This window comes from Rhodococcus sp. IEGM1428 (assembly GCF_050321865.1).
In the GTDB taxonomy this organism is placed as follows: domain Bacteria; phylum Actinomycetota; class Actinomycetes; order Mycobacteriales; family Mycobacteriaceae; genus Rhodococcoides.
Genome location: NZ_JBNQFW010000001.1, coordinates 808,991 through 864,927, shown reverse-complemented (window position 1 = coordinate 864,927; position 55,937 = coordinate 808,991). Strand labels below are relative to the sequence as shown.

The following is a 55,937-nucleotide window of genomic DNA, read 5'->3' as shown; positions in this document are numbered from 1 at the left end:
GATTCGGGTGGGCGGTTACTCCATCCATTCGCATCTGAAGATGGAAGGCACCTGGCACGTCTATGCACCCGGTGCGAGGTGGCGTCGCCCGGCGTTCCAGGCGCGCATCATCCTGAACACCGCGAACGCGCAGGCCATCGGGTTCGAGCTCGGAGTGCTCGACATCATCGAGGACGAGGAGGAGGCCGTCGGATACCTCGGACCGGACCTGCTCGGTACGGACTGGGACCCAGACGTCGCCCTCACCAATCTGGAGTCGGATCCGGCTCGTCCCGTCGGACTCGCTCTGCTCGACCAGCGCAACATCGCCGGGCTCGGCAATGTCTATCGAAACGAGATCTGCTTTCTGCGTGGAATGGACCCGCGTACACCGGTCGCCGACGCCGGCAACTTGAAGAAGACCATCGACCTGTCCTATCGACTGATCATGGCCAACAAGGATCGAAATCAGCGCGTCACCACTGGAGATCGGCGACCCGGCCGACACTTCTGGGTGTACGGCCGGGAGAACAAGCCGTGCCGACGGTGCGGAACCACTATCGAGTTCGGGCTCATCGGCGACAACCCGCTCGAGGAGCGGCAGATCTACTATTGCCCGCACTGTCAACCCGGACCCATCTGACGGCGTCCTGCCAGGTGCGGCCAAGCCTGCTCACAGCTTCGCCTACCACCATGGATCGCATGCTGACACTTGCGATATTCACCCTGCTGATCATGGCCGTTTCCGGCGCGACGGCGGCTCGCGCACCCCGGACGCTGGTTCGACTGCGCTAGATCGTGCGAACCGGTTCCAGAATTTCCTGTCGGGCCTCCGGAGCGACGACCCGCAACGCGTCCGCCGACTCGTCGTCGGGCTGGCGCTGCGATTCGATCTCGGCCTCCACCCGGGCGCGGTAGGTCTCGACTTCACGATCGACCATGGCCTCGTCCCACCCCAGAACGGGCGCGATCAACGCGGCCACCTGACCCGCGCAGTTCATCCCACGGTGCGAGTACTCGATGGAAATCCGGGTACGACGCGACAGCACGTCCTCCAGGTGCAACGCGCCCTCCGCCGCCGCCGCATAGACCACCTCGACCTGCAGATAGGACGGTGCGTCGGTGAGTGGTTGCAGCAGTTCGGGTTTCCCGTCCGCCATCGCCAACACCTCGTCGATCAGCGAACCGTATCGGTCGAGCAGGTGCGTCACCCGATGTGGATGCAAGTTGTACATCTCGCCCAGATGCGGTGCCTGATTGACCAGGGCGAAGTAACCGTCGGCACCGACGAGGGGCACCTTCTCGGTGATCGATGACGCCACCCGCACCGGAATGTCATCCGCCGCCAGATCGACGGCGTCCTCGGCCATCACTCGGTAGGTCGTGTACTTGCCGCCGGCGATGGCGATGAGTCCCGGTGCCACGCGAGCAACCGCATGCTCGCGAGAGAGCTTGGAGGTCTCGTCGCTCTCGCCTGCCAGCAGTGGCCGCAGGCCCGCGTACACACCGTCGATGTCCTCGTGGGTGAGCGGCGTGACGAGCACGCCGTTGACCTCACCCAGGATGTAGTCGATGTCGGCTTTGGTCGCGGCCGGATGGGCAAGATCGAGATTCCAGTCGGTGTCGGTGGTGCCGATGATCCAGTGCGCACCCCACGGGATGATGAAGAGCACGGATTTCTCGGTGCGCAGAATGATCGCGGCTTCGCTGACGATTCGGTCGCGCGGCACCACGATGTGCACGCCCTTGGATGCACGCACCCGGAAACGTCCACGCATGTTGGACAGCGATTGAATCTCGTCGGTCCACACGCCGGTGGCGTTGATCACCACGTGTGCGCGCACGTCGGTGGTGGCACCGGTCTCCGAATCGCGCACTCGCACACCGGATACGCGATCTGCCTCACGCAGGAACCCGACGACCTGGGTGGATGTACGAACCACCGCGCCGTAGTGAGCGGCCGTTCTGGCGACCGTCATGGTGTGCCGGGCATCGTCGACGACGGTGTCGTAGTACCGAATTCCGCCGATCAGCGACTTCCGTTTGATGCCGGGCGACATCCGCAACGCGCCCGACCGCGTCAGATGCTTCTGCTGCGGAACCGATTTGGCCCCACCCATCCGGTCGTAGAGAAAGATGCCCGCGGCGATGTACGGGCGCTCCCACAGGCGATGAGTGAGCGGAAACAGAAACTTCAGCGGCTTGACCAGGTGCGGTGCGAGTGTGGACAGCGAGAGCTCGCGTTCGTGCAGGGCCTCGCGTACGAGCCCGAACTCGAGCTGCTCGAGGTAGCGGAGCCCGCCGTGGAACATCTTCGACGAGCGAGACGAGGTGCCCGACGCATAATCACGCGCCTCGACCAGAGCCACCTTCAGACCCCGCGTCGCCGCGTCGAGGGCCGCACCGGAGCCGACGACGCCACCGCCGACGACCACGACGTCGAACTGCTCGGTTCCGAGCTGGTCCCACGCCTCCACCCGCTGGGTGGGTCCGAGGAACTTCGTGTTCGATCGGTTGCTCACTGTGACGCTCCCTATCCGTCGAAAAACCCCGCGCACTACGTGCATGTCAGGTTACCGCCCCAGGTCCGCCACGCGCAGAACCTGCCGACCGGGCTCCGCGAGGTCAGCGAGTGCGGATGGACGTGTGTGCAGCGCCCAATCGCCGCACCGCCTCTGCCAGCTCTGCCGGGGTCGATCCCGCGAAGCTCAACCGGAGCGAGCGGCCGTACTCCTCGGCCGACGCAAACGCCGAGCCGGGAACGAAGGCGACTCCATGCTCCAGGGCGGCCGCGAGCAACTCGCTCGTATCGGTCCCGTCCTCGAACGTGGCCCAGGCGAACATTCCACCCGTCGGGCGCGAGACCGTGAGCCGCGCGGAGAACTCGGCATCGAGCGCATCCGTCAATGCCGTTGCACGGCATGCATACTCGCGACGCAATATCGTCAAGTGTGCGTCCAACCACGCAGTGTCGCCGAGCATGTTCGCCGCCATCAGCTGCGTCATCGAGGAACCGCACAGATCGGCGCCCTGTTTGAGGAGCTCCACAGCCGCACACACGGCGGGCGGGGCGACGAACCAGCCGACACGCAGCGCCGGAGCGAGGATCTTCGACGCACTCGACAGCCGGATGACGCGATCGCCGAAACAGGCGATCGGCGGCGGCGGTGCGCCCGTACCGTGCACAGAGCCTGTTGCGGCGAACCAGATCTCGCCGTACGGGTCGTCCTCGATCACCCAGAATCCGTAGTGATCCGCGAGCGCCGCGAGGTGCCGACGCCGGTGCTCGCTCATCGTGACCCCGCGAGGGTTGTGGAAGTTGGCAACCGTGTGGACCACCGCAGGACGCAGCCCCGCCGTCAACCGTCGTTCGAGTTCCGCGGTGTCCATCCCGTCGGCGTCGATTTCGATTGCCTCGATCCGCGCCTCGGCGATCGAGAACACCTGCAGCGCACCGGTATACGCGGGTTCGTCGACGACCACAACGGCACCCGGGTCGATCAGCGCCTGCGCGAGCAGCGTCAGGGCCTGCTGCGATCCATGCGTGACGACGACGGTGTCCGTCGGGACCGTCACTCCCCCGCGCACGGCGCTCTCTCTGGCCGCGATCACGCTGCGCAGCGTGCGATGACCGGCAGTCTCGCAGTATTGGACGGCATCGGGGCTCCGCAGTACCGCGTCGGCAGCAGCCGCGATGCGGTCGACGGGGATCAGATCCGTGGCCGGCAGGCCTCCCGCCAGGCTGATGACGTCGTCGCGAGCGGTGAGGGCAAGAAGATCACGGATAGCCGAGCTGGACAACGATGCGGTGCGTCGGGCCAAGCCGACGGGGAGGTGAGTAGAAGACATGAAAGAGACTCCGGGGCAGCAGGAACGAAGGAACGGCCCGCGGATCCGCTGAGTCGAGGAGAGAGCGGACGGGTGTGTCCGCTCTCTCGACTGTCTCACGTGCTACCGAAATATGAAACGCAATTCTCACATAGTGAGATCAGTCCAGATCGTCGTGCGCCATCAGCTGACGAGCAGCCTCGATGACCGATCCCGACAACGACGGGTACACCGAGAACGTGTTGGCCAGGTCGTTGACCGAGAGGTTGTTCTGCACCGCCATCGCGATGGGCAGAATCAGCTCCGACGCGCTCGGGGCGACCACAACGCCGCCGATGACGACGCCGGTGGCCGGGCGACAGAAGATCTTGACGAAACCGCGCTTGAGCCCGCTCATCTTCGCTCGCGGATTTGTGGTCAGTGGCAGCATCACCACACGCGCCGGTACGTCACCGGCGTCGATCTTGGACTGCGCGACGCCGACCGACGCGATCTCGGGCCGCGTGAACACCGCCGAGGCCACGGTCTTGAGCTTGATCGGGCTGACGGCCTGACCCAGCGCGTGGTACATCGCGATGCGTCCCTGCATTGCCGCGACCGAGGCCAGCGGAAGCAGGCCGGTGCAGTCACCGGCTGCGTAGATGCCGGCGACCGCGGTACGAGATACGCGGTCCACCCGCAGGTACCCGCCCTTGTCGAGTTCGATGCCCACCTTCTCGAGTCCGAGACCGGAGGTGTTGGGAACCGATCCGACGGTCATCAGCGCGTGGCTGCCCTCGACGGTGCGGCCGTCCGACAGCGTGACGAGAACGCCGTCGTCGGTGCGGACGACCGAATCGGCCCGGGCATGCTTGACGAGAGTGACACCTCGCTCGTTGAACGCGTCCTCGAGGACCAGAGCGGCATCCTCGTCCTCGTGTGGGAGCACGCGGTCGCGGCTCGAGACAGCGGTGACTTTGACGCCCATCTCGGTGTAGGCCGAGACGAACTCGGCACCGGTCACACCGGATCCGACGACCACCAAGTGCTCGGGTAGGGCCTCGAGGTCGTAGAGCTGACGCCAGTTGAGAATGCGTTCGCCGTCGGGCTCGGCTCCCTTGACCACGCGGGGGCGGGCACCGGTCGCGATTAGGACGACGTCGGCGTCGAGGATGCGTTCCTCGCCGTCGGCCAACACCGCCTTGATCTGATGCGAGGCCATGCCGACATGGGTGTCGATCATCTCGGCGCGGCCGGCCAGAAGTTCGACGCCGACCGAGGTGACGCGGTGGGCGATGTCGGCCGACTGAGCCTGCGCGAGACTCTTGACTCGGTCGTGAATCTTCGGAAGCGCAACGGCGGCTTGCGATGGATCGAGCGAAATACCCAGGTCGCTGGCTCGACGCATCTCGGTGCGAATGCCGGTCGAGGCGATGAACGTCTTCGACGGTACGCAGTCCCACAGAACGCAGGCACCGCCGATACCGTCGGAATCGACGAGCGTCACCTGTCCGCCGTGCTGAGCGGCTACCAATGCTGCTTCGTACCCTGCCGGACCACCACCGATGATCACAATCCGGGTCATTGATCCTCTTCTCGCGTGCTCGAAATTCTCTCGCTTTGTCTCCTCAACGGTATTGCAGAGGCCGCCTCGGCGCGTCGGTAGGGCTGGCTTCGGTGACCCGGGAGGCGACCGGACCTGCGACGACTCACCGAAACAGGACCACGACGCGTCAACCGTCACCGATACGGTTTAGGCTGGCCGACGTGCCAATTTATGCCGCCTACGGATCGAACATGCATCCGGAGCAGATGTTGCAGCGATGCCCCCACTCGCCCTTGTCGGGAACCGGGTGGCTGCACGGATGGCGGTTGACCTTCGCCGGCGGCGACATCGGCTGGGAAGGCGCGCTGGCCACGGTCGTCGAAGATCCCGACTCGCAGGTCTTCGTCGTGCTCTACGACGTATCGGACGAGGACGAGGAGAGCCTGGATCGTTGGGAGGGCTCGGAACTCGGCATTCACCGCAAGATTCGACTGCGTATCGAGACCGGCCGGGAGCCGGTACTGGCGTGGATGTACGTGCTCGACGCCTACGAGGGCGGCCTGCCGTCGGCCCGATACCTCGGAGTGATGGCAGAGGCGGCCGAAATCGCGGGTGCTCCCGCCGAGTACGTGCGAGACCTTCGAACTCGCGACAGCCGGAACGTCGGTCCCGGTACAGGCTCGTAGCTCGAGGGGCAGATCAGAAGTAGTTCTTCATCACCGACGCCACCCAGGCCGGCTCGGTCACGTCCGCACGCTCCGGAACCATGGACTGCAGGAACGGTTTGACGTCGAGGACAGGTGAGCCGTCGATCGCGTCGAGACCTCGAACTCGGATGCGCAGTCCGTCGACGTCGACGATCTCGCACCGCGACACTCCGAGATGGTTGGGCCGGTCCTTGACGCGTTGGGCGAGGACCCCCACCCGAGGAAGCGTCGTGTCGCCGCGGGGGTGGCGCGAGCCGGTGGTCGTCGCGGCCGGATCACATCGGTGGAAACCGTAGACGACCTCGAGGTGCGAGAAGTCGCCAAGACCGAGAGTCGCGTCGACGTCGAGCACGGTCCGGTCGAGGTCGATGACGGACTCGACGGATCCCCAGTTGTCGTCCACCACCTCGGCACGGTCTGATCGAACGATTCCGATCGGAGACACTTCGAAAGTCATCTCGTTCCTTGCCCTAGTTCGGATCCAGCGCGATTCCGGTCATCACCTTCACACCCACGGCCAGTGCTCGCTCGTCGAGGTCGAACGTGGGCTGATGGATGTCGAGTTGGGGGCCGGTACCGGGCCAGACGCCCAGCCGAGCCATCGCCCCCGGCACCCTTTCGAGGTACCAAGAGAAATCCTCGCCGCCGCCGGACTGCGCAGTATCGGCCAACGCGTCGGGTCCGACCCGGCCGATCGCCTTCTCGAACGTGTGCGTGGACGCCGGATCGTTGACCACGGGAGGGACGCCGCGGCGGTAGTGCAACTCGAACTGCACCCCGGTGGGTGCCAACAAGCCGGTGACGATCTCGCGGACCAACGGTTCGAGCAACGCCCAGGTCTCGTGGTCGCCGGTGCGCACGGTCCCTGTCAGCATGCCGGTCTGCGGTATGGCGTTGGGGGCCTGGCCCGCGACCACCGCTCCCCACACCATGACCGTGCTGGTCCGCGGATCGATTCGCCTGCTCAACATTCCGGGCAGGCCGGTGATGACGGTGCCCAATGCGTAGATCAGATCGGTGGTCAGGTGCGGCCGAGACGTGTGTCCGCCGGGTGAGTCAAGCCGGAGCTCGACGGTGTCGGCGGCGGAGGTGATGGCACCGACACGCAGGCCGACCTGACCGACCTCGAGCCGCGGATCGCAGTGCAGCGCAAAGATCTTGGTGACGCCGTCGAGTGCCCCCGCGGCCACTGCGTCGAGTGCTCCGCCCGGCATGACCTCCTCGGCGGGCTGAAAGATCAGGCGCACCCCGTACTGCAGGTCCGGCAGGGAGGCCAGCGCCAGACCCGTCGCGAGCAGCACCGTGGTGTGTGCGTCGTGGCCGCAGGCGTGCGACACCCCGGGCACAGTCGACGAATACGCCGCGCCGGTGTTCTCCTGCAGCGGTAGGGCATCCATGTCTGCCCGCAACGCGACACGAGGACCGTCGGGCCCGATGTCACAGATCAACCCCGTTCCGCCGGGAAGGGGCTTGGGTGACAGACCCGCTGCTTCCAGTTCTCCGATCACGAATGCGGTGGTGCCGAATTCGCGTCGAGCGAGTTCCGGGTTGGCGTGAATGTGCCGACGCCACAGTGACAGATCTGCCGTGTGCGACTCGATCCACCGATCGATCGCGGCCTCCCGAGAGTTCACTGTTGCCCAGCCGATCGGGCGCCCACGCCGTCCAGCAGGCGGGCCCGAGTGCTGGGATCGGCTGCAGCACGCGCGGCAGTTCTGGCCAGACCGAGGGCTCCGTCGCGCAATGCGCGGTCGGCGGACTCGGTGACGCACGCAGCGGCGAACTCCGGCTGATGCGTCACCGCCCCGCCTGCATCGAGTCCGACGACGGGATGAATACCGGGTAGAACATTCGTCACGTTTCCCATGTCTGTGCTGCCCAACGGGCGAAATCCTTCCAAATCCGGAGCCAACGGCGATCGGCCCAACGCTTCGATCTCCCGACGAAAAGCCGCGACCAGCCACGAATCCGGCGTCAAGGCAGCGTATGTCGGTGACACCGTACGAATCTCGTGAGTACACCCGGTCGCGAGTGCCCCGGCCTCGAAACACGCGAACGCCTTCGCCGTCAGCGCCTCGAGCGACTCCGTGGTGTTCGCGCGCAGGTAGTAGAGCAACTCGGCATGGCCGGGAACGATGTTCGGTGCCGCCCCGCCGTCGCTGACGATGCCGTGGAACTGCTGACCGGGTGCCAGGTGCTGACGCAGCAGACCGAGCGCCACCTGGCTGATGGTGACTGCATCGCCTGCGTTGATTCCCCATTCCGGAGCGGCCGAGGCATGCGCGGCGCGGCCGGTGAACTGCACGGCGACGTCGGCCAGAGCCAGCGACGTCGCACCGACGATGTCGAAGGGTCCGGGGTGGACCATCAGTGCCGCGCCGATGCCGTCGAACACTCCGCGCTCGAGCATCAGCACCTTGCCGCCGCCGGTCTCCTCGGCCGGGGTGCCGAGCACTCGGACGGTGACGCCGAGAGCGTCGGCGACCGGCGCGAGCGCGAGCGCCGCCCCCACCGCGGACGCCGCAATGATGTTGTGCCCGCACGCATGACCGATTTCGGGCAGGGCGTCGTACTCCGCACAGATACCGATCACCAGGTCCCCGCTGCCGAACGACGCGGTGAACGCGGTGTCCATGTCTGCGACGGCTGTCTCGACCTCGAAATCGTGGGCTCGGAGCGTGTCGAGGATCTTGGCGACGCTGCGATGTTCCTCGAACGCCAGCTCGGGCTCGGCATGAATCGAGTGCGACAGTGCGACCAGTTCGCCGGTCGCGGCGGCCAGGGCGCGGTCCATGGCACTGGCCACAGCAGCACTGTTCGATTCGTCCGTCACGAGAGACAGTGTGTCACTAGCGTGGCCGAGTGTCGGAACGGCTGTGCCGACGTGCAGGCAGAGACCGGCTTGCTACTTTCCGAAGCTGAAGTTGCTGTCGTCGGTTGCGGTGTTCAGCGCGGCGAGCAGATCCACGTGCATACGTGCCTTGATGCCGGCCAGATTTGCACCCCGGGTGCTCGTCAGCGCCTGAGCCTTCGCGACCGCGTCGGACACCAACGACTCTTCCGGTGCCGTCGCCTCGACGATTCCGGCGGCCACGGCGTCGGCACCGCCGTAGCGGCGACCGGTCGTCATGGCCTCGACGGCCGTCTGCTTGGGCAACCTGGAGTTGATCAGTGCCGACATTCCCACGGTGAACGGCATGTTCAGGTTCACCTCGGGCAGGCAGTAGAAACCTCGGTCGGCGCGCTGGATACGGAAGTCGTGCGAGGTGGCGAACATCGCGCCTGCTCCGAACGCATGGCCCTGAACTGCCGCGACGGTGGCCATCGGAAACGCCAGGAGCCGGGAGTAGAGCGTGTGAACGCGGTCGAGGTACCAGGTGATCTTGTCCAGGTTGGCGAAGAGCCAATCGGTGTCGAGACCGTTGCTGTAGAACTTGCCCGCCGACGTGGTGACCAGTGCCGCCGGACCGGTCGACGCCTCGACCTCGTCGAGCAACGCGTGGACGGCGTCGATCCAGTCCGGGTGGAACCGATTCTCCGGATTGTCCGCGCCGTCCTGGGCACCGAGGAACAGGATGTGGACGTCGCCGTCGCGTTCGAGATAAGGCATGCAGCGGATACTACTCGGGGGTAACTTGCTGCTGGCAACCTCCATCGGTCGCACATCCATCGCGTCGATCTCCTACTGTTGTTCATCGTGGCAACCACCGACGCACATGAGACCGACCCCGTGACCGACCCCGAGGGGGCCGCGCGCACCGCCGCCGACGCTCTCGCCGCGGCGACCGGAGTCGACACCCATTCCGTGGCTATCGTCCTCGGGTCCGGCTGGCAGGCAGCAGCCGATGTCTTCGGATCCCCCACCGCGACCGTGCGCATGGCCGACCTGCCCGGCTTCGCGCCGCCGTCGGCGTCGGGTCACTCGGGCACCATCACCTCGGTGGACGTCGGCGGTACCCACACCCTGCTGCTGCAGGGCCGCACCCACGCCTACGAAGGTCACGACCTGCGACGCGTCGTGCACCCCGTGCGCACCGCGATCGCCGCAGGCGCGACGACCGTCGTGCTGACCAATGCCGCAGGCGGAATTCGCGATGGCATGAGCGTCGGGCAGCCCGTCCTGATTTCCGACCACCTCAACCTCACCGCACGTTCACCTCTCGTCGGTGCCGAGTTCGTCGATCTGGTCGACGCGTACTCCCCCGAACTTCGCGCTCTTGCGGCCCGGATCGATCCGTCGCTCGAAGACGGCGTCTACGCAGGTCTACCCGGCCCCCACTACGAGACGCCTGCCGAGATCCGGATGCTGCGCACTCTCGGAGCAGACCTCGTGGGTATGTCGACGGTGCACGAGACGATCGCCGCACGGGCGAAGGGCGCTCGAGTCCTCGGCATCTCGCTGGTCACCAACCTTGCGGCCGGAATGACCGGCGAGCACCTGAACCACACCGAAGTACTCGCTGCCGGTAAGGATTCCGCTGCCCGGATGGGTGCCTTGCTGCACGAATTGGTCACTCGGCTGTGACCGAGGAGCTTTCCGAACGCGTGCAGCGCTGGATCGCCGGCGATCCGGACCCCACTACCCGTGACGAACTGCTCAGCCTGTCCGATGCCGAACTCACCGATCGGTTCAGTGGCCCACTGACGTTCGGCACGGCGGGCTTGAGAGGACCGGTACGCGCGGGACCCAACGGGATGAACGAGGCGGTAGTGGTGAAGACCACCGCCGGAATCGCAGCCTGGTCGATCGAGAAGGGCCTCGGCGGGTCGACCGTCGTCGTCGGTCGCGACGCCAGAACCGGCTCCGAACAGTTCGCCTTCGCGGCCGCGGAAACCCTGTCCGCCCAGGGATTTTCGGTGGTCTTGCTGCCTCGACCGCTCCCGACTCCCGTCGTCGCCTTCGCGGTACGTGCCCTCGACGCCGAGCTCGGCGTGCAGATCACGGCGTCACACAACCCCGCGGCGGACAACGGCTACAAGGTGTACCTCCTCGGCGGCTCGCAACTGATCCCGCCGAGTGACGCGGAGATAGAGACGCTGATCGCCGCCACCGGCGACGCGGTCGACGTTCCCCGTTCGATCGTCGAACCCAGCGGTACCGACATCGCTGCGCGTTACCTCGATTCGGTTGTTGCACTACCTCGTTCGACGCGCCGCGATATCCGCATCGCCCTCACGGCACTGCACGGCGTCGGCGGCGAACTGGCCACCGCTGCGCTGCGTGGAGCAGGGTTCCGCGACGTTCAGGTGGTCGAGGAACAATTCGAGCCCGACCCTGCGTTCCCCACCGTCACGTTCCCCAACCCCGAGGAGCCGGGCGCTGCCGATGCGGTGCTCGCTCTCGCGGCCGCGATCGACGCCGATATCGCGATAGCCCTCGACCCCGATGCCGATCGCTGTGCGGTCGGGGTGCCCACGGACAGCGGGTGGCGCATGCTGACCGGGGACGAGACCGGAGCACTGCTCGCGAACCATCTCCTCGCCGATGCGCCCGCCGACTCGCTGGTGGCCAACACGATCGTCTCGTCGCAACTGCTCTCGGCGCTCGCTCCGGCGCGCGGTGCTCGCTATGCCCGCACCCTGACCGGTTTCAAGTGGCTGGTCCGCGCGGGCGAGGGTCTCGTGTACGCCTACGAGGAGGCAATCGGGCACTGCGTCGACCCGAACGTGGTGCGCGACAAGGACGGTATCTCGGCGGCGGTGGTGCTCGCAGATCTGGCCGCCGGCCTGAAACAGGACCGGCGCACCCTGCTCGATGTGCTCGACGACCTTGCGGTCGAGTTCGGCGTGCACCTGGGTGCACAGGTCTCGCGGCGGGTGCAGGACCTCGCCGAGATCGGGAACATGATGGACCGGCTACGCACCGAACCGCCGACGGAATTGGCCGGCCGGGCCGTCACCGTTGTGGATTACGCCGACCGCGACGACGAGTTGCGCACCGACGCAGTCGAAATCAGCGGACCGGGGCTACGGGTGATCGTGCGGCCGTCCGGTACCGAACCCAAGCTCAAGGCGTACCTCGAAGTGATCGAGCAGGTCGAGAGCCGTGACGAACTGGCGCGCGCCCGTGCGGCAGCGGGCGAGGTACTGGCCGAACTGACCGACTACGCCCAGCACCTCCAGCCCTGGTAATCCCGAATCTCAGAACAACGCCGACTGCACCGCGGGCAGATCCGAGGTGAAGGCACCGAGTTCTATCCGCCTGCCTTTGAGTGCGGCCAGGTCCACGACGTAGGTCTCGTCATCGACGGTGGCGATCACCGCCTGCCCGACGCATGTCCTGATTTCGAGTCCATGAGCTCCGGTCGCGACATCCGCGGGGTAGGTGACGCGACTGACGTTCTCGCTCAACGCTTCGCGTCCGGCGGGCGGAGTCCATCGTTCGTCGATCGGGGTGCACCCGGAGACGCCCGCCTCGCTCAGCATCTCGCGGACCTGCTCAGCCCGGGCAGCGGTGGCGGCGTCGAGCCTGTCCACGTCGATCGGTAGACACAGCGAGGCCGCTTTCGCCGCGGATCGCACTGCCTGCCGCAGCCCCATCGACTCGGTCACGAGATCCTCGGCCACCCGAACGGCTTTCCCGTCGTCGGCGTGGGCGACGTACCGCGCACTGATGGCCCCCTGCTCGGCGAGCCGGCCCCACTTACGTGTGTCCGCTGCCGTCCCGATCTTGAAGGTGCCGTTCGCAAAAGCAGCAAGATAGAGCCAATGCGGTTGCATGACATGCTTTTCCAGATCACGCGAGACGAAGCCGCTGCGATGCACGGTGTGCACGAATCGAAAACTGTCCTTGTCGGCGCACGTCGCGCACTGGCCCGACGCGACGGCCCGCTCCCGGCCGGGGCACGGCACGTAGCGCGGCGGGCCGTCGGCCCGAAATGCCATGCGCCCGGTGCAGTACCGATCGGTCGAGGCACCCAGCGCACGGAAACCGAGCCTGCGGCCGACCAATTCGTGGAACTCGATCTGTTCGGTGTCGACATCGAGCACCCGTAATCTCGGGCGGGGTGCAGGTGCCGCCTCCGAGGGCCAGGAGACCCCGAGGACCAAGCGGGCGGCGGTAGCGGAGGTCAGCGCGGACCGAACTGACGATCGCCTGCGTCACCGAGGCCGGGAACGATGAACGCATTCTCGTTCAGGCCGTCGTCGATGCTCGCTGCCACCAATCGCACCGGCAGGCCCGACGCTTCCAGCGCGGCAACACCTTCGGGAGCGGCCACGACGCAGATGGCCGTCACCTCCGCCGCACCGCGACCGACGAGCAGTTCGATCGTGTGCACCATGGAACCGCCGGTGGCCAGCATGGGGTCCAGCACGTACACCGGCGTCTGCGACAAGTCGTCGGGCAAGGACTCCATGTACGGGACGGGCCGATGCGTCTGTTCGTCCCGGGCCATCCCCACGAATCCGACGCGGGACTGCGGAATCAGACTGCTGGCCTTCTCCACCATGCCCAGACCTGCACGCAGAACCGGTACGAGCAACGGCGGGCGTGCCAGCCTGGTGCCCTCGGTCACGGCGACGGGGGTGCGCACTTCGAAGGTGTCGATGGCGGCGTCTCGGGTGGCCTCGTAAACCAGCATGTGGGTGAGTTGACGAAGAGCCGTCCGGAACGTGGCATTGTCGCTGCGCTCGTCCCGCATCGTGGTGAGCAGAGCTGCGGCCAGTGGGTGGTCGACCACGTGTGTTTCCATGCCGTCCAGGATAGGACTTCGGTGGTCGGACGCGAACGGCAAGTCAGGGGAACCGAATGGCAGGCATCCGCGTCGAACCAGTTGGGCGTCGCACTCGGCGGCCTACGAATCGATTGCTTTCTCAGGGGGCACTGATGGCCGAACTCGTCGTCGACACCGAGGGGGTCCTCGCATACAGTGCGGTGGCGTCGACCATGGCCCAACAGATCGCCGCGGCGGGTGCTGCCGCTGCTGCGTGCGGTCCAGCCGTGCTCGCACCGGTGTTCGGCCTGATCGGGCAGGAATTCCTCGGTGCCGTCACCGGTACCCATCTTGCGCACACCAACGCGGTGGTGCGCTTGGCCGGAGCGGTGGCGAGCATCGGTTCCGCGGCCACGGCATCGGCCGTGTCGTACGCCCTCACCGATGCCGGCACCGGCGCAGCCGTCGCGGGCTCGGCGGCCGGTATCGCGCCGGACGCGCGGTAGCGGCCATGATCGATCTGTTGGCCCGTCCGATCGTCGATCTGCTCGGCGCCTTCGGCAACGGAACGGTTCCCACCGGGGGTCCGGCCGATGTGCTTCGTGTGTCTTCGGCAGCGATCGAGGCGGCGCAGGGAGTCGGCAGGATCGCCATCACCGAGCTCGCCGCGAACTGGAACGGTGCCGCCGCCGACGCCGCAATTCGATACGCCGAGAACGCACACTCGTCCGCGGTCGCCCTCGCGGACCACGCCGACGAGATCGCTGCCGTCGTCGATCAGGCCTGCCGCGATACCAACCAGGGTTTCCTCGAACTGCAGGACATCGTGCAGTCGTTCGTGGGCATCGCACTCTCGGCCGGACCGATCGTCGCTACACCGGTAGGGCAGACCATGCTGATCTCGGCAGCCATCGAGCACCTCGAGCGGGCTCTGGTGGTGGTTGCCCGTGTTCGCACCGAATTGGCTGCGCACACTGCGAAAGTCGGGGCACTCGCCGCTCCGCCGAGCGTGCCCGCCCCCGTGGGCGGAGGACCGGTACCCGCCCCCGGATCTTCCTCGAACCTCATGACCTCACCTGCCACGTCGCAGGTGATCGAGGCCGGTGAGAAATTGGCGAAGACGTTCGCGCAGTCGTTGTCCTCCCCTGCTACCGGAGCCGACGTGCCGGGTGGTGGCGGCGCTGGCGCACTGAACTTGCTGGGTGATCCGGCTGCCGATTCTTCCCGGTCGACCGACAGCGCCGGTCGCGGTGTCGAAGTGCGGTTGCCCGACGGCAGTATCGTCACCGCACCGAACCCCGAGGCCGCGGGTGCCGTTCGTAGTGCATTGACGCAACAGGGCGTGCCCTACGCATGGGGCGGTACCACTCCGGGCAGCGGGCTCGACTGCAGCGGATTGACGCAGTGGGCGTACTCGCAACAGGGGGTCGAGATCCCCCGTTTGGCGCAGGAACAAGGCATCGGCTCGGCCGTGGCACCGGGTGAGGTGATGCCCGGCGACCTCGCGGTCTGGGACGGCCACGTGGCCATGGTCATCGGAAATGGCCAGCTGGTCGAAGCCGGAGATCCGGTGCAGGTCGGACCGATCCGAACGACCAACAGCGGTATGGGCTTCAAGGGCTTCTACCGTCCGACCGAATGAAGGGCCAGCCAGTGACGGACTCGGACACCACCGTCCTCAGTGCGGTATCGGGCACCAGATCGGGATCGGTGGCAGTGCGCTCCACCGAACACGGGCTACCGATCGCAGTTGCCATCGACGAGCGCGAACTGCGTTACGGCGGAGGCGCATTGGCAGCGACGATTTTGCAGCAGTGCGAGCGGGCGAGCACCGCGGCCCGCGCCCAGCGCCGTACCCTGCTGGCCGGGGACGGCGTTCCTGCCGACGTTCTCGATCGCCTCGGACTACCCACGAACGCCCGAGTGGCTGCCGCTGCGAACGAGGACTCGGCCGAGGATGTCGCCCCCGCGAGTTGGTTGAGGCAGGCATGACCCACACGCACACCACCGAAGTCGACGCTCTGGTCGGCGGAGCCCAGCACCGACTGGACACCCTGCGCGAGACTCACGAGCGACTGGACCGCATCAGGTTTCGAGTCACCTCGCCGGACAACCTGGTGACCGTCGTCGCCGATGGATCCGGTGCCATGGTCGAACTCGAACTCGCCGAGAACCTCGGATCGGTGACCGCTCGCGTACTCGCGTCGACGATCACTTCCGTGGCTGCCGAGGCCGCCGCTGGGGCACTCGACCACCGCGAAGGCATCCTGCAAAGTCTGCAAGCGTCGTTCACAGACTCCTGAGATAGGCTTCGCGCCATGGCTGGAGACATCATCCCGATCGAACTCGGTCTCACCGCCGGTGACTTCTCGACACTGTGGGCACCGGAGTGGCGAGAAGGCGACGACGAGTGGGAGGCATTCCTCGGACACGAGGAAGATCTGTACGGATTCTCGACCGTCGCAGAGCTCGCGGCGTTCGTCCGATCCGACGACGACAACGATCTCACCGACCATCCGTCGTGGCCGGTGGTCTCCGCCCTGGCGGCGTACGAGCTAGAGCCCGACGATCTGCATCGCTTCGATCTGGTAGCGGTACCGGAGCTGGTGGCCTCGGACCCCGAAGCCGACGTCCTCGCCGAACTGCAGGCAACCTTCGACATCGTCGCCTCCATCGGTGATGTATGCGAATTACGCCCCGTCACAAGCTTTTTCGGAACCAATCCGTTCGTGGGGGCAGTCGGCGGAGGCGTCGAGAACTTCCTCGGTCGCGAGGGAGCCGAACTGTGGGATCGCATCGGAGCGGCGGTTGCCAAACACTGGGACGACGTACTGGACGCAGTCGACTCCATCGTCACCTCGCCCGACGTCGATTCCGCTGCCGTTGCCGTAGCGGAAGCAGAGATCACAGCTGCGGCCGAGAATGCCGTCGACGCCGATGACGCCACGGACGACATCGACTCCGATTCCGACGAGGAAGACGAAGACGACGATTCCGAAGACGACGATGTCGATCGTGATCCGATCGCCGCGGCGGCCGCCGAGGAAACGTTCTGGACAACTGTCGGCATCGATCCGATTCGCATCATCACCTCGGACGACACGCTGTACACCCTGCGTTGCTACCTCGGCGACAAACCGGTGTTCCTCGGCCGCGGCGGTGCGATCAGCGTGTTCGGCTCCGAGCGCTCGCTCGCCCGGTACCTGGCCGATGATCACGACCACGATCTCGCTCAGGTCAGCACGTACTCGGACATTCAGACCGCCGCCATCGACGGCTCGCTCGACATCACAATCACCGACGACAACGTGTACGTGCTCCCCGGCCTGGCCGACGATCTCGCCGAGGGCCCGACTGCGGTCGATGCCGATCAGCTGGATCTGGCCGTCGAGTTGTTCACCGATGCAGCCGATTTCGCCGGTGACACATCCGTCGAGGAGGCGCTCGCCACGTCGACGCCGCTGGGCTGGTACGTCTCGTACACCCTCGAACCGAGTCCCGATCGACTCGCTCCGAGCGCGCCGTTCGCCGTCGAGGCCGAAGCATGGCGCGCGCTCGAGCGCGAGTTCGAGGGCCGGCTCCGCAAGAAGTAGCGACCGGCCCTCGCGCGGAGGGTCAGCCGATCAGGACCGCATAACCGGGCTTGATGACGTCGTCGATCAGCGCCAGCCGCTCGTCGAACGGTAGAAACGCGGACTTCATCGCGTTGATGGTGAACCGCTCGAGATCACTCCAGCCGTAGCCGAAGGTCTCGACGAGCTTGACCATCTCGCGACTCATCGAGGTGTCGCTCATCAACCGGTTGTCGGTGTTGACGGTGACCCGAAAGCGTAGGCGTGCAAGCACATCGAACGGGTGTGTCGCCAAGGACTCGACCGCGCCGGTCTGCACGTTGGAACTCGGGCAGAGCTCGAGCGGCATCCGGGTGTCACGCACGTATGCGGCCAGCAAACCGAGCGTGGGCGAGCCGTCGGCTTCGTGGGTGATGTCGTCGGTGATCCGAACTCCGTGACCGAGCCTGTCGGTCCCGCAGAACGCGACTGCTTCCTGAATCGACGGCAGACCGAACGCTTCGCCCGCGTGAATGGTGAAGTGTGCGTTGCTTGCTCGCATGTACTCGAAGGCATCGAGGTGTCGGCTGGGAGGAAAGCCCGCTTCGGCACCGGCGATGTCGAAGCCGACGACACCGCGATCGCGGAATCGAACCGTCAACTCCGCGATCTCCCGCGAGCGAGCCGCATGTCGCATCGCGGTGAGCAGGGTGCCGATCGTGATGTTCTTGCCTCGTACCTTGGCTGCGGAGATCCCCGCCTCGAAACCCGCGAGGGTATGGGTGACGACCTCGTCGAGGGTCAGTCCGCGTTCGAGATGCTGCTCCGGGGCGAAGCGCACCTCGGCATACACGACGCCGTCGTCGGCGAGATCCTCGGCGCATTCGCGCGCTACTCGAAACAGTCCCTCGGGAGTCTGCATCACGGCCACCGTGTGCGCGAACGTTTCGAGGTAGCGCACGAGCGAGCCACTGTCGGCGGACTCGCGGAACCATTCGCCCAATGCAGCGCCGTCGGTGGCGGGAAGCCCGTCGTAACCACACTCGTCGGCCAGTTCCAGCACTGTCTGCGGTCGAAGTCCGCCATCGAGGTGATCGTGCAGCAACGCCTTCGGAGCTGTCCTGATCGACGCGAGATCGAGTGGCGCACTGCCACCGATCGAAGACTGTGTGTTCTCCGTGGTGCTCATGTGTCGACGGTAGCGCGCAGCCCGTGCGTGCGCGCGTCCGCCGGAACCCATCGGCGAGTCCGCGGATTCCGGCGAACCCTGCTACTTCTACGACCTATTTCGTTGCATTGTTACTCCGATGAAAACAATTCCGTCGATACACAGCGAATCGGCGACGGAAATCGTAGTGTTCATCCAACACACGCGACCGATTCTGTCGGGTCTCCTTCCGACGTCCTCGGTCGACTCGAGCCTCGGAGAGACCTATGTCGATTGCGGAACCGCCGAACACCATTCCGGGTAAGGGACTCAACACCGGCGCCCTCGGGTTGGTCGGCAACATCGTCATCGGACTGTCGGCGGTGGCGCCGGCCTACAGCCTGGCCGCCACCCTCGGCTACGTCGTTCTGGCCGTCGGCGACAAAGCACCGTCGATGTTTCTCATCGCTTTCGTCCCGATGCTGCTCACGGCCTTCGCCTACCGAGAATTGGGACGCGACACCCCGGACTGCGGAACGTCGTTCACCTGGGGCACCAAGGCGTTCGGCCCGTGGGTCGGCTGGATGGCGGGATGGGGGCTGGCAGTCTCGGCGATCATCGTGCTCGCCAACGTGGCCGAGATCGCTGCCATCTATCTGTTCGAGTTCCTCGGCCTGTCGGACTTGGCGGAGTCGACTGCGGCCAAGGTCGCACTCGGTTCGTTCTTCATCGTCTCGATGACCTACGTCAGTTTTCGCGGCATCCTGATCAGCGAACGCATGCAGAACGTGCTGCTGGTCGTGCAGTTCGGTGTGCTCATCGGAGTGTCGGTGACGGCACTGGTCAAGGTGGGGACCGGCACCGCCGGACCTCAGGCCATCACGCCCCAGTGGAGTTGGTTGGTTCCCACCGGGGTGACGATGTCCGACGCGGCCCAGGCCATCATCCTGTGCATCTTCATCTACTGGGGATGGGACGCCTGCCTGGCTGTGGGCGAGGAAACGAAGGATTCGGAGAAGACGCCGGGACGCGCCGCGGTGATCACCACGCTGATCCTCGTCGCCACATACGTTCTCGTCGGATATGCCGTGCAGTCGTTCGCCGGCTTCGGCGATACCGGCATCGGCCTGAACAACCCGGACAACGTCGACGACGTGCTCACCATTCTCGGAGATCCCGTCGCCGGCTCGATCGTGGCGTCCTTGTTGTTGCTGACCGTCTCGATCTCGGCGCTGTCCTCGACTCAGACGACCATTCTGCCCACGGCCCGAGGAACCCTGTCGATGGCTGTGTACGAGGCCATTCCCAAGCGGTTCGCCAGCGTGCACCCCAAGTACATGACCCCCGGCTTCGGCACGCTCGTGATGGGGGCCGCTGCCCTGCTGTTCTACCTGGTGCTCACCTTCGTCAGCGCCAACGCATTGCAGGATTCGGTAGCCTCCCTCGGGCTCGCGGTCGCGTTCTACTACGGAATCACCGCGTATGCGTGCACCTGGTACTTCCGCCGGACGCTGCTGACGTCCGTGCGAAACCTGTTCATGCGCGGCATCTTTCCGTTTCTCGGCGGATTGTCGATGACGTGGGCGTTCGTGCAGAGCGCAATCGACATGATCAAACCCGACTACGGTTACACCGTTTACGGTCCGATCGGCGGAGTGTTCGTCCTCGGCGTCGGCATGCTGGTACTCGGGATCCCGCTGATGCTGCTGTGCTTCGTGGGCAACAAGGACTTCTTCCAGGGCAAGACACTCACCGCGTCCACCGAAGTCAAGGTTCCGGACACTTACTAGAAGAGAAGGACCGAAACTCATGAAGATCACCGTCGGCTACCTCGCCACTCCCAGCGGCGACGACGGCGTAGCCCTGGCCATCGCCCTCGCTCGTGCCCTCGACGCCTCCATCGACATCGTGCTGGTCATGGCCGTGGACGAACCGGTCATGGAAGGCAGCGGCCCGTACCGAAAAGTGCTGGAGGCCAAAGCGAAGGGTTGGGTGGACGACGCCGCTGCCCAGGTCCCGTCGGGCATCGCGGTCACCACCCACGTGCTCTCGCACGAGTCTTTCGCCCGGGCCCTCATCGACTTCGCCGTACAGAACGATGCCGACATGATCGTCGTCGGCGGCGCAGGCGACGGTCTGTTGAATCGGCATTCGATCGGGTCGGTTGCCGGTCAGCTTCTGCACGCCTCCGAAGTGCCACTGGCACTCGCACCTCGGGGCTACCGGCTCTCCGACGCTCCGATCACCGACCTCACCGTCGCTGTCCCCACCCGGGCATCGGCCCCGAATCCGTTGCCGTTCGCGATCACTCTGGCCAGCGCGGCGCACGTGCCGGTCCGGTTGGTGTCGCTGGTGTCTCTCGAATCGACCGGAGCACCGAGCGACGAGACCTCACTGGACACGCGTCGACGACAGGTCGCCGCCGCGCAGGAGAATCTCGAGCACGCGGCCCGCACTCTCCCCGATATCGACGGCTTGCAGTCGATCGTCGCCGACGGGTCTTCGTTGGACGAAGCCATGGGCAACCTCGACTGGAAGCCGGGCGATGTGCTGTTTCTCGGATCGAGTGGATTGGCAAGTCCCAAGAGGGTTTTCCTGGGATCGAGTGCGGCCAAAATTCTGCGGGCCGCCCCGGTGCCGGTGGTCGTCGTTCCGCACGAGTAAAGCGGCTTCGCCGCATGTGAGCGAAACTTCGTAGCAGAGGTCGAGTTTCCGTGCACGTGCGGCGCAGCCGCTCACTCAGCTGTCGAAGCCCAGACCCAGCGCGTCCATTCCCTTGAGCCAGAGGCCGCGCTTTCCGCCGTTGCGGTCGGCTCGGGCGAATTCTGCGCGGGTGATATTGATGCCGATGGATCTGATGGGCTCGGGCGGAAACGGCAGCGGCATGCTGCGCACCATCTTCAGTCGCGTTCGTTCGGTGTCCTTTCCGTCGAGTAGATCGAGCGCGGTGCGGGCTCCGAAGTGCGACGCGCCGACGCCGAGTCCGGTGAACCCGGCCACCGTCGCCACCCGTCCGTTCATGCCGAGATCCCAGAACGCACTGAACCGTGAGCACGTGTCGATCGATCCACCCCACGCATGGGTGGCGCGGATTCCCTCGAGGCTCGGGAACATCTGCAGCAGGTGCTCGGCGAGCAAGGCGAACTCTTCGGGATGCTGAGTGTGCCTCGGATCGGTGTCGTTGCCGTAGAAGTAGTGGGCGTCCCAGCCGCCGAACAGGATGCGATCGTCCGCGGTCAACCGGAAGTAGTGGAATCGGTTGCCGGAGTCGGCCAATCCTTCGCGGCCGGACCAGCCGATGTCGGCGAGCTGAGACGGACTCAGCGGCTCGGTCATGATGACGTAGTCCCACACGGGCACGATCCAGTGACGGAGCTTTCGTCGCAACGACTTCGATGCCGAGGTGGCCAACAGAACCTTGCCCGCCTCGATGGTTCCGTAGCCCGTCTTCACCCGAATACCGTTGCCGGACTTGTCGATCGACAGTGCCTTGGTGTTCTCGTGAATGTGTACGCCGAGCGACTCGGCCGCGTCGGCCAGGCCCCAGGCCAGTTTGGCAGGGTCGATCATTGCGACATCGGGGTCGAACAGCGCACCGCGCGCCATCGGTGAGGTGATCCTGGACTGCACTGCAGCGGCGTCGAGGTATTCCATCGGCTGCGACAGGCGTGCACCCTCGTCACCGAGCTCGCGCAGGTCGTCCACCTGCCAGTCGAAATTGGCGATGTCGAGCTCGCCGGTGCGTTCGATGTCTGCGTCGATTCCGTACTTCTGAGCAGTCGCGCAGATCGCGTCGAGCGTCTCCGTGCCCATCCGCAGCAACTCGGGTAATTCGTCGGCATACCGGTCGAGCCCGTTGCTCAGTCCGTGCGTCAGGCTGGCCGCGCAGAAGCCGCCGTTGCGACCGGTTGCACCCTCGGCAATGCGGTCGCCTTCGAGCAGCACGATCGATCGGTTCGGGTTCTCCTCTGCCGCATGTACCGCCGCCCACAGGCCGGTGAATCCGCCGCCGACAATCACCAGATCTGCTGTTGCAGAGCCGGTGTGCCGACTGCGCGGAGCGGGCCGTTCGGGACGGTCGAGCCAATAGGACTCCGGTGCCGCGCCCGCCACCATCGCCACGCCGCGGTCGGTGGGTTCGGTTGCCCATGATGCGCTCATCGGGCGTCCTCCTGTGCTTCGGGATCGGCCGACGCGAACACCGTTCGATGCCAAGCCTTTCGAGCCACACCGGTGATGTCGGTCATGACGTGTTTGACGGTGAGGTACTCGTCCAGCGAATAGCTCGACATGTCCTTCCCGAACCCCGAGGCTCCGAATCCTCCGTGTGGCATCTCGCTGATGATCGGAATGTGATCGTTGATCCACACACAGCCGGCCGCGATCTCGCGCGTCGCTCGTCCTGCGCGGTATACGTCTCGGGTCCACGCGGAGGCCGCGAGTCCGAACGCAGTGTCGTTGGCGCGCCGGATCGCATCGTCGTCACCGTGATGCTTGGACACCGTGAGCACCGGGCCGAACACCTCGTCGCGATAGATCTCGTCCTGCTCGCCGACATCGGCGACCAATGTCGGTGGGTAGAACGCACCCCTGCCCTCAGGAACGCGGCCACCGGTGACGATCCTGGCTCCGGTGTCGCGAGCCCGATTCACCATGGCCGCAACACGATCGCGATGAGCGATCGAGATCAACGAACCCATGTCGGTCGCCGGATCGGTCGGGTCTCCCATCACGACGCGTCCCATCAACTCGGCGACTCCAGCAACGAAGTCGTCGTAGAGGGATTCTGCGACGATGGCGCGGGTGGCCGCCGTGCAGTCCTGGCCGCCGTTGATCAGGGATCCGGCGACGGCACCGTGAATGGCGGCATCGAGATCCGCGTCGTCGAACACCACCAGCGGTGCCTTGCCGCCCAGTTCGAGCTGCACCCGAGTGCCGTGAACGGCGGCCTGCGCCATGACTCGCCTGCCGACGGGGGTCGAACCGGTGAAGGTCATCAGATCGAGGCCCTCGTGCGAGGACAACGCGACCCCGGCATCTTCTCCGGTTCCGGTGACGACGTTGAACACGCCGTCGGGAACTCCCGCCTCGGTGGCCAAGCGCGCCAGACGCAGTGTGGTCAGCGGAGTGAGTTCGCTGGGCTTGAGCACGATGGCGCACCCGGCCGCGAGAGCCGGAATTGCCTTCCACACCGCCATCTGCAGCGGATAGTTCCACGGGGTGATCGACCCGACGACTCCGACGGCGTCGCGGCGAATCGACGAGGTGTGCTCGCCCGAGTACTCCGCAGTGGCCTTGCCGTCGAGGTTCCGTGCCGCTCCGGCGAAGAATTCGATGTTGTCGATGCTGCCCGGCACGTCGAACTCCGTTGCCAACCGCACCGTCTTGCCGGTCTGCGCCACTTCCTCGGCCGCGAAGTTCTCGGCATCGGCGGCAACCAGCCGAGCCAACTCCGTCAGGACCGCGCTGCGCTCAGCGGGCGTTGCGCCGGACCATTCCGAAAACGCCGACCGAGCATGTGCGAGTGCCGAATCGACGTCGTCAGCCGTCGCCAAGCCGACTTCGGCCACCACTGCTCCGGTCGCGGGATCGTCGACGGCATATCGCTGACCACTACCGTCTACCGCGCGTCCGTCGATCCAACAACCAGGAATGTTCGCCATACCTGCACAGTACCGTCGAAGCTACTGATTCTCTCCGTTTCGGACCTTGCGACAACTGATTCTGTCGTCCGAATCGACAATTGATACGCATTTCATCGTCGAAGGGTTGTGTTCACCACCTCGACAATGACAAGATCGACGCATGCCCGAGCAGCCACCCATCGCACTCGACGACGTCTCCAAGGCGATCATCGAACAACTCCAGGAGGACGGGCGACGCTCGTACGCCGCGATCGGCAAAGCTGTCAGTCTCTCGGAAGCCGCTGTCCGCCAACGTGTTCAACGTCTGACTGATTCCGGCGTCATGCAGATCGTCGCGGTGACCGATCCGGTACAGGTCGGATTCAAGCGGCAGGCCATGATCGGCATCAAGTGCACCGGAGACAGTTATGCGCTGTCCGAGGAACTGTCGGCGATCGACGCGATCGACTACGTCGTCCTGACCGCAGGGTCGTTCGACGTCGTCGTGGAAGTGGTCTGCGAGGACGACGAACAGCTTCTGCAGATTCTCAACAAGCAAATCCGCAGTCTGGACGGAGTCACCAGTACCGAAACCCTGGTCTATCTCAAACTCGTCAAGCAGCAATACAATTGGGGAACACGATGACACGAACGACAGCCGAGCTCGACGCCTCCGCAGCCAAGCACCTGTGGGGCCACTTCACCCGCCACGGTGCCGGGGTCACACCTCCGATCATCACCCGCGGTGAAGGTTCGACCATCTGGGACTCGAACGGCAAGAGTTACATCGACGGACTGTCGGGCCTGTTCGTGGTTCAGGTGGGGCACGGCCGCGAGGAATTGGCCGAGGCGGCAGCCAAGCAGGCAAAGGAATTGGCCTTCTTCCCGCTGTGGTCGTACGTCACCGAGCCGGCCATCGAACTTGCCGAGCGCCTCGCCGGCTACGCCCCCGGCGACCTGAACCGGGTCTTCTTCACCACCGGTGGCGGCGAGGCCGTCGAGAGCGCATGGAAGCTGGCCAAGCAGTACTTCAAGAAGGTCGGCAAGCCCGGCAAGCACAAGGTGATCTCGCGGGCCATCGCCTATCACGGCACGCCACAGGGTGCGCTCGCGATCACCGGAATCCCCGCGCTCAAAGAGCCTTTCGAGCCGTTGACGCCGGGCGCGTTCCGAGTCCCGAACACCAACATCTACCGCGCTCCCGCTCCCCTGGATACCGACCCGAAGGCGTTCGGCATATGGGCTGCGGATCGCATCGCCGAGGCCATCGAATTCGAGGGCCCCGATTCGGTGGCCGCGGTGTTCCTCGAGCCGGTCCAGAATGCCGGGGGTTGCTTCCCGCCCCCGCCCGGATACTTCGAGCGGGTCCGCGAGATCTGCGACCGCTACGACGTCCTCCTGGTCTCGGACGAGGTGATCTGTGCGTTCGGACGGATCGGCTCGATGTTCGCCTGCAACGACTTCGGCTACGTTCCCGACATCATCACCTGCGCCAAGGGATTGACCTCGGGCTACTCCCCGATCGGCGCAATGATCGCCTCCGACAGACTGTTCGAGCCGTTCGACGACGGCACGTCCAGCTTTGCCCACGGCTACACCTTCGGCGGCCACCCTGTCTCCGCTGCGGTCGCCATGGCCAATCTCGACATCTTCGAGCGCGAGGGGATCAACGCGCATGTCTCAGACAAAGCACCGGCGTTTCGCGCGACGCTCGAGAAACTGCACGATCTGCCGATCGTCGGGGACGTGCGCGGCGAAGGGTTCTTCTACGGCATCGAACTGGTAAAGGACAAAGCCACGAAGGAAACGTTCAGCGATGCCGAAGCAGAACGCATCCTCCGCGGGTTCCTGTCGACCGCTCTGTTCGACGCAGGGCTGTACTGCCGCGCCGACGATCGCGGCGATCCGGTAGTGCAGCTGGCTCCGCCACTCATCTGTGGTCAGAAGGAGTTCGACGAGATGGAACAGATTCTGCGCAGCGTCTTGACCGAGGCGGGGAACCTGATCTGACCGAGACTGCTACTGGCCGAGCTCGTTACCGACCGATGCGGTCGATGACGAGAGGGCTCGACTCGACAGCCGTGGCACCGATTTCCCAGCTCCCGACGAGTGCTTGCTGCGCGTACTCGAAACGTTCGGGAGTGTCGGTGTACAGGGTTGCGAGCCGATCCCCCGCCCGCACCCGATCCCCCGGCTTGGCGTGCAACCGCACACCGGCCGCGCTCTGCACCGGCTCACCCTGACGCTCGCGGCCTGCCCCGAGCCGCCACGCAGCGAGTCCGACGCCCATCGCGTCCAACCCGGTGACGACGCCGCCCTCGGTTGCGATGAATTCCTGGCTCTCCCGGGCGGCGGGCAACGCGGCATCGGGATCGCCGCCCTGCGCGGCAATCATCGTCCGCCACCGGTCCATCGCGGACCCGTCGGCCAGTTTGTCGGCCGGATCGATGCCCTCGATCCCGGCCGCGGCAAGCATGGTGCGTGCCAGCGTGATCGTCAGCTCCACGATGTCGGCGGGGCCGCCTCCGGCGAGCACCTCGACCGACTCCTGCACCTCGAGTGCATTACCTGCAGTGAGCCCGAGCGGGGTGTCCATGGCCGTCAGCACCGCCAGAGTGCGCACACCCGCATCGGTTCCGAGCTCGACCATCGCGGTCGCGAGTTCGCGCGCATCGTCGACGTTCTTCATGAACGCGCCGGCACCGACCTTCACGTCCAACACGAGTGCGCCGGTGCCCTCGGCGATCTTCTTGCTCATGATCGAGCTGGCGATCAGCGGAATCGACTCGACGGTTCCGGTCACGTCACGCAGGGCATAGAGCTTCTTGTCGGCAGGAGCCAGATCGGCACCGGCCGCACACACGACCGCTCCTACCGTCGGATCCGCAAGGATGCGGTGCATCTCCTCACCGGTGAGATCCGCTCGCCACCCGGGTATCGACTCGAGCTTGTCGAGCGTTCCGCCGGTGTGCCCCAGCCCTCGACCGGACAACTGTGGCACCGCTGCCCCGCACGCAGCGACGAGGGGAGCCAACGGCAGCGTGATCTTGTCTCCGACACCGCCGGTCGAGTGTTTGTCGACGGTGGGCAGCGGCAGTGCCGAGAAATCCATGCGCGTGCCCGAGGCGATCATCGCGCCGGTCCACGTACTCAGTTCCCGACGGGACAATCCGCGCAACAGAATTGCCATCGCCAGTGCCGACATCTGTTCCGGCGCGACGGTTCCGCGAGTGAACTCCGCGATCACCCACTCGATCTGTTCGTCGTCGAGAACGCGGCCGTCGCGCTTCGAGCTGATGATCGATACGGCGTCAGGCATGGTTGTTCACGCGTCCTTCGTCGAGGTTGTCGGGTCCGAATGCATCCGGAAGCAACTCTGCCAGTCGACGCGGTCCCGAGGTGGTGTCGACGAGCAGATCCGGGCCGCCGAATTCGTACAGCAACTGCCGGCATCGCCCGCACGGCATCAGGATCTCACGCCGAGAATCGCAGCAGGAGAAGGCCACGAGTCTGCCGCCGCCGCTCGAGTGCAGGTTCGAGACCAACCCGCATTCGGCGCAGAGCCCCAAACCGTATGAGACATTTTCCACATTGCACCCGGTGACTATTCGGTTGTCGTCCACCAGAGCGGCCGCACCGACCGGAAAGTTCGAGTACGGGGCGTAGGCATGTCGCATTGCCTCATGAGCATTGTCGCGCAACGTATTCCAGTCGATTTCGTCCATGGTTACCCATCCAATCACGCCGTCTGAATTGATGCAGAGATCTGCCCCGAACTTCGATTGGGAATTGGGAAGGCAAACCTAACACCGAATTTCGGCACCGTACGAACCTCGAGTCGAATTAGTTCCGTGTTTCGAATGGGTTTACAGTTTCGAGTAAGCGGCTAGTACAACCAGCACTAGGGCCGAATCGCGACAAATCGAGCCAGGACAAGACCGGCCACCGGGCTCGAAGCGTCCACCAACGACGTTGGAGGCATTGCACTCGATGAGTAGCACGACGGAAGTCGCTCCGGTCAAGGAGCGCAAGCGGTCTCTGTACCGCGGGGACCCGGGCATGTGGTCCTGGGTTCTGCACCGCATCACTGGCGTGTTGACGTTCTTCTTCTTGTTCGTCCACGTCCTCGACACGGCGATGGTTCGGGTCAACCCCGAAACGTACGACGCCATCATCGAGACCTACAAGACCCCGCTCGTCGGCCTGATGGAACTCGGCCTCGTTGCCGCGGTGCTGTATCACGCACTGAACGGCATTCGGGTCATGCTGGTCGATTTCTGGTCCAAAGGACCGCAGTACCAGAAGCCGATGCTGTGGGTCATCGCAGTCGTCTGGCTCGTGGTCATGATCCCCGGCGCGGGACGAATCTTCTACAACATGTTCACGGCGGGTGGTCACTGATGTCGACGCAGGGTCCCGAGGCGAAGGTCCTCGGCACGAACTACGACCGTCCGGCCAGCTTGGCCAACCCCCGTTCACCCCGTCGGCAGAGCAAGGGCAACTTCGAGCTCTACGCGTGGCTGTTCATGCGGTTCTCGGGTCTGGCACTCGTCGTGCTGGTGCTGGGACACATGTTCATCATGCTGATGCTCGACGACGGTGTACACCGCATCAACTTCGCCTTCGTGGCCGGTCGCTGGGCCAGCCCGTTCTGGCAGTTCTGGGACCTGACGATGCTGTGGCTCGCTCAGCTCCACGGCGGCAACGGCCTGCGCACGATCATCGCGGACTACTCCCGCAAGGATTCGACGCGATTCTGGCTGACCACGTTGCTGGTGCTGTCGATGATCCTGATCATGGGCGTCGGCACCTACGTCATCTTCACGTTCGATCCCAACATCTCGGCGAGCTAAGGACACTGACGCTTACATGCAGGAACATCGTTACGACGTACTGATCGTCGGCGCAGGCGGTGCCGGTATGCGTGCTGCGATCGAAGCCGGACCCCGCGCTCGCACCGCCGTACTGACCAAGCTCTACCCCACTCGTTCGCACACCGGTGCAGCCCAGGGCGGCATGTGCGCCGCTCTGGCGAACGTGGAGGAAGACAACTGGGAATGGCACACGTTCGACACCGTCAAGGGTGGCGACTACCTCGCCGACCAGGACGCCGTGGAGATCATGGCGAAGGAAGCAATCGACGCCGTTCTCGACCTCGAGAAGATGGGTCTTCCGTTCAACCGGACGCCCGAGGGCAAGATCGATCAGCGTCGTTTCGGCGGCCACACCCGCGACCATGGCAAGGCACCGGTTCGTCGTGCGTGCTACGCAGCCGACCGCACCGGCCACATGATTCTGCAGACGCTCTACCAGAACTGCGTCAAGCACGACGTCGAGTTCTACAACGAGTTCTATGCGCTGGATCTGTGCCTGACCGAAACCGACGACGGCCCCGTCGCAACGGGCATCATCGCCTACGAGCTCTCCACCGGTGAGCTGCACATCTTCCACGCGAAGTCGATCATCTTCGCCACGGGCGGTTCGGGCCGGATCTACAAGACCACGTCCAACGCCCACACCCTCACCGGTGACGGCATGAGCATCGTGTTCCGCAAGGGTCTTCCCTTGGAGGACATGGAGTTCCACCAGTTCCACCCGACAGGTCTCGCGGGCCTGGGCATTCTCATCTCCGAGGCCGTCCGAGGCGAGGGCGGCATCCTGCGCAACGAGTCGGGTGAGCGCTTCATGGAGCGCTACGCACCGACCATCAAGGACCTCGCGCCCCGCGACATCGTCGCGCGCTCGATGGTGCTCGAGGTGCTCGAAGGTCGCGGCGGTGGTCCCAACAAGGACTACGTCTACATCGACGTCACGCACATCCCCGAGGAAGTTCTCGACGAGAAGCTCCCCGACATCATGGAGTTCTCGCGCACCTACCTCGGCGTCGACCCCGTCAAGGAGCCGGTGCCGGTCTACCCGACGTGTCACTACGTCATGGGCGGCATCCCGACCAAGATTCACGGTGAGGTTCTCCGCAACAACACCGACATCGTTCCCGGTCTGTACGCCGCCGGTGAATGCGCTTGCGTCTCCGTACACGGAGCCAACCGACTCGGCACCAACTCGCTGCTCGACATCAACGTTTTCGGACGTCGTGCCGGCATCGCCGCGGCCGAGTACGCCAACTCGGTCGACTTCACCCCGCTCCCCGAGGAGCCGGCCAAGATGGTGCAGGACTGGCTCGAGCTGATCCTGTCGGACCACGGTCACGAGCGCGCAGCCGACATCCGTACCGAGATGCAGCAGTCCATGGACAACAACGCATCGGTGTTCCGCACCGAGGAGCGCCTGGAGACGGCACTCAAGGATGTCCGTGCCCTCAAGGAGCGGTACAACAAGATCACCGTCGAGGACAAGGGCAAGCGCTACAACAGCGACCTGCTCGAAGCCATCGAACTCGGCTTCCTGCTCGAGATGGCCGAGGTCACGGTTGTCGGAGCACTGAATCGCAAGGAATCGCGTGGCGGTCACGCCCGCGAGGACTACCCCGAGCGCAACGACGCCGAGTACATGAAGCACACCATGGCCTACAAAGAGGGCGAAGGTCTGCTCACCGAGATTCGCCTGGATTACAAGCCGGTAATCCAAACCCGCTACGAGCCGATGGAGCGGAAGTACTGATATGAGCGCACCTACCCTGGACAAGAAGTCCGAGTCCGATCTGCCACCCGTGCCCGAAGGCGCGGTGATGGTGAACCTCAAGATCGCGCGCTTCAACCCCGAGAGCGGTGAGGGCCAGCGTTGGGACACCTTCCAGGTCCCCACACTGGAGACCGACCGTCTGCTCAACCTGTTGCTGTACGTCAAGGGCTACCTCGACGGCACACTGACGTTCCGTCGCTCGTGCGCACACGGTGTCTGCGGTAGCGACGCGATGCGTATCAACGGTGTCAACCGTCTCGCCTGCAAGGTGCTGATGCGCGACATGCTCCCAAAGGACTCGTCGAAGACGCTGAACATCACCATCGAGCCCATCAAGGGCCTGCCGGTGGAGAAGGACCTCATCGTCGACATGGAGCCCTTCTTCGACGCGTTCCGCGCCGTGAAGCCGTTCCTGATGACGACCGGTAACGAGCCGACCCGTGAGCGGATCCAGTCCGCCGCGGACCGCGCCCGGTTCGACGACACCACCAAGTGCATCCTGTGCGCGTGCTGCACCACCTCGTGCCCCGTGTTCTGGAGCGACGGTAGCTACTTCGGCCCCGCCGCGATCGTCAATGCACACCGGTTCATCTTCGACAGCCGTGACGAGGGTGCAACCGAACGTCTGGACATCCTCAACGACGTCGAGGGTGTGTGGCGTTGCCGCACCACCTTCAACTGCACCGACGCATGCCCCCGCGGCATCCAGGTGACCAAGGCGATTCAGGAAGTCAAGCGCGCGTTGCTCTTCGCCCGCTGATCGTCGGTTCCCGGTCGGGAACCACAGTGGCCCCCATGCAGACAGTCTGCATGGGGGCTGTCTCGTTCCATCAGAGTGCCGGCCGCGCTGGATTCGATCTCGCCGCGCACTCGGATGAGGTGTTTCTGATGGAATACAAGGGTTGATTCCCAGGTCGAAAGGGATCAGGCTCGAGGTCGGACTTTGCATCCAGCCGTCGAGAGGACTTCAACAATGACCACCTACACGAACACAACCCGGACCGGACGACTCGGAAAAGACGACTGCGACATCGATCTGTTCCGCGAATCGGTATCGGAGCAAGTCGACCTCGCGAACTATCCTCATGCAACGAGCGTGCGTGAGAACGTCCTGATCTACGACGCCCGCTCGGTCGAGGGCCTCGATGCCCCCACTCGCGAGGCGATACAGAACGAGCTCGCTCAGGCTCTGCTCACCGGGCCCGGCATCGTCGTGTTCGAAGGCGCGTTCACCGAAGCCCACGGTATGAGCGAGGCCACCGACTACTTCATGCACACCATCGCCGGCCAGCACGCCGCAGGAATGAACTCGGGCGACCACTTCGCGAAACCAGGTACCAACGATCGCGTCTGGTCTGCATTGCAAAAGCTGGCCGTCGATCGACCCGAGGTGTTCTCGAAGTACTACTCCAACGACGTACTTGCGTTGGTGTCGCAGGCCTGGTTGGGACCGATGTACCAGGTGACATCCTCGATCAATGTCGTCAACCCGGGCGGTCGGGCCCAGAATCCTCACCGTGACTACCACCTGGGATTCATGTCTGTCGACACCGCTGCTGCATTCCCGGCACACGTGCACCGACTGTCACCCGCCCTGACTCTGCAGGGAGCCGTCGCGCATTGCGACATGCCGCTCGAGAGCGGGCCGACCATGTACTTGCCGTTCTCACAGCGGTACGAACCGGGCTACATCGCTTTCAATCTGCCCGAGTTTCGAGAGTACTTCGCGCAGAACTACATTCAACTGCCACTTCGGGTCGGCGACGCCGTCTTCTTCAATCCGGCACTGTTTCATGCTGCCGGGCACAACACCTCGACAGGCATTCGCCGGATAGCGAATTTGTTGCAGGTGTCGTCTGCATTCGGTCGCGCGATCGACACAGTCGACCGCAAAGCCATCGTCGAGGCCATCTATCCGTCTCTGCTTCGGATGGCGTCGAGCAGCAGCGCAGCGTTCGTCGGGAACGTCATTGCGGCGTCGGCCGAGGGATACGCATTCCCCACCAACCTCGATCGCGACCGACCGACGACCGGCCTCGCGGGCGAGACGCAGGCCGAACTTCTCTCGCGCGCCGTCGACGCCGCGATGCCCGCGCCCGAGTTGACGACTCTGCTCGAGGCTCAGGAACGGCGCAGGCGCATCTGACCCTCCTGTCGTGACCGGAGCCTCGGCCCACTCCGGTCTCGACAGGTCACCCGTTGTTGTAGCGGGTCAGGACATGGATCCGCGAGGCCTCGTTGACCACGCCGTCCAGTGCGCCCCTCGCCTGCATGATCATCCGGCAGGCCAACCGTGCGTCGGCGCGCAGTTCGTGATGCAGAACTGCGGACACGGCCCCGGACCGCAGCAACACCCGATTGTCCTCGTCGAGGTCGTGGCCGATGAACACCCGGCACCGGCGGCCTGCTGCCTCGAACGCCCTGACGATCGCTGTGTTCCCGCCCCCGATCGAATACACGGCCTCGATCGCCGGATGCCGGCCGAGGGCGTCCACGACGAGGGACTCGACCGTCATGTCCAGACCGTCGGTACCGGCGAGTTCGACGACGGTGCGGCCGAATCCCGCACCCCGCTCTGCCGCGAGAGTGCGCAGCGTTGTCCGAAATCCCATTTCGCGTTCTTCTTCGCCACGAAAGGTGTTGCTGCTGAGCGTGATCAGCACCTCTCGGTCCACGTCCCCGAGCCATTGATCGACCAGAAACGCTGCAGTGGCACCCGCTGCGCGATTGTCGATGCCTACGTACCCGAGGCGGTCCGAGGCCGGTACGTCGGTCACGTAAGTAACGACCGGCGCGCCGGTGCCGACCACGGCGTCGATCGCCTGAGCGACGTCGGGATCGTCCGGGGCTTTGAGGATGACTCCGTGGGTGCCGCGGGCGGCGAGCTTTCCGAGGGTCTCGACCATTGCAGGTACCGATTCGGTATCTCGGAAGTGGAACCTGCATCGGACGAGCGCAGGCGAGAGCATCGGCAGTTCGGCCTCGATCGCGGTCCGGAACTCGGCCGAGAATCGTGGCGGCGTCTGCATCACGACGTCGAACAGAAACTTGCGACCGTTGAGGCGAAGTTGCGATCGCTGCTTGTCCAGGTCTGTGATCGCCTGCTGCACTTCGGCTCTGGTGTCCTGCCGCACCCCCGGCCTGTCGTGCAGAACACGATCGACCGTGGCTTCACTGAGACCGGCCTGCTGCGCAATCTCGCGGACCTTGAATCGATGCCTCACGCCTACCTCGTTTCGTGATGCCTTTTTGAGGGGTTTTTCCTGTTGATCGTAACCTCATCGGCCGCAACACTGAACGCATGAACTCCTACCTGTCCGGCACACCCCTCCTCGGGAACTCAGTCGTTCTCGTCAGCGGCGGAACCCAGGGAGTCGGTGCGGGCGTTGTTCGAGCTGCTGCTCGAGAGGGTGCTGCAGTCGCCTTCACCGGCCGACGAGTCGACGTCGGTTCGGCCTTGCAGGACGAGTTGAACGCCGCCGGCCACTCCACACACTTCATCGAGGCCGACGTATCGGACCCAGACTCCGCTCGCGGGTCGGTCGAGCGCACGGTGGACAGGTTCGGGCGAATAGACGCTCTGTGCAATGCAGCCGGCCTCACCACGCGGGGCACACTGGTGGACACCACTCCGGAGTTGTTCGATCAACACATCGGCGTCAATCTGCGCGGCCCGTTCTTCACGATGCAAGCTGCAGTGCAGAACATGGTCTCGCGCGGTGCAACCGGGACCATCGTCAACGTCATCTCGATTGCCGAGCACGGCGGCCAGTCCTTTCTCGCCCCCTATGTCGCGGCCAAAGCCGGTCTCGCCGGTCTGACGAAGAACGCGGCGTACGCGCACCGGTGGGATCGCATCCGCATCAACGGGCTGAACATCGGCTGGACCGAGACCGAGGGCGAGACCGAGATACAGAAGCGCTTTCACGGTGGTGACGACGACTGGGCCGCCAAGGCGAACGACAGTGTCCCCATGGGCAAGCTCGGCCAAGTCGACGAAATTGCCGACTTCGTCGTTCTGCTGCTCTCCTCGCGCAGTGGAGTAGTCACCGGTTCCGTCATCGACTGGGATCAAACGATCATCGGAGGGCAGGACTGATGGGATCACGGATCGGTGTCATCGGACTCGGACGCATCGGTGCGTTCCACATCGACACGCTCAGCACACTCGACGGCGTGGACGGCCTCGTAGTCACGGACGAGCGTCAGGAAGTGACCGACTCGGTGGCGCGAAAATCCGGTGCCGAAGCGGTCTCGTCCGCCGCGGAGTTGATCGCGTCGGGGGTCGACGGAGTTGTCGTCGCTGCCGCAACGTCCGCGCACGCGGGGCTGGTTCTGGCGTGTGTCGATGCCGGGATATCGGTGTTCTGCGAAAAGCCCATTGCCTTCACTGCGGCCGAGAGTCTCGCTGTGGTGCAACAAATCTCGGGCGGTTCCGTGCCGGTTCAAATCGGGTACAACCGGCGATTCGATCCCGCCTTCGTCGCCGCCAAGGCCGCCGTCGTCTCGGGCGAGCTCGGCCGACTACATACCGTCCGCTCGACCACCCTCGATCCGGCTCCCCCGCCGATGTCGTACATCGCCACCTCCGGTGGCATCTTCCACGACTGCAGTGTGCACGATTTCGATATCGTTCGATGGGTCGTCGGACACGAGGTCGTCGAAGTGTACGCGGCAGGGTCGAACCAGGGCGATCCCGAGTTCTCGGCCGTCGGCGATGTCGATACGGCAACTACGACAATCACTTTCGAGAACGGCACGCTGGGCGTCGTATCCAACACCCGATACAACGGGCGCGGTTACGACTGTCGCCTCGAAATACACGGCAGCGACGACACTGTCGTGGCCGGGTGGGATCGGCAGGTACCGGTACGCAACCTCGACGCGGGGGCAACGTTCCCCGATTCCACACCGCACAGCTTCTTCATGGACCGCTTCGAGTCGGCCTACCGGGCAGAACTGTCTGCCTTTCTACAGGTCGTCACCGGCGACATCCCCTCACCGTGCACGGCTCGCGACGCCCTCGAGGTCGCGTGGATTGCCGAGGCCGCAACACTGTCCTTACAACAGCACCGACCGGTGCGGATCGACGAGGTACGTCCATGAACGCCATTCGTATTGCTGGAGCACCTATCTCGTGGGGAGTGTGCGAGGTTCCCGGATGGGGCTACCAGATTCCGGCAGACCGCGTGCTGACCGAGATGCGCGGCGCCGGACTGACGGCCACGGAAGTGGGACCGGAAGGATTCCTCCCTGCTGAGCCCGCCGAACTCGCACACACTCTGCACCGCTACGGCCTGACCTCCGTGGGCGGGTTCGCTCCGGTGCTGCTGCACGACCGAGATCACGACCCGGTTCCAGGCATCGGGCCACTACTCGACGCGTTCGTTGCGAGCCGCGCCGAGGTTCTCGTACTCGCAGCCGCCACCGGCAGCGAAGGCTACGACTCACGACCCATCCTGAACGATGATCAATGGACAACGTTGCTGCTCAACCTCGATCGGCTCCACGTTGCCGCCGACAGCCGAGGCATCCGTGCCGTTCTGCACCCACACGTGGGCACCATGGTCGAGAAGCGCGACGAAGTCTTCCGGGTGCTCGATGGATCGAGCATCCCGCTGTGTCTCGATACCGGCCACCTTCTCATCGGTGGGACCGATCCGGTGGAACTGGTGACCGTCGCGTCCGAACGCATCACCCACGCTCACCTCAAGGACGTATCTCTGCCACTGGCCGCTCAGGTGCAATCTGGTGAGCTCACCTACACCGAGGCGGTGGCTCGCGGCATGTACACACCGCTCGGCACCGGTGATGTCGACATCTCCTCGGTCGTGAACAAGCTGCTCGACGCAGATTTCGACGGTTGGTTCGTATTGGAACAGGACACAATCCTGTCCGAGGAGCCGTCCGGCGCAGGACCGGTTCGCGATGTCGTTGCCAGTGTCGAATTCTTGCGTGACATCGTGCGGTTGCGCGCGGGGGCACGCTCGTGAGCGTACTGCGGATCGGCATACTGGGTGCGTCCCGGATCGCCGAGCAGGCGTTGGTCGAACCAGCACGCATTCTCGGTCACCGTCTGGTCGCGTGCGCGGCGCGTGACCGCACCCGAGCGGAGAGCTTCGCCGAAAAACACGGAGTGGAGCGAGTTCTCGACTCCTACCAGGACGTCCTCGACGATCCGGAGGTCGACGTCGTTTACAACCCGCTCGCGAATGCGATGCACGCACCGTGGAATCTCGCGTCGGTCCGAGCCGGGAAACCGGTGCTCACCGAGAAGCCCTCCGCAAGCACTGCATCCGAGGCCGATCGAGTTCGACAAGCGGCAGCTCGAGCCGGAGTGCCGGTGATGGAGGGGTTCCACTATCTGTTCCACCCGGTCACCGAGCACCTGCAGCAGTTGGCGAGCGACGGCACTCTGGGCGACCTGCTTCGCATCGAGACGATCACCCACATGCCTGCCCCGGCTGAGGACGACCCCCGATGGCGTCCCGAGTTGGCCGGCGGTGCCTTGATGGACCTCGGGTGCTACGGCCTGCATTCGCAGCGACTGTTCGGATCGATGGCCGGTGGCCGGCCGAGCGTCACTGCAGCCCGACTCACCCCACATCCGTCCGGAGTGGACACCGCCTTCGACGTCGATCTGGCGTTCCCCGGCGGTGTGACGGGCAGTGTCACGGGCTCCATGACCGCGCCGGAGTACGACTTTCGAATCAAGATCACCGGCACGCGCGGAGAAGCGTTGGCGCACAACTTCATCAAACCGAACGAGGACGATCGCGTCACGACGATCGTGAACGGCGACCGTAGAACCGAGAACCTGGGTAGACGCTCGTCCTACACTTACCAGCTCGAGGCGTTCGCCGATCACATCCTGCACGGCGCTTCGATACCGTTGGACGCCGAAGACGCTGTGCAGAACATGGAGATGATCGACCGAGTAGTCGAACTGGCGTCGCGTACCGACATCACACGAACGCGCTGAAGCCCGTCACACCACGGCCGACGATCAGGTTGTTGATCTGCGCGGTGCCCTCGTACGAGTACAGCGCCTCGGCGTCCGCGAAGAACCTGATGACGTCATGCTCGATCAGAATTCCGTTGCCACCCATGATCTCTCGGGCCCAACTGACCACTTCGCGCAGCCGCGTCGTACAGAACGTCTTCGCGAGCGCTGCATGCTCGTCGTAGTGGACGCCGTTGTCCTGCAGCTGCGAAACACGAATTGCCATACCGAGCGAGGCGGTGATGTTGGCGGTCATCCGTGCAATGAGATCGGCGATCAGCTGGAACGAGGCGATCGGAGAACCGAACTGCTCGCGTTCACGCGCATACGCGACAGCTCGCTCGTACGCGCCGATCATCACGCCCACCGCTTGGAACGCCACTCCTCCGCGGGTCAAGCGGAGCACTTTGGCGGTGTCGGCGAACGAGTTGGCGGCGGCGAGCTTGTTGGCGACCGGGACTCGGCAGCTCTCGAGGTGTACGTCCGCATTCTCCACCGCGCGCAGGGAGTACTTGCCCTCGATCTTCTCTGCCCGGAACCCCTCGAAATGCTTTTCGACCACAAAGCCCTTGACCTCGCCATCGGCCTCGTCCTTGGCGAAGACGATGGTCAGATCAGCGAAGGTAGCGTTGCCGATCCAGCGCTTGCTGCCGTTGAGGATCCAGTGATCTCCGTCGAGTCGAGCGGTGGTCTCGAGTCCGCCTGCGACGTCGGAGCCACCGTGCGGTTCGGACAGTCCGAACGCGCCGATCGTCTCCATCCGTCGCATGGCGGGCAACCACCGCTCGCGCTGCTCCTCGGAGCCGAGAATCGAGATACTGCTCATCGCCAGCGAACTGTGCACGCTGAACATTGTTCCCGTGGACGGATCGACCCGCGCGAACTCCATTTCGAGCCAGCCGGTGAGCAGCTTGCGCGAGGCCTTTCGATCGCCGAACTCGTAACCGAGACCAGCGATCTCGAGCTCGGCGATCAGCGGCAACAGATGTACCGGCGAGCTCGCCTTCTCCCAGAATTCGTTCGCCCGCGGCGCGACCTCCTCCTGCAGGAACCGACGGGCGCGCAGTACCACCTCGATCTCGTTGTCGTCGAGCATCCCCTGATATCCGTAGAAATCGGACTCGAGAAAATCGGGCGACAGTGGTCCGAGGGGCTCGTGCTCACTCATGTTCGGCTCCTTCGTCTGGTGCCTCCGTCGGACACCGCTACCGATCTTCTACCCGCCACGCCCGCTTCTCACTCATGCGAAGCAGCGGTCAGAGGTCAGCGGCGCAGTTCGTCGGTGAGCGTCGCCAGTTCGTCGCCGCCCGCCATTTCCCTGGTGAGGTCGTCGAGCGAGATGTCGTCGTAAGCACAGTCGAGCGTCTGGCGACCACGGTTGAGCAGAACGAAATGATTTCCGACCAGGTACGCGTGGTGTGGATTGTGGGTTATGAACACGACGCCGAAGCCTTGCTCTCGGGCCGCGGAGACGTAACGCAGAACCATGCCCGACTGCTTGACGCCCAGCGCGGCCGTCGGCTCGTCGAGGATGAGCACACGCGCACCGAAGAAGATGGCGCGGGCGATGGCCACGCACTGTCGCTGCCCACCGGAGAGAGAGCCGATCGGAGCATCGACGTCGGGCAGATCGATGCCGATCTTGCGAAGTTCCTCGATGGTCGTCGCGCGCATGGCGTGGACGTCGAGTGATTTCAGGACCTTGCCACGACGCAACTCCTGACCGAGAAAGAAGTTGCGCCACACCGGCATCAGGGATACCACCGCGAGGTCCTGATAGACGGTCGCAATCCCCTTGTCCAGGGTGTCTTTCGGCGAGCCGAAGGTCGCTGGTTCGCCGTCGACGAGCAACTGACCCTCGGACTGCTGATGTAGGCCGGCCATGATCTTGATCAAGGTGGACTTGCCTGCACCGTTGTCGCCCAGAACGCACGTGACCTCACCGGCACCGACACGGATATCGATTCCCTGCAGCGCAGTGACGTTGCCGTAACTCTTGCCCACGTTCCGAAGTTCGATGAGGGGCGTGTTCGCGGAGGAAGTCATCGATTACCTTTTCGCCGCGAAGTTGCGGAACGAGTTGTTGGCGATCACGGCGAACAGCAGCATCGCGCCGAGAAAGAACTTGAACCAGTCGGGGTTCCACCCGGCATAGACGATGCCCTGATTGGTCATGCCGAAGATGAATGCCCCGATGAATGCGCCGACGGCTGTTCCGTATCCGCCGGTGAGCAAGCATCCGCCGATGACGGCGGCGATGATGTAGAGGAACTCGTTGCCGACGCCTTGGCCGGACTGAACGGTGTCGAAGGCGAACAGCAGATGCATGCCGACGAACCAGGCGCAGAAGCCGACGAACATGAACAAGCCGATCTTGACCCTCGTGACCGGCACCCCGACGGCTCGCGCCGATTCCTGATTGCCGCCGACGGCGAAAATCCAGTTGCCGGTACGAGTTCTCATCAACACCCAGGTTGCTGCCAGCGTCAACACGATCCACCACACAACGGTGATCCGGATCGACACTCCGAATACCGAGAACGAAGACGAGAACACAGCTTTGGCCGAATCGAATCCCTCCATGTCCGAGATCGACGGTGTGGCAACCTGACCGGTGGCGAGTTTGGTGACGGCGAGATTGATGCCGGTGAGCATCAAGAACGACGCCAGCGTGATCAGGAACGACGGGATTTTGGTCCGCATCACCAGATAGCCGTTGAACACGCCGACCGACAGCGCCAAGAGCAGTGCCAACGCAGAGCCGGCCCACACGTTCAGATGCAGGTTGTAAGCCAGCATCGACGCCATGATGGACGAGAAGGTCACTGCAACACCGGTGGAGAGGTCGAACTCGCCGCCGATCATCAACAACGACACTCCGATTGCCATGATGCCGATGGTCGAGGACGCATACAGAACGGTCGCGAGTGCCTCGGGCGATCGAAACGGTGGTGCCACGATGCAGAAGAAGACGAAGATGGCGACCGCTCCGAACAGTGCCCCGACCTCCGGGCGAATCAGCAACCGCTGCAATGGTTTCCGCTTCTTGACCCGCTCGTCTGCGATCACGACGTGTTTCGACAGAGCCGGATCGGCCTGTGTGGACATGAGATTCCTTCCGCGCCGAGGCGATGCACTCAGCGTGTGCCGTTACGGGCGTATTCGGCGACGGCGTCGATGTTGGTCGAATCGATGAACGCGGGTCCGGTCAGCACCGGTGTGCCGCCGCCGATCGTGTTGCCGTTGTTGAGGTAGAGCCACAGCGAGTCGATCGCCAGGTAGCCCTGCAGGTACGGCTGCTGATCGATCGCCCACGCCACATCGCCGGACTCGATCGCATCGACCAGTGCAGCATTGGTGTCGAAGGTGACGATCGTGGCGTCGCTTCCCGCGTTGACAGTGGACTGCACCGCAGTCAGAGCGATCGGAGCGGCGAGGGCGATGACGTGGTCGATCGTCGGATCCTGCTGCAGCTTGGCCGTGATGGTCGACTCCACGGACGGCATGTCCTTGCTGTTGACGTTGAGGATCTCGGTACTGCCGCCGGTGAAGCCTCGCCTGACGCCTGCACATCGCGCCTCGAGCGACACTGCACCCTGCTCCTGGATGATGCACAGCGTCTTGCGAGCACCGTCGGTGGTGAGACGAGCCCCTGCAGCCTGCCCGGCGATGGTCTCGTCCTGGCCGAAGTACTGCTGGACTCCCATGTCCTTCCAGGAGTCGTAGCCGGAATTGAACGCGACCACGGGAATGCCCGCGGCAGTGGCTGTCTCGACTGCAGGGGCCATCGCGTCGGGCTTCGCCAGCGTCACCGCTATGCCGTCGACCTTGGAATCGATCGCACTCTGGACCAGGTTGGCCTGGTTCGGTGCCTCCGGGTCCGCCGAGTACCGCAGTTCGATGTTGTCCTTCGCGGCCGCGGCTTCGGCACCCTTGCGCACGAGATCCCAGAACGTGTCGCCGGGAACCTCGTGCGTGATCATCGCTATCGTCGCCGCCGGTGTGTCGGCTACGCCCGCACTGTTTCCGTCGTCGGACGATCGAGGCGCACCGCCGGTGCTCGAGCAGGCCGCAAGGGTCAGTGCGGCGGTGATAGCCAGCGCAACCGTGCTCGGCCTGCGGCCTGGCCGGTTCCGAATCGGTCCGGGCTCACCGGTGAGCCTGTGTCGAAACGTCATTGCACTTCCTCTCGGACGACCGAACGATCCTGACACGGCCGATCCGGTCGCTGCCTGGAAAGACGAAATATACGGAGCACGCAGTTGTGCTCGATTGTCGGAACGGGCATCGGCGGTGCCCGCATCATCGTCTCACCTACTTCACTGGACCAGTCCGTCCCGGTCCCACGACGCCCCTGCGGACCCCATCGGGTAGGTCTCGGCCGTCCAGTGCGAGTCGCCGCCTCGGCGGACCCTCGAGCGCCTATGGTGATTCGCGATGAAAAGGATCAGAAGTATGCTGGCCGTGTCGGCGATTTCGATGGCTCTCCTCGGCATCGGCGCCGGACCCGCCCTGGCACAGCCTGCCGCCGAACCGCCGGTTCCGACGACGACTACACCGCCGTTCACGACGCCGGACACAGACAGCTGCCCGTACGCCGCGTCACCTCCCCCGGCGATCGACCTGTCCGAGGTACCGGCCCCTGGAAGCACTGCCCCGCAACCACTTCCAATCCCTGCCGACGCTGTCGGCGGCGATCGCCTCGCCGGGTGCGGAGTGGTATTGCCGGACGGTGCTCCCCCACTACCGGCGGATATTTCCGCGACCGGGTTCGTGGTGGCGGACATGGACTCGGGGGCGGTTCTTGCGGCCAAGGATCCACACGGACGGTACCGACCTGCCAGCACGATCAAGACCCTGCTGGCCCTCGTCGCACTGGACGAGCTGAATCCGAGCACACAGATCACCGCAACCGCCGAGGATGCCGAAGCCGAGGGCAGTGCAGTCGGCATCGGAAAGAACGGCGTCTACACCAATCTGCAATTGATGCAGGGGTTGGTAATGGCATCGGGAAACGATGCGGCGCAAGCGTTGTCGACTCAACTCGGCGGGGACGCCGCCACTGTGGACAAGATGAATGCCAAGGCGGCAGAGCTGGGCGCACTCGACACGCGCACGGCCACGCCGTCGGGTCTCGACGGGCCCGGGATGGCGAGTTCCGCCTACGATCTTGCTCTGATCTTCCGCGAGGCCATGCGCAATCCGACGTTCGCGCAACTGATTTCGACGGAGACCGTGCAGTTTCCGGGCTACCCGAAAGATCCTGCGATCCCGGAGGATCAGGACAGACCCGGTTTCGCACTCTCCAACGACAACCAGCTGCTCTACAACTACGAGGGTGCCCTCGGAGGAAAAACCGGATACACCGACGACGCCCGGCAGACGTTCGTCGCCGGGGCCGAACGCAATGGCCGACGCCTCGTGGTGACGATCATGAAGGGCGATGTGCTGCCGATACGTCCGTGGGAGCAGGCGGCGCGGCTTCTGGACTACGGGTTCGCCATGGATCCGAACGACACCGTCGGTGATCTCGTCGAACCGCAGTCGACGGCGGCGGTGACGAGTACACGACCGAGCGAGGCCACGCCGACTCTCGCCCAGCCACCCGCGACTGCGTCGGGGTCTGGCTCCCGCCAGTCCGAGATGCAGGCCCAGGGCGACACCGTTGTCCGTATCTCGATCGGTGTCATCGGTGCGATCGTGGTGATCGGCTTGCTGTGGGGCGCGCGCAGACTTTCCCGCAACCGCTGATCAGACCTTCGGTCGTGCGCCGTCGCGAGGCATTCAGCGGCGCCGGTTGCGCAGTCCCGCGACTCCGACCGCGGCGAGAACACCCGCACCCACCAGCGCCAACCCGCCGGTCACGCCGGGACCTTCACTGACCTCGACCCTCGTGTTGATCACCGCCGGTTCCGGTGCCGGAACGTGGGCTTCGGCGAGGCTTTCACGAGTCGTGGCAGCGAACGACGTGGAGAACAGCACCAGCCGTGAAGTCGTGAACACGAACACCAACAGACCGATGATGGGTCCGAAGACGACGCCTGCAGGACCGCTGGTCACCGACGCCAGATAGAGGGCACCGAGCTGCTTGAAGATCTCGAACCCGATTGCGGCCAGCAGGGCACCCTTGGCTGCGCTACGCCACGACACCGGTTCGCGCGGCAGGCGCGAGATCACCCAAGTGAACAGGGCCCAGGTGCCCGCCAGCGCGAGGAGCACCGAGAATATGCGCAGTGCAATTCCCACTCCCGGTACCGAGTCGAGATTCGCCCATTCGAGGATGCTGCGCATGACGCCGCCGCCGGCCAGAGCCGAGAGGGCGAGCGAAAGAACCAGTGCGGTCCCGAGGCCCAGCAACGCAGCGAAGTCCTTGGCCTTGGTCGCCAGAAAGCCACCCTGCTCGTGCTGGCTCTCCCACATGGCGGTCAGCGCTTCACGAAGGTTGGCGATCCACCCGAGACCGGCGTACAAGGCACCGAGCAGACCGATGATGCCGACACTCGTGCGCGATTCGATGGCCGTCTCGATCAGAGAACTGATCGTTTCGCCGAAGCTCCCCGGCACGTTCTCCGCGATCTGCGACTGGATCTCGGCAAGCCACTCGGGCTGGTTCACGAGCACGAAGCCGGCGATCGCAAACGCGACCATCAGCAGCGGAAACAACGCCAGCACACTGAAATACGTCATACCGGCCGCGTAGTAGTCACCCTTCTGACCCTGATAACGCTGCGCGGCAACGACGGTGTGGTCGAGCCAGGGCCACCGGGCACGCCGGTCGTCGAGCATGGCCTTGAAATCGGGCATCGCGCTCACCTTCTCGCTGTCGTCGGCCACTGTCGGATGGTGTTGCCGCATCGCTGCGCAACGAAACCCGGTGTGTCGTAAATGCTATGCGCCGGGAGGCAGGAAACCCACCCGGTCGTACACCTGAGCGAGCGTTCGACTCGCCACTTCCCTGGCTCGATCCGCCCCAGCCGCGAGGATGCGATCGAGTTCGGCGACGTCGGCCATGAACCCGTCCATCCGCTCACGCAACGGAACGACGAACTCGGTCAGTACCTCGGCGGTATCGGACTTGAGGTCTCCGTATCCCTTGCCCGCGTATCCGGCCACGAGATCCTCGATGCTCGTACCCGCGAGAGCAGACTGGATGACCAGCAGGTTACTGACGCCGGCCTTGTTCTCCGTATCGAACACGATGTCGCGTTCGTTGTCCGTCACCGCCGAGCGAATCTTCTTCGCAGACACCTTCGGATCGTCGAGGATGTTGACGATGCCCGCCGGATTCGACGAGGACTTGCTCATCTTCGCAGTGGGATCCTGCAGGTCGAATATCTTCGCGGTGCCCTTGATGATGTGTGCGTCGGGAACGACGAATGTCCTTTTGAACCTCGTGTTGAAGCGCTGCGCCAGATCACGAGTCAACTCGAGATGTTGACGCTGATCCTCGCCTACCGGAACCAGATTCGGACGGTAGAGCAGGATGTCGGCGGCTTGCAGAATCGGATATGTGAACAGACCGACGCTGGTGTGATCGCGACCCTGCTTGGCAGACTTGTCCTTGAACTGCGTCATCCGCGCCGCTTCACCGAACCCGGTGATGCAATTGAGAACCCACGCCAACTGCGCGTGCTCGGGCACCTGACTCTGTACGAACAGCGTCGACTTCTCCGGATCGATACCCACCGCGAGCAACTGCGCCGCAGCCACTCTGGTGCGACGACGCAACTCCTTGGGATCCTGCGGAACGGTGATGGCATGCAGATCCGGGATGAAGTAGAACGCATCGAACTCGTCCTGCAACTCCACCCAGTTCCGCACCGCACCCAGGTAATTGCCGAGATGGAACGAATCGGCCGTCGGTTGGATGCCGGAGAGCACCCGCCGACGCGGACCCTGCGGAGTGTCGATGGAGTCGGGAGAAGACATGGTGCAATCTTTTCACGAACCCATCGACACCTGGCTCTCGCCTAGCCAACTCGGGTCACTCCGCAGGCTCCGCTCTAGCGGTAGCGCACAGTCACCGGTGCGTGATCCGACCATCGCTGGTCGTAGGCCTCGGCGCGCTCGGTGATCGCTTCCTTGGCGCGCTCGGCCAGATCACTCGTGGCCAATTGGTAGTCGATGCGCCAACCGGCGTCGTTGTCGAACGCCTTCCCGCGATACGACCACCAGCTGTACGGACCCTCGACCTCCGGGTGCAACGCCCGAACGACATCGGTCCACGGTGCCTTCTCGGCGAGCAACCGCGACACCCACTCACGTTCCTCCGGCAAGAACCCCGAGTTCTTGCGGTTCGTCTTCCACGCCTTCAAGTCGGCCTCGGTATGGGCGATGTTCCAGTCGCCGCACACCACCACGTCCCGGTCGGCGGTCTTCGCTGCCTTGGCCGACTTGCTCAGGTACTTCGCGAACGCGGCCATGAAGCGTTCCTTCTCGTCCTGGCGGTCGGTACCCACCTCGCCCGACGGCAGGTACAGGCTCGCCACGGTGACATCTCCGAAATCGCCTTCGATGTAACGACCGGCGTCGGCGAACTCGGCAGCGCCGATTCCGGTGCGAATCGCGTCGGGTGCTGCCTTGGACAGCAACGCCACGCCGTTGCGTCCCTTCGCAGACGGCTCGGCCGACGCAAGGTGCCACCCCGCATCGAGAGCCGAAGCCAGCGCCTTGGTCAGTTCCCCGTCGTTGGCCCGGGTCTCTTGCAGGCAGATGACGTCGGCATCGGTGGCCTCCAGCCACGGCAGCATGCCCTTGCGAACAGCAGCGCGTATTCCGTTGACGTTGACTGTGGAAATTGTGATCGGCACGCCGACGACGGTAGCGGAGACCACCGACAGACTGCAGGTCGCCTTCTGTCGGCGGCACTGGCCCGTTACCGACGCCTGGGCTTGGCCCCGGGCTTCGGAGCGGTGACCACCGATGTCACTTCCCGCACTACCACCGGCTCACGGTCGATCCGCCGGTAGACGATGTGCTGTTGGGCATACGTCCAGATGTTGTTGCTGACCCAGTACAGCAGCACCGCGACCGGCAACACCGGGCCGCCGACGAGTACTCCCGCCGGGAACACCCAGAGCGTGAGCTTGTTCATGATCGCCGTCTGCGGATTGGCAGCTGCCGCTGCATCCTGACGGGTGACCGATGCCCGGGAGTTCAGATGGGTGGCAACCGCGGCGACGATCATCAACGGGACCGCAACGAACGCGATGCTCCATATCGACGGCACTCCCCCGAACGGACCGAACGCTTCGAGCACTTCCCGAGAGCTGTTGATGGCAGCGGAGATCGGCGCACCGAAGAGCCGTGCGTCGAGAAAGGACTGCACATCGGCGGCACTGAAGACGTAGTTCGCGGTGTTCGCATTCTCCTGCGCCGTCATACCGAGGTGCCCGAATCCGGTACCGGTTCGGTTGAACGAGCGCAGCACGTGGAGCAGACCGATGAAGACCGGACCCTGTGCAAGCAATGGCAGACATCCCATCAAGGGATTGAATCCGTGTTCCTGCTGCAGCTTCCGCGTTTCGGTGGCCAGGCGAGTCCGGTCCCCCGAGTGCTTCTTCCGGACGGCCTCGAGCTGGGGCTTCAGCTGCTTCATCAGGAGCTGAGAACGAATTTGGCTGACGAACGGCTTGATCAACACCGCTCGCAGAGTGAAGACGAGAAAGATCACCGCCAATGCCCAGGCGAAGCCGTTGTCGGGTCCGAGCACGAAGCCGAAGACTCGGTGCCAGAACCAGAGGACTGCGGAGACGGGATAGTAGACGAAATCGAGCATGGTGGAGCACCTCACTGTGAGAGAAAGTCGGTCGGAAGGCGTCTCGACCGGATCTCGCAGTGACTCAGCAGAATACGAGCCACCGGTCCGGTCGAAAGACCGAACCGGGCGCTCTCGGCATGGGGCGGCCGGGAGTGTCGGGGTGCTCCTGCCTACGGAAGGATCCTCGAAGACGTCGGCCGTCCGCAGCTCCGGCGCACGTCGACTGTGGTGCGACCGCCCCAGGATCGACCGGCGCGCCGAAGGTCAGCAGTGATGCGGCCACCAACGCACCGAACATCGCGATCTGGGCGGCGGGTTGCGCATCGACAACGGTGAAGACGACGAGCAGGACGGCGAGGATGCCGACGAGTGTGATTGCGTGGCGTCGAACAGCCAGGCGACATGCGTGTGATCGAAATACGAACATCTTCGGTTCCTTGTGACAGCCTCGCGGACAACGGATTGCGAAGGCGTGGGGGAACTTTCGAGCTACAGTGCCCCCACCAGGGAACCGGGTGCTCGTGGCTGCGGACGGCCCGGGGCATCCGGGCGGTGTTGACGTCGGAACGCACCTCGTAGATGACGTTCCTCGGCAGTGGGTCCGACGTTCGGCAGCCGGCGTAGGAGCGTCAAAACATCGACACGGTGCGCGAGCACCATCAGGACCGCCAGTGCGGCAACGAGAACGAGTGCAACGTCCGCTGTTCCGGCCGGCGTCGTCAGCAGCAGCGACAGAAGAAGCAGCGAGGTGACGACGAAGTTCTGGTATCCCATCCCCCACCTCCTTGGTGTGCCGCTGATCCGAGTCGTTGCTCAGGGTACAGATACCGACGGGTCTGTGCACTGTTGCCATGCGTTGCCCACTCGCGCCAGGCCTCGGCCGTGCACACACGCTCGTGTGAAATCGGGCGATCGATCGAGCTCCGCGTCGGCGTCGGACGACAACCCACTCAGGTAGCGGACATCGATACGCCCGGTCTGCTCGAATCGCTCCACGTTGTGACGCGCGATGTACGCATCGGGATTCAGGGCCGCCAATGCGATCACGGTGAGTACGGCCCCTACGCCCACTGCTCGTGGAATCCAGCGACCCGACATCCGCACACCAGCGGCGAGCAGGAACACGAACACCGATCCCAGCCACCACTCGACGGCCGTGACGAACAACCTCAGAGTGGTGTACCCGTACTGCTCCTCGTACAACGACATTCGATGCAGCGCCGACGCCACGATCACCATCGACAAGACACACAGCACGCCCAACAGGGCACGCAACGCAATCCGGTCGCGTCGGGCGATGCGCTCGGCGTTGGTCACGGTGACTGCGATGACGAGCAAAGTCAGCACCGTCACCGCGAGCAACTGCCAGAAGCCCTGCCGCGCGTACTCGGCGTTGGTCAGACCCTCGGTGGTCAGAACGTGCCCCTGGCCGCCGAACAGCGTCGGCACCTGGAAACCGACGAAGACGACGAACAGCGCCACCACCGCCCCCAGGGGAACCATCCACTCCCACAACTGCAGTGTTCGACGCGGCGACGGTGCGAGGCGATCGAACCGAGGCGGATGCAGGGCAACGTACGCAACGGCCAGCGCACCTGCTGCGGTGAGCACGAAGACGAGGGTGCGTCCGACGATCGATGCGGCGTCGAACTCGGGCGTCACCGCGCCCAGTGCATCCGCGAACCGCTTGTCGGCCGCACCGAACAACGCCGCGAACACGACGCAGAGCGCAACGGTCACGACGGCCACCATGCCGATCCGCACCGGCCGCGGCCCCTCCAGATCGATCGAACCGGCTCCGCGTCGGGTCCACCGAGCCACGCGCGCCGGCAGAAACAACGGCAAGAGAGCGCCGAGTGCGATTCCCGTCCACGTCCAGGCACGGGAGAGCACCACCACTCCGACCACGATGGCAAGCGTCGTCGACATCGTCACGATCCACTCGGCCGCTCGCAGTGCAGACACACTCGCCAGTGCCAGCACTCCTGCCACGCCGGCCCATTCCCACCGCGATAGCCTGCCGCTGCGTACTGCAAGCACAACGACCACGAAGGTCACGGCAGTGATCAGCACACCGAACGTGTTGTCCACCAACGTCACTGCACCGATCAGTCCAGCAAGAGCCGACCCGATGAGCGCCGCACGAGGGGGCTGCGAATACCGCAGCACCGGCCAGGTGCGCGGCCCCCAGGGAAAGCGCCCGTGCTTCGTTCTCGGATGAATCGGAATGTCGATCGTGCTCATGGCTCGTCCCTTTTCTGTGTTTCGGGCATGGAAGGTCGGCGGCTGCAGTCCGGAGACGAGCAGTCGCGGTTCGGATTGATCGAGAAAGTCAGTGCTCGGGGATGGCCACTCTGATGTGGCAGCCGAACTCGCTGTCGAGAACTTCGATGGTTCCACCGTGCAGTTCGGTGGCCCAGCGGGCGATGCCGAGGCCGAGACCTGTTCCGCCGTCGGTGGATCCGCCGCGAGTGAACCGATCGAACACCGCATGGCGATCGGCGAGCGCAATACCGGGGCCCTGGTCGACGACGTCGAATGCATACGCTCCGACGATTCGATGGGCCCGCAGCGTCACGGTGCTCGAAGAGGGGGAATGCCGCACGGCGTTGTCGACGAGATTGGAGATCACCTGGGTCATGCGAGATCGGTCGGCCACGACGGTCGAATCGGCGGGCGAGACGACGATCGACACTCGTTCACGGTGAACGGAAGTCGCATCCTCGAGGAATTGCCGCACCGCGAACTCCTCCGGGGCAATGGTGAGAACACCGCCCTCCACCCGCGACAGGTCGAGCAGTTCGCTGACCAGATCACCGAGTCTCTCGGTCTGACTCAGCGCCACCGACAGCGTTGCGAGATTCGCGTCGGTCACCCCGTCGACCATGTTCTCGAGCACGGCTTGCAGGGCAGCGATGGGCGTCTTCAACTCGTGCGAGACGTTGCCGATCAGTTCACGGCGATACTTCTCTGCGGCTTCCAGATCGTCAGCCATGGTGTTGAACGCGGTGGCGAGCTCGCCCACCTCGTCCCGCGAGGTGGCCCGCACGCGTTTCGAGTAGTCGCCACGCGCCATCGCCTTGGCCGCCGAGGTCATCTCGCGCAGCGGCGACGTCATTCCGTGAGCGACGAATTGTGTTGCGGCCAAGGACACCACGAGCGCCGCGAGCAGTGTGTAGCGAAATTGCCAGCCCGCGCCGATCCAGAAGACGACACTGGCCAACACCAACACAGTGCCCACGACGAACGAGACCTTGAGCTTGAACGAGCGCAAGGGATCCAGCGGGCGCGGCAGCATGCGCATCATCGCGGCGACTCCACGGCGTACCCGACGCCGTGCACCGTTCGAATGAGATCGCCACCGAGTTTGCGGCGCAATGCTTTCACGTGAGAGTCGACGGTTCGGCTGCTCGCGGAATCGTCCCAGCCCCACAATTGCGACAGCAGGGTCTCGCGAGAGACCGCGGTACGAGGACGAGCAGCGAGATAAGCCAGGATGTCGAATTCCGTTCTGGTCAAATGGATGTCGCCGGATTCGTTGGACACGCGTCGTTCACGGTGATCGATCTGCAGGTCGCCGATACGGACGGAGTGGGTCTCGGCGGTCGCCGATCGCTCGGCGCGGCGAATCAGCGCGTGCACGCGAGCGACCAACTCTCGCATGCTGAACGGCTTGCCCAGATAGTCGTCCGCGCCGACGCCCAGGCCGACGAGCATGTCGGTCTCGTCGGACTTGGCCGTCAGCATCAACACCGGCACCGGCCGTGACGCTTGAATGCGGCGGCACACCTCGAGCCCGTCGAAACCGGGCAGCATCAGGTCCAGAACCACGAGGTCGGGATCGAATCGCGCACAGGCCTCGACGGCGGCGGGCCCGTCGGCTGCGGTGACGACCTGGTACCCCTCGCCGCGGAGTCGCGCCGCTACGGCCTCGGAGATCGTGGGCTCGTCGTCGACGACGAGAACTGTGCGGCTCATGAGAACTGACCCTAGAGGGCGCAGATGGAGGAGTCCGTCGGGAAATGTGGAGGTTCGGTGAAGGTTCGAGCCGGACCGTCGGGTCGATCCCGAACTCGGCCGCACGCCCGATTTAGGGTCGGCTATCCTTCCGTTTGTTAGCCAACCCTTCCGAAAGGCGTCTCGATGCACTTCCGACCACTACGTACGACACTCGCGGTGTGCGCGATAGCGCTGACCACCGCAGGACTGCTCAGCGCTTGCTCGAACTCGAGTGACGAGGCGTCGCCTGCCGCAGGGGCGGACACGGGCTCCTCGTCCGACTCGTCCGCATTTCCGGTCACGATCGAGCACGCGTTCGGTGAGACCGTCGTTCCCGCGGAACCCACTCGCATCGTCGTGGCGGGGTACACCGAGCAGGACACCGTGCTGGCGCTCGGCGTCATACCCGTCGGCGTCACGGAATGGTACGGCGAACAGCCGTACGCAACCTGGCCCTGGGCTCAGGCAGCGCTGGGCGACGCGCAGCCGGAAGTGCTCTCGAACGACGATGGATTCGAGACGGAGAAGATCGCCGCGCTCGAGCCCGATCTGATCATTGCCACCAATGCCGGGCTGACGGCGGACACCTACGACACTCTCAGCGACATCGCACCGACACTCGCGCAGTCCGACGCGTCTACCGCCTACTTCGAGCCCTGGGACGTCCAGGCCGAGAAGATCGGACGCGCACTGGGCCAGAAGACCGAGGTCGATGCGTTGATCGACGGAGTGAACCAGAAGTTTGCGGACGCCGCTGCCGCACACCCCGAGTTTGCCGGCAAGAAGGCTATCTTCCTGCAGAACGCGTTCTACGAGGGCAAGGCGATTGCGTACCAGGACGGACTGAGCACAGACTTTTTGACCAAGCTCGGCTTCGCGATCCCCGACGACATCGACGCGTACGTTCCGGCCGACGGTAGCGCTCAGGCCAGTATTCCGCTGGAGAACCTGTCCGTACTCAACGTCGCCGACGTGTTGATCTGGGGAACCGAAGGGCCCGGCGACCGCGCCCAGTTGGAGAAAGAAGCGGTGTACAACGCACTGGAGCCGGTGCAGGACGGCAATCTGGTCTTCACCGACGGGGTGACGGCAGGTGCGATCTACTTCACCAGCGTGCTGAGCCTGCCGTACGTCATCGACAAGCTGACCCCGGCGCTGACCGAAGCACTCGGCGGAACGGCAGCGACGATCACCAGCTGACAGGACCGGGTGGCCTACTGTGCGGCCGCGCGCTTGTCCATCCACATGGCGGTGGCCAGCACACCGAGACCGGCCACCGCCAGGCCGGAGCCGACAGCGGCGGGTGCCGTGTAGCCGAAGCCGGCGGCGATCACGGCACCACCGACTGCCGCACCGATGGCATTGGCCAGGTTGAATGCGGCGTGGTTCAGCGATGCGGCCAGCGTCTGGGCGTCCTCGGCCACGTCCATCAACCTCGTCTGCAGACCGGGAACCACCGAGGAGCCGGATGCGCCGATCAGAAACACCAGAAGCAGAGCAGTGATCGGATTGTGTGCCGCTGCCACGAACAGCGCCAGGAACATTGCAGTTGCGGCCAGCCCGACGAAGGTGCCCTTGAGCTGGTACCGGTCTGCCAGCCAGCCACCGGCGTAGTTGCCGGCGACCATTCCGAGTCCATAGATCATCAGGGCGACCGGAACGAGCGCGCGAGCGAGACCGGCGACATCGGTCAACGTCGACGCGATGTAGGTGTACACCGCGAACATGCCACCGAATCCGACGATGCCCACGAACAGGGTCATCCACACCTGGCTGCGACGCAGTGCACCGAGCTCGGTGATGGGGCTGGTGGTCGGCATGGCGTCGAGTCGCGGCATCCACACAGCGAGCGCGGCGACGGTGAGGGCACCGATGACCGCCACGAGAGCGAACGCACTGCGCCAACCCAGCGCCTGCCCGATCCAGGTTGCCACCGGTACGCCGACGACGTTGGCGACCGAGAGACCCATCATCACCATCGCGACGGCTTTGGCTCGTTTACCTGGTTCGGCGAGGTGGGCAGCCACCAGCGCGGCCACTCCGAAGTACGCACCGTGCGGCAGGCCCGCGACGAATCGCGAGGCGACGAGCTCGTTGAAACTGGGTGCGAACACGGTTCCGAGGTTGCCCAGAGTGAAGGCGACCATCAACACCAGCAGCAACATCCGCCGGGGAACGCGCGCAGCCAGGGCAGCGATGGTGGGCGCGCCGACCACGACGCCGAGCGCGTAGGCAGAGATCATGTGGCCCGCGGAGGGCTCGGAGATCCCCATCGTGGTGGCGATGTCCGGCAGCAAGCCCATCGACGCAAATTCCGTGGTGCCGATGCCGAAGCCACCGATGGACAGGGCCAACATGGCGAGCCTGCGACGGGTCGAGTGCGGTCGATGACTGACGCTCAGACCACTCGAGACCTTGCCGCGCACAGCGCTGACTCGGGAAAGAGCGGAATCGGTGACAGTCACAGCGGTACTACCTTCGTTTCGATCGTGGAATGGAGCAACAAGAACGGTGGCCGGCCGAATCGATTCAGCAGAGCGCAACCGAGTAAGAGAACAGCCAACCCGACCATTGTCTTCCCTCGGGCAACCTGTTTTCGAGTCGCAGCGCGGTGATTGTCCTCACCCGAGCATCTGCTCGAGTTCCACCGGGCGCCGCACCGAGCCCTTGTTCCTGTGACACGTCCGCACCCGCTAAGATCTTCGCCAGGTCATGAGTGCCAGCATCGAGCCCCGGCTTGCTGGCCGGCAACCCTCCAACCGCGGTGGGGTGCCCCGGGTGAACGACCGGGCCGATCCGGCACGCCGAGTGCCGAATCGACAAGCGCGGGTCCGCAGGCAGCGGACCCACTGAATCTTCGGCCTCCCGGGGCCGAGGCCTGTCAGGAGGTTCTCTCATGTGTTGCTGTACCGATACGCCCCGTAACGCTCGACTTCTCGAGCATCATTCGACATTCGATTCGTCTTAGACAGACTCGTCTCAGAAAACGGAGTATCACCAGCCATGACCGATTCGACCCCCGACATCGTCGACGCCACCGGAGCACCCACCGAGGATCCGTTCACCGACCCGGCGGCCAACTGGAGTTTCGAGACCAAGCAGATCCACTCGGGTCAGACCCCGGACGGCGCTACCAACGCCCGTGCATTGCCGATCTACCAGACCACCTCGTACACGTTCGACAACACCGATCACGCGGCCGCACTGTTCGGACTCGCAGAGCCGGGCAACATCTACACCCGCATCATCAACCCCACCCAGGACGTCGTGGAGCAGCGCATCGCCGCTCTCGAGGGTGGCGTCGCGGCGCTGTTGCTCGCGTCGGGTCAGGCGGCCGAGACGTTCGCGATTCTCAATCTCGCGGAGGCAGGCGACCACATCGTCTCGAGCCCGCGGCTGTACGGCGGCACGTACAACCTCTTCCACTACACGCTCCCCAAGCTGGGCATCACCGTCTCGTTCGTCGACGATCCCGATGATCTCGAGCAGTGGCGAGCCGCGATCACGCCGTCGACCAAGGCCTTCTACGGCGAGTCGATCTCCAACCCGAAGAACGACATTCTCGATATCCCCGGCATCTCGGCGGTGGCCCACGAGAACGGCATCCCGTTGATCGTGGACAACACGGTGGCGACGCCGTACCTGCTACAGCCGTTGAAGCACGGTGCCGACATCGTCGTGCATTCGGCGACCAAGTACCTGGGCGGGCACGGCACGGCGATCGCGGGCGTCATCGTCGACGGTGGCACCTTCGATTGGACGCAGGGCCGTCACCCCAACTTCACCACCGCGGACCCGAGCTACCACGGTGTGGTCTTCGCCGATCTCGGCGCGCCTGCATTCGCATTGAAGGCACGCGTGCAGTTGCTGCGCGACATCGGTGCGGCGGTCTCCCCGTTCAATGCCTTCCTCATCAGCCAAGGCATCGAGACGTTGAGCCTCCGAATCGAGCGGCACGTGGCGAACGCGCAGAAAGTGGCCGAGTTCCTCGCCGGCCGCGACGACGTCGTCTCGATCAACTACGCCGGACTCGAATCGTCGCCGTGGTACCGACGCGGCCAGGAGTTGTTGCCCAAGGGGCAGGGTGCGATCGTCGCATTCGAGTTGAAGGGCGGAGTGGACGCGGGCAAGAAGTTCGTCAACGCGCTCACACTGCACAGTCACGTCGCTAACATCGGAGACGTGCGCTCACTCGTCATCCATCCCGCGTCCACCACCCATTCCCAACTGACTCCCGAAGAGCAGTTGGCATCGGGAGTGACGCCGGGTCTGGTTCGTCTCGCCGTGGGAATCGAAGGAATCGACGACATCATCGCCGATCTCGAGGTCGGCTTCAGCGCGGCGGCATCTTGAGTCACAGCTGCGACACAGGCGTTCGTCCGGAGGCGGTTCTTCCGTCTCCGGACGGGCGGCTGGGCACCATCGACATCGGCGGTCTCGATCTCGAGAACGGCGCTCGCATCCCCCAGGTCACTGTGGCAGTGCAACGGTGGGGCGAACTCGCCACCGACCGCAGC

At 64.6% G+C, this 55,937-nt stretch carries 55 protein-coding genes and 1 riboswitch (2 of these 56 running past the window's edge); of the genes, 26 read left to right on the top strand and 29 right to left on the bottom strand.

Annotated elements, in window-relative coordinates; all coding sequences use genetic code 11:
• On the top strand, nt 1–622 hold the 3' portion of the coding sequence (locus tag ACQR3T_RS03995; RefSeq protein ID WP_428692594.1) for a DNA-formamidopyrimidine glycosylase family protein. 161 nt of this gene lie to the left of the window's left edge; the window shows 622 of its 783 coding nt (coding positions 162–783); the start codon falls outside the window, past its left edge; it ends in the stop codon at nt 620–622.
• A gap of 148 nt (nt 623–770) precedes the next feature.
• Here ACQR3T_RS03995 and glpD read toward each other — a convergent pair whose 3' ends face one another.
• From glpD to ACQR3T_RS03980, 3 genes are all read right to left on the bottom strand, one after another.
• Complete coding sequence (glpD, locus tag ACQR3T_RS03990) at nt 771–2,546, bottom strand: glycerol-3-phosphate dehydrogenase (RefSeq protein ID WP_428692593.1); 1,776 nt, start codon at nt 2,544–2,546, stop codon at nt 771–773.
• Between the two features lie 58 nt (nt 2,547–2,604).
• Nucleotides 2,605–3,828 carry a PLP-dependent aminotransferase family protein gene (locus tag ACQR3T_RS03985; protein WP_428692592.1) on the bottom strand — a complete coding sequence of 408 codons (1,224 nt, stop codon included), beginning with the start codon at nt 3,826–3,828 and terminating at the stop codon, nt 2,605–2,607.
• Between the two features lie 139 nt (nt 3,829–3,967).
• Nucleotides 3,968–5,371 (bottom strand): NAD(P)H-quinone dehydrogenase, encoded by a 1,404-nt coding sequence (locus ACQR3T_RS03980; RefSeq protein WP_032376850.1) that lies wholly within the window; start codon nt 5,369–5,371, stop codon nt 3,968–3,970.
• 182 nt (nt 5,372–5,553) lie between these two features.
• Between ACQR3T_RS03980 and ACQR3T_RS03975 the strand changes: the two genes are divergently transcribed.
• A complete protein-coding gene (locus ACQR3T_RS03975) occupies nt 5,554–6,018 on the top strand; it encodes a gamma-glutamylcyclotransferase (protein WP_032376849.1) in 465 nt (154 codons plus the stop codon).
• Between the two features lie 13 nt (nt 6,019–6,031).
• Here ACQR3T_RS03975 and ACQR3T_RS03970 read toward each other — a convergent pair whose 3' ends face one another.
• From ACQR3T_RS03970 to ACQR3T_RS03955, 4 genes are all read right to left on the bottom strand, one after another.
• Entirely contained in the window at nt 6,032–6,496 is a 465-nt protein-coding gene (locus ACQR3T_RS03970) for a TrmO family methyltransferase domain-containing protein (protein WP_032376848.1), read from the bottom strand.
• A gap of 13 nt (nt 6,497–6,509) precedes the next feature.
• Complete coding sequence (locus ACQR3T_RS03965; protein ID WP_428692591.1) at nt 6,510–7,673, bottom strand: M20 family metallopeptidase; 1,164 nt, start codon at nt 7,671–7,673, stop codon at nt 6,510–6,512.
• Nucleotides 7,670–8,833, bottom strand: coding sequence for a M20 family metallopeptidase (locus tag ACQR3T_RS03960; RefSeq protein WP_428693045.1), 1,164 nt, complete (start codon nt 8,831–8,833; stop codon nt 7,670–7,672). The genes ACQR3T_RS03965 and ACQR3T_RS03960 overlap by 4 nt, the downstream gene beginning before the upstream one ends.
• Nucleotides 8,834–8,944: 111 nt before the next feature.
• Nucleotides 8,945–9,649, bottom strand: coding sequence for an enoyl-CoA hydratase-related protein (locus tag ACQR3T_RS03955; RefSeq protein ID WP_428692590.1), 705 nt, complete (start codon nt 9,647–9,649; stop codon nt 8,945–8,947).
• 120 nt (nt 9,650–9,769) lie between these two features.
• On the opposite strand from ACQR3T_RS03955, the gene ACQR3T_RS03950 reads away from it, so the two are divergent.
• Nucleotides 9,770–10,564: a purine-nucleoside phosphorylase gene (locus tag ACQR3T_RS03950; protein ID WP_032378108.1), complete on the top strand. Its 795-nt coding sequence runs from the start codon at nt 9,770–9,772 to the stop codon at nt 10,562–10,564.
• On the top strand, nt 10,561–12,171 hold the full coding sequence (locus tag ACQR3T_RS03945; protein WP_052070165.1) for a phospho-sugar mutase: 1,611 nt from the start codon (nt 10,561–10,563) through the stop codon (nt 12,169–12,171). The genes ACQR3T_RS03950 and ACQR3T_RS03945 overlap by 4 nt, the downstream gene beginning before the upstream one ends.
• 9 nt (nt 12,172–12,180) lie before the next feature.
• Here ACQR3T_RS03945 and ACQR3T_RS03940 read toward each other — a convergent pair whose 3' ends face one another.
• Together ACQR3T_RS03940 and upp are read right to left on the bottom strand one after the other, a co-directional pair.
• Nucleotides 12,181–13,029 carry a DUF2797 domain-containing protein gene (locus ACQR3T_RS03940; RefSeq protein ID WP_428692589.1) on the bottom strand — a complete coding sequence of 283 codons (849 nt, stop codon included), beginning with the start codon at nt 13,027–13,029 and terminating at the stop codon, nt 12,181–12,183.
• 80 nt (nt 13,030–13,109) lie between these two features.
• Nucleotides 13,110–13,733, bottom strand: coding sequence for a uracil phosphoribosyltransferase (gene upp, locus ACQR3T_RS03935; RefSeq protein WP_428692588.1), 624 nt, complete (start codon nt 13,731–13,733; stop codon nt 13,110–13,112).
• Between the two features lie 134 nt (nt 13,734–13,867).
• On the opposite strand from upp, the gene ACQR3T_RS03930 reads away from it, so the two are divergent.
• Genes ACQR3T_RS03930 through ACQR3T_RS03910 form a run of 5 tightly spaced genes read left to right on the top strand, consistent with a single transcriptional unit; the run spans nt 13,868 to nt 17,287 of the window.
• On the top strand, nt 13,868–14,200 hold the full coding sequence (locus ACQR3T_RS03930) for a type VII secretion target (protein ID WP_428692587.1): 333 nt from the start codon (nt 13,868–13,870) through the stop codon (nt 14,198–14,200).
• 5 nt (nt 14,201–14,205) lie between these two features.
• Nucleotides 14,206–15,336 carry a C40 family peptidase gene (locus ACQR3T_RS03925; RefSeq protein ID WP_428692586.1) on the top strand — a complete coding sequence of 377 codons (1,131 nt, stop codon included), beginning with the start codon at nt 14,206–14,208 and terminating at the stop codon, nt 15,334–15,336.
• The gene (locus tag ACQR3T_RS03920; protein WP_428692585.1) at nt 15,333–15,686 is read left to right on the top strand and encodes a hypothetical protein; all 354 of its coding nucleotides are present in this window, start codon (nt 15,333–15,335) and stop codon (nt 15,684–15,686) included. The genes ACQR3T_RS03925 and ACQR3T_RS03920 overlap by 4 nt, the downstream gene beginning before the upstream one ends.
• Nucleotides 15,683–15,997: a YbaB/EbfC family nucleoid-associated protein gene (locus ACQR3T_RS03915; RefSeq protein ID WP_052070163.1), complete on the top strand. Its 315-nt coding sequence runs from the start codon at nt 15,683–15,685 to the stop codon at nt 15,995–15,997. The genes ACQR3T_RS03920 and ACQR3T_RS03915 overlap by 4 nt, the downstream gene beginning before the upstream one ends.
• Before the next feature lie 15 nt (nt 15,998–16,012).
• Nucleotides 16,013–17,287, top strand: coding sequence for a hypothetical protein (locus tag ACQR3T_RS03910; RefSeq protein WP_032376841.1), 1,275 nt, complete (start codon nt 16,013–16,015; stop codon nt 17,285–17,287).
• 22 nt (nt 17,288–17,309) lie between these two features.
• On the opposite strand, the gene ACQR3T_RS03905 is transcribed toward ACQR3T_RS03910, so the two are convergent.
• Nucleotides 17,310–18,434, bottom strand: a complete 1,125-nt coding sequence (locus ACQR3T_RS03905) for an adenosine deaminase (RefSeq protein WP_428692584.1) — start codon at nt 18,432–18,434, stop codon at nt 17,310–17,312.
• 245 nt (nt 18,435–18,679) lie between these two features.
• Between ACQR3T_RS03905 and ACQR3T_RS03900 the strand changes: the two genes are divergently transcribed.
• Together ACQR3T_RS03900 and ACQR3T_RS03895 are read left to right on the top strand one after the other, a co-directional pair.
• Complete coding sequence (locus tag ACQR3T_RS03900) at nt 18,680–20,182, top strand: APC family permease (RefSeq protein WP_428692583.1); 1,503 nt, start codon at nt 18,680–18,682, stop codon at nt 20,180–20,182.
• A 19-nt stretch (nt 20,183–20,201) separates the two neighbouring features.
• Nucleotides 20,202–21,056: a universal stress protein gene (locus tag ACQR3T_RS03895; protein WP_032376839.1), complete on the top strand. Its 855-nt coding sequence runs from the start codon at nt 20,202–20,204 to the stop codon at nt 21,054–21,056.
• 75 nt (nt 21,057–21,131) lie between these two features.
• On the opposite strand, the gene ACQR3T_RS03890 is transcribed toward ACQR3T_RS03895, so the two are convergent.
• Together ACQR3T_RS03890 and ACQR3T_RS03885 are read right to left on the bottom strand one after the other, a co-directional pair.
• Nucleotides 21,132–22,553 (bottom strand): NAD(P)/FAD-dependent oxidoreductase, encoded by a 1,422-nt coding sequence (locus tag ACQR3T_RS03890; protein ID WP_428692582.1) that lies wholly within the window; start codon nt 22,551–22,553, stop codon nt 21,132–21,134.
• On the bottom strand, nt 22,550–24,055 hold the full coding sequence (locus ACQR3T_RS03885) for a gamma-aminobutyraldehyde dehydrogenase (RefSeq protein WP_428692581.1): 1,506 nt from the start codon (nt 24,053–24,055) through the stop codon (nt 22,550–22,552). The genes ACQR3T_RS03890 and ACQR3T_RS03885 overlap by 4 nt, the downstream gene beginning before the upstream one ends.
• A gap of 142 nt (nt 24,056–24,197) precedes the next feature.
• Here ACQR3T_RS03885 and ACQR3T_RS03880 point away from each other — a divergent pair, with 142 nt between their 5' ends.
• Both ACQR3T_RS03880 and ACQR3T_RS03875 read left to right on the top strand, forming a co-directional pair.
• Complete coding sequence (locus ACQR3T_RS03880; protein ID WP_428692580.1) at nt 24,198–24,662, top strand: Lrp/AsnC family transcriptional regulator; 465 nt, start codon at nt 24,198–24,200, stop codon at nt 24,660–24,662.
• Complete coding sequence (locus tag ACQR3T_RS03875; RefSeq protein ID WP_428692579.1) at nt 24,659–26,026, top strand: aspartate aminotransferase family protein; 1,368 nt, start codon at nt 24,659–24,661, stop codon at nt 26,024–26,026. Before ACQR3T_RS03880 ends, ACQR3T_RS03875 begins: the two co-directional genes overlap by 4 nt.
• A gap of 25 nt (nt 26,027–26,051) precedes the next feature.
• Here ACQR3T_RS03875 and ACQR3T_RS03870 read toward each other — a convergent pair whose 3' ends face one another.
• Both ACQR3T_RS03870 and ACQR3T_RS03865 read right to left on the bottom strand, forming a co-directional pair.
• Nucleotides 26,052–27,335, bottom strand: coding sequence for a thymidine phosphorylase (locus tag ACQR3T_RS03870; protein ID WP_428692578.1), 1,284 nt, complete (start codon nt 27,333–27,335; stop codon nt 26,052–26,054).
• A complete protein-coding gene (locus tag ACQR3T_RS03865; RefSeq protein WP_037147985.1) occupies nt 27,328–27,741 on the bottom strand; it encodes a cytidine deaminase in 414 nt (137 codons plus the stop codon). The genes ACQR3T_RS03870 and ACQR3T_RS03865 overlap by 8 nt, the downstream gene beginning before the upstream one ends.
• Before the next feature lie 334 nt (nt 27,742–28,075).
• On the opposite strand from ACQR3T_RS03865, the gene sdhC reads away from it, so the two are divergent.
• The 5 genes from sdhC to ACQR3T_RS03840 all read left to right on the top strand — a co-directional run bounded on the left by sdhC (nt 28,076) and on the right by ACQR3T_RS03840 (nt 32,804).
• On the top strand, nt 28,076–28,417 hold the full coding sequence (sdhC, locus tag ACQR3T_RS03860; protein ID WP_032378103.1) for a succinate dehydrogenase, cytochrome b556 subunit: 342 nt from the start codon (nt 28,076–28,078) through the stop codon (nt 28,415–28,417).
• A complete protein-coding gene (locus ACQR3T_RS03855) occupies nt 28,417–28,869 on the top strand; it encodes a succinate dehydrogenase hydrophobic membrane anchor subunit (RefSeq protein ID WP_027496419.1) in 453 nt (150 codons plus the stop codon). Before sdhC ends, ACQR3T_RS03855 begins: the two co-directional genes overlap by 1 nt.
• A 16-nt stretch (nt 28,870–28,885) precedes the next feature.
• Nucleotides 28,886–30,637 (top strand): succinate dehydrogenase flavoprotein subunit, encoded by a 1,752-nt coding sequence (gene sdhA / locus ACQR3T_RS03850; RefSeq protein ID WP_032376833.1) that lies wholly within the window; start codon nt 28,886–28,888, stop codon nt 30,635–30,637.
• 1 nt (nt 30,638) lies between these two features.
• Nucleotides 30,639–31,418 (top strand): succinate dehydrogenase iron-sulfur subunit, encoded by a 780-nt coding sequence (locus ACQR3T_RS03845; protein ID WP_032376832.1) that lies wholly within the window; start codon nt 30,639–30,641, stop codon nt 31,416–31,418.
• A 213-nt stretch (nt 31,419–31,631) separates the two neighbouring features.
• A complete protein-coding gene (locus ACQR3T_RS03840; protein ID WP_428692577.1) occupies nt 31,632–32,804 on the top strand; it encodes a phytanoyl-CoA dioxygenase family protein in 1,173 nt (390 codons plus the stop codon).
• Between the two features lie 46 nt (nt 32,805–32,850).
• On the opposite strand, the gene ACQR3T_RS03835 is transcribed toward ACQR3T_RS03840, so the two are convergent.
• Nucleotides 32,851–33,882: a LacI family DNA-binding transcriptional regulator gene (locus tag ACQR3T_RS03835; protein WP_032376830.1), complete on the bottom strand. Its 1,032-nt coding sequence runs from the start codon at nt 33,880–33,882 to the stop codon at nt 32,851–32,853.
• A 77-nt stretch (nt 33,883–33,959) separates the two neighbouring features.
• On the opposite strand from ACQR3T_RS03835, the gene ACQR3T_RS03830 reads away from it, so the two are divergent.
• Genes ACQR3T_RS03830 through ACQR3T_RS03815 form a run of 4 tightly spaced genes read left to right on the top strand, consistent with a single transcriptional unit; the run spans nt 33,960 to nt 37,640 of the window.
• Complete coding sequence (locus ACQR3T_RS03830; protein ID WP_032376829.1) at nt 33,960–34,757, top strand: SDR family oxidoreductase; 798 nt, start codon at nt 33,960–33,962, stop codon at nt 34,755–34,757.
• Entirely contained in the window at nt 34,757–35,764 is a 1,008-nt protein-coding gene (locus ACQR3T_RS03825) for a Gfo/Idh/MocA family protein (protein WP_428692576.1), read from the top strand. The genes ACQR3T_RS03830 and ACQR3T_RS03825 overlap by 1 nt, the downstream gene beginning before the upstream one ends.
• Nucleotides 35,761–36,651: a sugar phosphate isomerase/epimerase family protein gene (locus tag ACQR3T_RS03820; protein ID WP_428692575.1), complete on the top strand. Its 891-nt coding sequence runs from the start codon at nt 35,761–35,763 to the stop codon at nt 36,649–36,651. Before ACQR3T_RS03825 ends, ACQR3T_RS03820 begins: the two co-directional genes overlap by 4 nt.
• Complete coding sequence (locus tag ACQR3T_RS03815; RefSeq protein ID WP_428692574.1) at nt 36,648–37,640, top strand: Gfo/Idh/MocA family protein; 993 nt, start codon at nt 36,648–36,650, stop codon at nt 37,638–37,640. The genes ACQR3T_RS03820 and ACQR3T_RS03815 overlap by 4 nt, the downstream gene beginning before the upstream one ends.
• Here ACQR3T_RS03815 and ACQR3T_RS03810 read toward each other — a convergent pair.
• The 4 genes from ACQR3T_RS03810 to ACQR3T_RS03795 form a co-directional block, all read right to left on the bottom strand.
• The gene (locus ACQR3T_RS03810; protein WP_428692573.1) at nt 37,624–38,829 is read right to left on the bottom strand and encodes an acyl-CoA dehydrogenase family protein; all 1,206 of its coding nucleotides are present in this window, start codon (nt 38,827–38,829) and stop codon (nt 37,624–37,626) included. The two genes, ACQR3T_RS03815 and ACQR3T_RS03810, sit on opposite strands and share 17 nt — an antisense overlap.
• 95 nt (nt 38,830–38,924) lie before the next feature.
• Nucleotides 38,925–39,707 (bottom strand): ATP-binding cassette domain-containing protein, encoded by a 783-nt coding sequence (locus ACQR3T_RS03805; protein WP_428692572.1) that lies wholly within the window; start codon nt 39,705–39,707, stop codon nt 38,925–38,927.
• Between the two features lie 3 nt (nt 39,708–39,710).
• On the bottom strand, nt 39,711–40,769 hold the full coding sequence (locus ACQR3T_RS03800; protein WP_428692571.1) for an ABC transporter permease: 1,059 nt from the start codon (nt 40,767–40,769) through the stop codon (nt 39,711–39,713).
• Nucleotides 40,770–40,798: 29 nt separating this feature from the next.
• Nucleotides 40,799–41,839, bottom strand: a complete 1,041-nt coding sequence (locus tag ACQR3T_RS03795; protein ID WP_428692570.1) for a sugar ABC transporter substrate-binding protein — start codon at nt 41,837–41,839, stop codon at nt 40,799–40,801.
• A 259-nt stretch (nt 41,840–42,098) separates the two neighbouring features.
• Between ACQR3T_RS03795 and ACQR3T_RS03790 the strand changes: the two genes are divergently transcribed.
• Nucleotides 42,099–43,412 carry a D-alanyl-D-alanine carboxypeptidase family protein gene (locus ACQR3T_RS03790; RefSeq protein ID WP_428692569.1) on the top strand — a complete coding sequence of 438 codons (1,314 nt, stop codon included), beginning with the start codon at nt 42,099–42,101 and terminating at the stop codon, nt 43,410–43,412.
• A gap of 33 nt (nt 43,413–43,445) precedes the next feature.
• On the opposite strand, the gene yhjD is transcribed toward ACQR3T_RS03790, so the two are convergent.
• From yhjD to ACQR3T_RS03745, 9 genes are all read right to left on the bottom strand, one after another.
• On the bottom strand, nt 43,446–44,465 hold the full coding sequence (yhjD, locus tag ACQR3T_RS03785) for an inner membrane protein YhjD (protein WP_428693044.1): 1,020 nt from the start codon (nt 44,463–44,465) through the stop codon (nt 43,446–43,448).
• Nucleotides 44,466–44,549: 84 nt separating this feature from the next.
• Complete coding sequence (trpS, locus tag ACQR3T_RS03780) at nt 44,550–45,590, bottom strand: tryptophan--tRNA ligase (RefSeq protein ID WP_032376823.1); 1,041 nt, start codon at nt 45,588–45,590, stop codon at nt 44,550–44,552.
• 74 nt (nt 45,591–45,664) lie between these two features.
• A complete protein-coding gene (locus tag ACQR3T_RS03775) occupies nt 45,665–46,471 on the bottom strand; it encodes an exodeoxyribonuclease III (RefSeq protein ID WP_080730552.1) in 807 nt (268 codons plus the stop codon).
• A gap of 65 nt (nt 46,472–46,536) precedes the next feature.
• Nucleotides 46,537–47,439: a membrane protein insertase YidC gene (yidC, locus tag ACQR3T_RS03770; RefSeq protein WP_428692568.1), complete on the bottom strand. Its 903-nt coding sequence runs from the start codon at nt 47,437–47,439 to the stop codon at nt 46,537–46,539.
• A 64-nt stretch (nt 47,440–47,503) separates the two neighbouring features.
• The gene (locus ACQR3T_RS03765) at nt 47,504–47,848 is read right to left on the bottom strand and encodes a DUF6412 domain-containing protein (RefSeq protein ID WP_428692567.1); all 345 of its coding nucleotides are present in this window, start codon (nt 47,846–47,848) and stop codon (nt 47,504–47,506) included.
• 62 nt (nt 47,849–47,910) lie between these two features.
• The gene (locus ACQR3T_RS03760; RefSeq protein WP_428692566.1) at nt 47,911–48,195 is read right to left on the bottom strand and encodes a DUF6412 domain-containing protein; all 285 of its coding nucleotides are present in this window, start codon (nt 48,193–48,195) and stop codon (nt 47,911–47,913) included.
• A gap of 39 nt (nt 48,196–48,234) precedes the next feature.
• Nucleotides 48,235–49,665: a DUF4153 domain-containing protein gene (locus tag ACQR3T_RS03755; protein WP_428692565.1), complete on the bottom strand. Its 1,431-nt coding sequence runs from the start codon at nt 49,663–49,665 to the stop codon at nt 48,235–48,237.
• 88 nt (nt 49,666–49,753) lie between these two features.
• On the bottom strand, nt 49,754–50,725 hold the full coding sequence (locus tag ACQR3T_RS03750; RefSeq protein ID WP_428693043.1) for a HAMP domain-containing sensor histidine kinase: 972 nt from the start codon (nt 50,723–50,725) through the stop codon (nt 49,754–49,756).
• The gene (locus ACQR3T_RS03745; RefSeq protein WP_032376819.1) at nt 50,725–51,399 is read right to left on the bottom strand and encodes a response regulator transcription factor; all 675 of its coding nucleotides are present in this window, start codon (nt 51,397–51,399) and stop codon (nt 50,725–50,727) included. Before ACQR3T_RS03745 ends, ACQR3T_RS03750 begins: the two co-directional genes overlap by 1 nt.
• A 165-nt stretch (nt 51,400–51,564) precedes the next feature.
• On the opposite strand from ACQR3T_RS03745, the gene ACQR3T_RS03740 reads away from it, so the two are divergent.
• Nucleotides 51,565–52,620, top strand: coding sequence for an ABC transporter substrate-binding protein (locus tag ACQR3T_RS03740; RefSeq protein ID WP_080730451.1), 1,056 nt, complete (start codon nt 51,565–51,567; stop codon nt 52,618–52,620).
• Between the two features lie 14 nt (nt 52,621–52,634).
• On the opposite strand, the gene ACQR3T_RS03735 is transcribed toward ACQR3T_RS03740, so the two are convergent.
• The gene (locus tag ACQR3T_RS03735; RefSeq protein WP_032378095.1) at nt 52,635–53,777 is read right to left on the bottom strand and encodes an MFS transporter; all 1,143 of its coding nucleotides are present in this window, start codon (nt 53,775–53,777) and stop codon (nt 52,635–52,637) included.
• Nucleotides 53,778–54,128: 351 nt separating this feature from the next.
• A riboswitch (SAM riboswitch) is annotated at nt 54,129–54,252 on the top strand.
• A 171-nt stretch (nt 54,253–54,423) separates the two neighbouring features.
• Between ACQR3T_RS03735 and ACQR3T_RS03730 the strand changes: the two genes are divergently transcribed.
• A complete protein-coding gene (locus tag ACQR3T_RS03730) occupies nt 54,424–55,773 on the top strand; it encodes a bifunctional o-acetylhomoserine/o-acetylserine sulfhydrylase (RefSeq protein WP_080730450.1) in 1,350 nt (449 codons plus the stop codon).
• Nucleotides 55,770–55,937: the 5' portion of a homoserine O-acetyltransferase MetX gene (gene metX, locus ACQR3T_RS03725; RefSeq protein ID WP_428692564.1), read on the top strand. It continues 978 nt past the right edge of the window; the window shows 168 of its 1,146 coding nt (coding positions 1–168); its start codon is at nt 55,770–55,772; the stop codon falls past the right edge of the window. The genes ACQR3T_RS03730 and metX overlap by 4 nt, the downstream gene beginning before the upstream one ends.

Bases quoted from the DNA above. Each gene is read 5' to 3' on its own strand.
- glpD (WP_428692593.1), bottom strand. From the start codon at position 2,546: ATGCACGTAGTGCGCGGGGTTTTTCGACGGATAGGGAGCGTCACAGTG.
- ACQR3T_RS03985 (WP_428692592.1), bottom strand. From the start codon at position 3,828: ATGTCTTCTACTCACCTCCCCGTCGGCTTGGCCCGACGCACCGCATCG.
- ACQR3T_RS03980 (WP_032376850.1), bottom strand. From the start codon at position 5,371: ATGACCCGGATTGTGATCATCGGTGGTGGTCCGGCAGGGTACGAAGCA.
- ACQR3T_RS03970 (WP_032376848.1), bottom strand. From the start codon at position 6,496: ATGACTTTCGAAGTGTCTCCGATCGGAATCGTTCGATCAGACCGTGCC.
- ACQR3T_RS03960 (WP_428693045.1), bottom strand. From the start codon at position 8,833: ATGGACCGCGCCCTGGCCGCCGCGACCGGCGAACTGGTCGCACTGTCG.
- ACQR3T_RS03955 (WP_428692590.1), bottom strand. From the start codon at position 9,649: ATGCCTTATCTCGAACGCGACGGCGACGTCCACATCCTGTTCCTCGGT.
- upp (WP_428692588.1), bottom strand. From the start codon at position 13,733: ATGGAAACACACGTGGTCGACCACCCACTGGCCGCAGCTCTGCTCACC.
- ACQR3T_RS03930 (WP_428692587.1), top strand. From the start codon at position 13,868: ATGGCCGAACTCGTCGTCGACACCGAGGGGGTCCTCGCATACAGTGCG.
- ACQR3T_RS03925 (WP_428692586.1), top strand. From the start codon at position 14,206: ATGATCGATCTGTTGGCCCGTCCGATCGTCGATCTGCTCGGCGCCTTC.
- ACQR3T_RS03920 (WP_428692585.1), top strand. From the start codon at position 15,333: ATGAAGGGCCAGCCAGTGACGGACTCGGACACCACCGTCCTCAGTGCG.
- ACQR3T_RS03915 (WP_052070163.1), top strand. From the start codon at position 15,683: ATGACCCACACGCACACCACCGAAGTCGACGCTCTGGTCGGCGGAGCC.
- ACQR3T_RS03910 (WP_032376841.1), top strand. From the start codon at position 16,013: ATGGCTGGAGACATCATCCCGATCGAACTCGGTCTCACCGCCGGTGAC.
- ACQR3T_RS03905 (WP_428692584.1), bottom strand. From the start codon at position 18,434: ATGAGCACCACGGAGAACACACAGTCTTCGATCGGTGGCAGTGCGCCA.
- ACQR3T_RS03900 (WP_428692583.1), top strand. From the start codon at position 18,680: ATGTCGATTGCGGAACCGCCGAACACCATTCCGGGTAAGGGACTCAAC.
- ACQR3T_RS03895 (WP_032376839.1), top strand. From the start codon at position 20,202: ATGAAGATCACCGTCGGCTACCTCGCCACTCCCAGCGGCGACGACGGC.
- ACQR3T_RS03890 (WP_428692582.1), bottom strand. From the start codon at position 22,553: ATGAGCGCATCATGGGCAACCGAACCCACCGACCGCGGCGTGGCGATG.
- ACQR3T_RS03885 (WP_428692581.1), bottom strand. From the start codon at position 24,055: ATGGCGAACATTCCTGGTTGTTGGATCGACGGACGCGCGGTAGACGGT.
- ACQR3T_RS03880 (WP_428692580.1), top strand. From the start codon at position 24,198: ATGCCCGAGCAGCCACCCATCGCACTCGACGACGTCTCCAAGGCGATC.
- ACQR3T_RS03875 (WP_428692579.1), top strand. From the start codon at position 24,659: ATGACACGAACGACAGCCGAGCTCGACGCCTCCGCAGCCAAGCACCTG.
- ACQR3T_RS03870 (WP_428692578.1), bottom strand. From the start codon at position 27,335: ATGCCTGACGCCGTATCGATCATCAGCTCGAAGCGCGACGGCCGCGTT.
- ACQR3T_RS03865 (WP_037147985.1), bottom strand. From the start codon at position 27,741: ATGGACGAAATCGACTGGAATACGTTGCGCGACAATGCTCATGAGGCA.
- sdhC (WP_032378103.1), top strand. From the start codon at position 28,076: ATGTGGTCCTGGGTTCTGCACCGCATCACTGGCGTGTTGACGTTCTTC.
- ACQR3T_RS03855 (WP_027496419.1), top strand. From the start codon at position 28,417: ATGTCGACGCAGGGTCCCGAGGCGAAGGTCCTCGGCACGAACTACGAC.
- sdhA (WP_032376833.1), top strand. From the start codon at position 28,886: ATGCAGGAACATCGTTACGACGTACTGATCGTCGGCGCAGGCGGTGCC.
- ACQR3T_RS03845 (WP_032376832.1), top strand. From the start codon at position 30,639: ATGAGCGCACCTACCCTGGACAAGAAGTCCGAGTCCGATCTGCCACCC.
- ACQR3T_RS03840 (WP_428692577.1), top strand. From the start codon at position 31,632: ATGACCACCTACACGAACACAACCCGGACCGGACGACTCGGAAAAGAC.
- ACQR3T_RS03830 (WP_032376829.1), top strand. From the start codon at position 33,960: ATGAACTCCTACCTGTCCGGCACACCCCTCCTCGGGAACTCAGTCGTT.
- ACQR3T_RS03825 (WP_428692576.1), top strand. From the start codon at position 34,757: ATGGGATCACGGATCGGTGTCATCGGACTCGGACGCATCGGTGCGTTC.
- ACQR3T_RS03820 (WP_428692575.1), top strand. From the start codon at position 35,761: ATGAACGCCATTCGTATTGCTGGAGCACCTATCTCGTGGGGAGTGTGC.
- ACQR3T_RS03810 (WP_428692573.1), bottom strand. From the start codon at position 38,829: ATGAGTGAGCACGAGCCCCTCGGACCACTGTCGCCCGATTTTCTCGAG.
- ACQR3T_RS03805 (WP_428692572.1), bottom strand. From the start codon at position 39,707: ATGACTTCCTCCGCGAACACGCCCCTCATCGAACTTCGGAACGTGGGC.
- ACQR3T_RS03800 (WP_428692571.1), bottom strand. From the start codon at position 40,769: ATGTCCACACAGGCCGATCCGGCTCTGTCGAAACACGTCGTGATCGCA.
- ACQR3T_RS03795 (WP_428692570.1), bottom strand. From the start codon at position 41,839: ATGACGTTTCGACACAGGCTCACCGGTGAGCCCGGACCGATTCGGAAC.
- ACQR3T_RS03790 (WP_428692569.1), top strand. From the start codon at position 42,099: ATGAAAAGGATCAGAAGTATGCTGGCCGTGTCGGCGATTTCGATGGCT.
- yhjD (WP_428693044.1), bottom strand. From the start codon at position 44,465: ATGCCCGATTTCAAGGCCATGCTCGACGACCGGCGTGCCCGGTGGCCC.
- trpS (WP_032376823.1), bottom strand. From the start codon at position 45,590: ATGTCTTCTCCCGACTCCATCGACACTCCGCAGGGTCCGCGTCGGCGG.
- yidC (WP_428692568.1), bottom strand. From the start codon at position 47,439: ATGCTCGATTTCGTCTACTATCCCGTCTCCGCAGTCCTCTGGTTCTGG.
- ACQR3T_RS03765 (WP_428692567.1), bottom strand. From the start codon at position 47,848: ATGTTCGTATTTCGATCACACGCATGTCGCCTGGCTGTTCGACGCCAC.
- ACQR3T_RS03760 (WP_428692566.1), bottom strand. From the start codon at position 48,195: ATGGGATACCAGAACTTCGTCGTCACCTCGCTGCTTCTTCTGTCGCTG.
- ACQR3T_RS03755 (WP_428692565.1), bottom strand. From the start codon at position 49,665: ATGAGCACGATCGACATTCCGATTCATCCGAGAACGAAGCACGGGCGC.
- ACQR3T_RS03750 (WP_428693043.1), bottom strand. From the start codon at position 50,725: ATGCGCATGCTGCCGCGCCCGCTGGATCCCTTGCGCTCGTTCAAGCTC.
- ACQR3T_RS03745 (WP_032376819.1), bottom strand. From the start codon at position 51,399: ATGAGCCGCACAGTTCTCGTCGTCGACGACGAGCCCACGATCTCCGAG.
- ACQR3T_RS03740 (WP_080730451.1), top strand. From the start codon at position 51,565: ATGCACTTCCGACCACTACGTACGACACTCGCGGTGTGCGCGATAGCG.
- ACQR3T_RS03735 (WP_032378095.1), bottom strand. From the start codon at position 53,777: ATGTTGGCCCTGTCCATCGGTGGCTTCGGCATCGGCACCACGGAATTT.
- ACQR3T_RS03730 (WP_080730450.1), top strand. From the start codon at position 54,424: ATGACCGATTCGACCCCCGACATCGTCGACGCCACCGGAGCACCCACC.